Annotated in this window: 45 protein-coding genes (1 of these 45 only partly in view); 19 read left to right on the top strand and 26 right to left on the bottom strand. The window is 72.9% G+C overall.

What is annotated here, in order from left to right:
• Positions 1–69 precede the first annotated feature (69 nt).
• Positions 70–2025, top strand: coding sequence for a non-ribosomal peptide synthetase (locus SM793_RS15465; protein ID WP_320438760.1), 1956 nt, complete (start codon positions 70–72; stop codon positions 2023–2025).
• Complete coding sequence (locus SM793_RS15460) at positions 2022–4904, top strand: condensation domain-containing protein (protein ID WP_320438759.1); 2883 nt, start codon at positions 2022–2024, stop codon at positions 4902–4904. Before SM793_RS15465 ends, SM793_RS15460 begins: the two co-directional genes overlap by 4 nt.
• Positions 4905–5078: 174 nt before the next feature.
• Here the strand turns inward: SM793_RS15460 and SM793_RS15455 are convergent, their stop codons facing one another.
• The 7 genes from SM793_RS15455 to SM793_RS15425 all read right to left on the bottom strand — a co-directional run bounded on the left by SM793_RS15455 (position 5079) and on the right by SM793_RS15425 (position 10466).
• Complete coding sequence (locus tag SM793_RS15455) at positions 5079–5408, bottom strand: TcmI family type II polyketide cyclase (protein ID WP_045944736.1); 330 nt, start codon at positions 5406–5408, stop codon at positions 5079–5081.
• A 39-nt stretch (positions 5409–5447) separates the two neighbouring features.
• On the bottom strand, positions 5448–5903 hold the full coding sequence (locus SM793_RS15450) for an SRPBCC family protein (protein WP_320438758.1): 456 nt from the start codon (positions 5901–5903) through the stop codon (positions 5448–5450).
• 1 nt (position 5904) lies between these two features.
• The gene (locus tag SM793_RS15445; protein ID WP_320438757.1) at positions 5905–6165 is read right to left on the bottom strand and encodes an acyl carrier protein; all 261 of its coding nucleotides are present in this window, start codon (positions 6163–6165) and stop codon (positions 5905–5907) included.
• 86 nt (positions 6166–6251) lie between these two features.
• Positions 6252–7493 carry a beta-ketoacyl synthase N-terminal-like domain-containing protein gene (locus SM793_RS15440; protein WP_320438756.1) on the bottom strand — a complete coding sequence of 414 codons (1242 nt, stop codon included), beginning with the start codon at positions 7491–7493 and terminating at the stop codon, positions 6252–6254.
• A gap of 5 nt (positions 7494–7498) precedes the next feature.
• A complete protein-coding gene (locus SM793_RS15435) occupies positions 7499–8758 on the bottom strand; it encodes a beta-ketoacyl-[acyl-carrier-protein] synthase family protein (protein WP_320438755.1) in 1260 nt (419 codons plus the stop codon).
• A complete protein-coding gene (locus SM793_RS15430) occupies positions 8755–9189 on the bottom strand; it encodes a cupin domain-containing protein (protein ID WP_320438754.1) in 435 nt (144 codons plus the stop codon). Before SM793_RS15430 ends, SM793_RS15435 begins: the two co-directional genes overlap by 4 nt.
• Before the next feature lie 110 nt (positions 9190–9299).
• Positions 9300–10466: a SchA/CurD-like domain-containing protein gene (locus SM793_RS15425; protein WP_320438753.1), complete on the bottom strand. Its 1167-nt coding sequence runs from the start codon at positions 10464–10466 to the stop codon at positions 9300–9302.
• Positions 10467–10767: 301 nt separating this feature from the next.
• On the opposite strand from SM793_RS15425, the gene SM793_RS15420 reads away from it, so the two are divergent.
• Positions 10768–12393 carry an FAD-dependent monooxygenase gene (locus tag SM793_RS15420; RefSeq protein WP_320438752.1) on the top strand — a complete coding sequence of 542 codons (1626 nt, stop codon included), beginning with the start codon at positions 10768–10770 and terminating at the stop codon, positions 12391–12393.
• Between the two features lie 75 nt (positions 12394–12468).
• On the opposite strand, the gene SM793_RS15415 is transcribed toward SM793_RS15420, so the two are convergent.
• Positions 12469–14028 carry an APC family permease gene (locus SM793_RS15415; RefSeq protein ID WP_413229913.1) on the bottom strand — a complete coding sequence of 520 codons (1560 nt, stop codon included), beginning with the start codon at positions 14026–14028 and terminating at the stop codon, positions 12469–12471.
• Between the two features lie 428 nt (positions 14029–14456).
• Between SM793_RS15415 and SM793_RS15410 the strand changes: the two genes are divergently transcribed.
• Positions 14457–15776, top strand: coding sequence for a DUF2254 domain-containing protein (locus tag SM793_RS15410; protein WP_320438750.1), 1320 nt, complete (start codon positions 14457–14459; stop codon positions 15774–15776).
• Between the two features lie 95 nt (positions 15777–15871).
• On the opposite strand, the gene SM793_RS15405 is transcribed toward SM793_RS15410, so the two are convergent.
• Positions 15872–16183 carry a hypothetical protein gene (locus SM793_RS15405; protein WP_320438749.1) on the bottom strand — a complete coding sequence of 104 codons (312 nt, stop codon included), beginning with the start codon at positions 16181–16183 and terminating at the stop codon, positions 15872–15874.
• The gene (locus SM793_RS15400) at positions 16180–16578 is read right to left on the bottom strand and encodes an SAV_915 family protein (protein ID WP_320438748.1); all 399 of its coding nucleotides are present in this window, start codon (positions 16576–16578) and stop codon (positions 16180–16182) included. Before SM793_RS15400 ends, SM793_RS15405 begins: the two co-directional genes overlap by 4 nt.
• A 255-nt stretch (positions 16579–16833) precedes the next feature.
• Between SM793_RS15400 and SM793_RS15395 the strand changes: the two genes are divergently transcribed.
• From SM793_RS15395 to SM793_RS15385, 3 genes are all read left to right on the top strand, one after another.
• Complete coding sequence (locus SM793_RS15395) at positions 16834–17337, top strand: helix-turn-helix domain-containing protein (protein WP_320438747.1); 504 nt, start codon at positions 16834–16836, stop codon at positions 17335–17337.
• The gene (locus SM793_RS15390; protein ID WP_320438746.1) at positions 17330–17797 is read left to right on the top strand and encodes a DUF4180 domain-containing protein; all 468 of its coding nucleotides are present in this window, start codon (positions 17330–17332) and stop codon (positions 17795–17797) included. Before SM793_RS15395 ends, SM793_RS15390 begins: the two co-directional genes overlap by 8 nt.
• A 130-nt stretch (positions 17798–17927) precedes the next feature.
• Positions 17928–20150, top strand: coding sequence for an NADP-dependent isocitrate dehydrogenase (locus SM793_RS15385; protein WP_320438745.1), 2223 nt, complete (start codon positions 17928–17930; stop codon positions 20148–20150).
• 223 nt (positions 20151–20373) lie between these two features.
• Here SM793_RS15385 and SM793_RS15380 read toward each other — a convergent pair whose 3' ends face one another.
• Complete coding sequence (locus tag SM793_RS15380; RefSeq protein ID WP_320438765.1) at positions 20374–21342, bottom strand: cytochrome c oxidase assembly protein; 969 nt, start codon at positions 21340–21342, stop codon at positions 20374–20376.
• A gap of 242 nt (positions 21343–21584) precedes the next feature.
• Between SM793_RS15380 and SM793_RS15375 the strand changes: the two genes are divergently transcribed.
• Together SM793_RS15375 and SM793_RS15370 are read left to right on the top strand one after the other, a co-directional pair.
• Positions 21585–23162, top strand: a complete 1578-nt coding sequence (locus SM793_RS15375; RefSeq protein WP_320438744.1) for a PP2C family protein-serine/threonine phosphatase — start codon at positions 21585–21587, stop codon at positions 23160–23162.
• Between the two features lie 116 nt (positions 23163–23278).
• A complete protein-coding gene (locus SM793_RS15370; RefSeq protein ID WP_320438743.1) occupies positions 23279–24283 on the top strand; it encodes a YihY/virulence factor BrkB family protein in 1005 nt (334 codons plus the stop codon).
• Between the two features lie 164 nt (positions 24284–24447).
• On the opposite strand, the gene SM793_RS15365 is transcribed toward SM793_RS15370, so the two are convergent.
• Entirely contained in the window at positions 24448–24618 is a 171-nt protein-coding gene (locus SM793_RS15365) for a hydrophobic protein (protein WP_320438742.1), read from the bottom strand.
• A gap of 222 nt (positions 24619–24840) precedes the next feature.
• On the opposite strand from SM793_RS15365, the gene SM793_RS15360 reads away from it, so the two are divergent.
• Positions 24841–25200 carry a hypothetical protein gene (locus SM793_RS15360; protein ID WP_320438741.1) on the top strand — a complete coding sequence of 120 codons (360 nt, stop codon included), beginning with the start codon at positions 24841–24843 and terminating at the stop codon, positions 25198–25200.
• A 146-nt stretch (positions 25201–25346) separates the two neighbouring features.
• The gene (locus SM793_RS15355) at positions 25347–26243 is read left to right on the top strand and encodes a hypothetical protein (RefSeq protein WP_320438740.1); all 897 of its coding nucleotides are present in this window, start codon (positions 25347–25349) and stop codon (positions 26241–26243) included.
• 25 nt (positions 26244–26268) lie between these two features.
• On the opposite strand, the gene SM793_RS15350 is transcribed toward SM793_RS15355, so the two are convergent.
• Complete coding sequence (locus SM793_RS15350) at positions 26269–26751, bottom strand: Rrf2 family transcriptional regulator (RefSeq protein ID WP_320438739.1); 483 nt, start codon at positions 26749–26751, stop codon at positions 26269–26271.
• A gap of 106 nt (positions 26752–26857) precedes the next feature.
• Here SM793_RS15350 and SM793_RS15345 point away from each other — a divergent pair, with 106 nt between their 5' ends.
• The 3 genes from SM793_RS15345 (at position 26858) to SM793_RS15335 (ending at position 29487) form a co-directional block, all read left to right on the top strand.
• Complete coding sequence (locus SM793_RS15345; RefSeq protein ID WP_320438738.1) at positions 26858–27595, top strand: SDR family oxidoreductase; 738 nt, start codon at positions 26858–26860, stop codon at positions 27593–27595.
• 73 nt (positions 27596–27668) lie between these two features.
• Positions 27669–28241: a DUF6924 domain-containing protein gene (locus SM793_RS15340; protein WP_320438737.1), complete on the top strand. Its 573-nt coding sequence runs from the start codon at positions 27669–27671 to the stop codon at positions 28239–28241.
• Positions 28242–28566: 325 nt separating this feature from the next.
• On the top strand, positions 28567–29487 hold the full coding sequence (locus SM793_RS15335) for a phosphorothioated DNA-binding restriction endonuclease (RefSeq protein WP_320438736.1): 921 nt from the start codon (positions 28567–28569) through the stop codon (positions 29485–29487).
• A 452-nt stretch (positions 29488–29939) separates the two neighbouring features.
• Here SM793_RS15335 and SM793_RS15330 read toward each other — a convergent pair whose 3' ends face one another.
• From SM793_RS15330 to SM793_RS15295, 8 genes are all read right to left on the bottom strand, one after another.
• Positions 29940–30344: a gas vesicle protein K gene (locus tag SM793_RS15330; protein ID WP_320438735.1), complete on the bottom strand. Its 405-nt coding sequence runs from the start codon at positions 30342–30344 to the stop codon at positions 29940–29942.
• Positions 30341–30577 (bottom strand): gas vesicle protein, encoded by a 237-nt coding sequence (locus SM793_RS15325; protein ID WP_320438734.1) that lies wholly within the window; start codon positions 30575–30577, stop codon positions 30341–30343. Before SM793_RS15325 ends, SM793_RS15330 begins: the two co-directional genes overlap by 4 nt.
• Positions 30574–31386, bottom strand: a complete 813-nt coding sequence (locus SM793_RS15320) for a GvpL/GvpF family gas vesicle protein (RefSeq protein WP_320438733.1) — start codon at positions 31384–31386, stop codon at positions 30574–30576. The genes SM793_RS15325 and SM793_RS15320 overlap by 4 nt, the downstream gene beginning before the upstream one ends.
• Positions 31383–31862 (bottom strand): gas vesicle protein, encoded by a 480-nt coding sequence (locus SM793_RS15315; RefSeq protein WP_320438732.1) that lies wholly within the window; start codon positions 31860–31862, stop codon positions 31383–31385. Before SM793_RS15315 ends, SM793_RS15320 begins: the two co-directional genes overlap by 4 nt.
• Before the next feature lie 84 nt (positions 31863–31946).
• Positions 31947–32198: a gas vesicle protein GvpG gene (locus SM793_RS15310; RefSeq protein ID WP_320438731.1), complete on the bottom strand. Its 252-nt coding sequence runs from the start codon at positions 32196–32198 to the stop codon at positions 31947–31949.
• 11 nt (positions 32199–32209) lie between these two features.
• Positions 32210–32923, bottom strand: coding sequence for a GvpL/GvpF family gas vesicle protein (locus tag SM793_RS15305; RefSeq protein WP_320438730.1), 714 nt, complete (start codon positions 32921–32923; stop codon positions 32210–32212).
• 1 nt (position 32924) lies between these two features.
• The gene (locus SM793_RS15300; RefSeq protein WP_320438729.1) at positions 32925–33374 is read right to left on the bottom strand and encodes a gas vesicle structural protein GvpA; all 450 of its coding nucleotides are present in this window, start codon (positions 33372–33374) and stop codon (positions 32925–32927) included.
• A 72-nt stretch (positions 33375–33446) separates the two neighbouring features.
• Positions 33447–33848, bottom strand: a complete 402-nt coding sequence (locus SM793_RS15295) for a gas vesicle protein (RefSeq protein WP_320438728.1) — start codon at positions 33846–33848, stop codon at positions 33447–33449.
• Between the two features lie 528 nt (positions 33849–34376).
• Between SM793_RS15295 and SM793_RS15290 the strand changes: the two genes are divergently transcribed.
• The 3 genes from SM793_RS15290 to SM793_RS15280 all read left to right on the top strand — a co-directional run bounded on the left by SM793_RS15290 (position 34377) and on the right by SM793_RS15280 (position 36521).
• On the top strand, positions 34377–35186 hold the full coding sequence (locus SM793_RS15290; protein ID WP_320438727.1) for a histone protein: 810 nt from the start codon (positions 34377–34379) through the stop codon (positions 35184–35186).
• Between the two features lie 3 nt (positions 35187–35189).
• Entirely contained in the window at positions 35190–36281 is a 1092-nt protein-coding gene (locus SM793_RS15285) for an SRPBCC family protein (RefSeq protein ID WP_320438726.1), read from the top strand.
• Between the two features lie 66 nt (positions 36282–36347).
• A complete protein-coding gene (locus tag SM793_RS15280; protein ID WP_320438725.1) occupies positions 36348–36521 on the top strand; it encodes a CsbD family protein in 174 nt (57 codons plus the stop codon).
• A 450-nt stretch (positions 36522–36971) separates the two neighbouring features.
• On the opposite strand, the gene SM793_RS15275 is transcribed toward SM793_RS15280, so the two are convergent.
• Positions 36972–37967: a 2-hydroxyacid dehydrogenase gene (locus SM793_RS15275; RefSeq protein ID WP_320438724.1), complete on the bottom strand. Its 996-nt coding sequence runs from the start codon at positions 37965–37967 to the stop codon at positions 36972–36974.
• Between the two features lie 338 nt (positions 37968–38305).
• Here SM793_RS15275 and melC1 point away from each other — a divergent pair, with 338 nt between their 5' ends.
• Positions 38306–38716: an apotyrosinase chaperone MelC1 gene (melC1, locus tag SM793_RS15270; protein ID WP_320438723.1), complete on the top strand. Its 411-nt coding sequence runs from the start codon at positions 38306–38308 to the stop codon at positions 38714–38716.
• 77 nt (positions 38717–38793) lie between these two features.
• Positions 38794–39621 (top strand): tyrosinase MelC2, encoded by an 828-nt coding sequence (gene melC2, locus SM793_RS15265; protein WP_320438722.1) that lies wholly within the window; start codon positions 38794–38796, stop codon positions 39619–39621.
• 115 nt (positions 39622–39736) lie between these two features.
• On the opposite strand, the gene SM793_RS15260 is transcribed toward melC2, so the two are convergent.
• The 4 genes from SM793_RS15260 to SM793_RS15245 all read right to left on the bottom strand — a co-directional run.
• Positions 39737–40762: a 6-phosphofructokinase gene (locus SM793_RS15260; RefSeq protein ID WP_320438721.1), complete on the bottom strand. Its 1026-nt coding sequence runs from the start codon at positions 40760–40762 to the stop codon at positions 39737–39739.
• Positions 40763–41128: 366 nt separating this feature from the next.
• Entirely contained in the window at positions 41129–41857 is a 729-nt protein-coding gene (locus tag SM793_RS15255) for a glutamine amidotransferase (RefSeq protein WP_320438720.1), read from the bottom strand.
• A 64-nt stretch (positions 41858–41921) separates the two neighbouring features.
• Positions 41922–43184 (bottom strand): MurT ligase domain-containing protein, encoded by a 1263-nt coding sequence (locus SM793_RS15250; protein WP_320438719.1) that lies wholly within the window; start codon positions 43182–43184, stop codon positions 41922–41924.
• Positions 43185–43655: 471 nt separating this feature from the next.
• Positions 43656–43706, bottom strand: the final stretch of a protein-coding gene (locus SM793_RS15245) for a GNAT family N-acetyltransferase (protein WP_320438718.1). Its footprint extends 1362 nt past the window's final position; the window shows 51 of its 1413 coding nt (coding positions 1363–1413); the start codon falls outside the window, past its right edge; the stop codon is at positions 43656–43658.

Raw genomic sequence — 43706 nt, 5'->3', positions numbered from 1 at the left:
CCCTCCCTCCCGCCCACCGTCGCACGGCGCCCCGGCCCACCGCCGGGGCGCCCGGAAGGCTGACCTCCGATGACTCCCTCCCGCTCCACCGCCGGTCCCGCCGCCGCTCCCGCTGCCAGGTCGACCGCCGGTCCCGCCACCGTCCCGGCGCTGGTCGCCCGGCAGGCCGCCGAGCGCCCCGAGGCGCTCGCCGTCACCGACGGCACCACCGCTTTGACCTACCACGAACTCGTCTCCAACGCACGGCGGTTGGCCGCCGAGCTGACCGCCCGCGGGGTCGCCCCCGGCAGCGCCGTCGGCGTGCTCTGCGCCCGCGGCAGCCGGATCGCCGTCGCCCACCTCGCCGTCTGGTGGGCCGGCGGCCATGTGCTGCCGCTCGACCCGGCGTACCCGGCCGCGCGCCTCACCGCGATGCTCGACGACGCCGCCGTCCGGCTCACCCTCGGCGACAAGGCGCTGCTGGCCGAGCTCGACCTGACCGAGGACCGCTCGCTGGTGCTCACCGAGACCGGCCCCGCCGGGACCGGTGACGACGAGCACGGGCCCGGTCCGGTCGACCCCGACCCGGCCGCCACCGCCATCGTCTACTTCACCTCCGGCTCCACCGGGCGCCCCAAGGGCGTGCTGGTGCCGCACCACGCCGTCACCGAACTGGTCACCGCCGCCGACGGGGTGGCGCTGCGCCCCGGCGACCGGATGCTGGTCCGCACCTCGGCCGGCTTCGACCTCTCCACCCTGGAACTCTGGGGCCCGCTGGCCAACGGCGCCGCGCTCGCCGTGCCGACCGCCGAACGCCCCAGCGCGGAGGAACTCGCCCGCGACGTCGAACGGTTCGGCGTCACCCACGCCGTGCTCGCCACCGCCCTGTTCCACCAGCTCGCCGCGCGCGGCTCACGGATCTTCGGTGTGCTGCGGCACGTCGTGGTCGGCGGCGAGGCGCTCGCGGCCGAACACGCCGGCGCCGTGCTGCGGACCTACCCGTGGCTCGAGCTGGTCAACGGCTACGGCCCGACCGAGGCCACCACCTTCGCCACCCTGCACCGCGTCCGGCCCGCCGACTGCGCGGGCCCGGTGCCGATCGGCCGCCCGTTCGGCGGCACCGGCGCCGCCGTCCTCGACCAGGACCGCCGGCCGGTCCCGGACGGCACCCGCGGCGAACTCTGGCTGACCGGACGGCTGGCGCTCGGCTACCTCGGCCGACCCGAGCTGACGGCCGAACGGTTCGTCGAACTCCCCGGCCTGGGCCGGGCGTACGGCACCGGGGACCTGGTCTCCCGGCGGCCGGACGGCACCCTCGACTTCCACGGCCGCCTGGACGACCAGGTGAAGGTGCGCGGCTACCGGATCGAGCCCGGCGAGGTCGAGCACGCGCTGCGCAGCCTGCCCGAGGTCGCCGAGGCGGCCGTGGTGGTGCGCCGCGCGGGGCGCGAGGACGCCGCGCTCACCGCCTTCGTGGTGGCCGCCGAGGGCGTCCGCCCGGCACCCGAGTCGCTGCGGCGGCAGCTCGCCGAGCGCCTCCCGGCCCATCTGGTGCCGACCGCCTGGACGGTGCTGGACGCCCTCCCGCTCACCGGCAGCGGCAAGGTCGACCGCCGCGCGCTGGCCGCCGAGGAGGAGCCGGCCGAGGCCGTCGCCGAGACTGCCGGGCCCGCCGCCGAACCCGCTGCCGAATCCGCTGCCGAACCCGCTGCCCTCGGGCCGATCGAGCAGGTCGTCGCGGCTGCCTGGTCGCGTGCCCTCGAGGTCGAAGTAACCGCCCCCGAGGCGGAGTTCTTCGCCCTGGGCGGCCATTCGCTGCTCGCCATGTGGGTGGTCGACGACCTCCGCGAGGACCTGGGGGTCGAGCTGCCGCTCGGCGACTTCCTGAGCCGGCCCACGGTGGCCGGCCAGGCCGCCCTGATCGAACGCGCCCTGCTCGCGGCCGATTCCGCCGCGCCCGGCCCCGATTCCGCCGCGCCCGGCCTTGTGCCCGCCGACTCCGGCCTCGTGTCCGCCGGCGCCCACTCCCAGGAGTCCACCCGATGACCGCCCCGATCGACCAGGCCGAACTGCTCCGCCGGGCCCGGGGCCGCACCAGGACGCCCGCGCCCGGCACCCCGGCCGCCGGCCCCGTCCCGCGCGGCACCGCCCCCGGCCCGGCCCCGCTCTCCCACGCCCAGCAGCGGATGTGGCTGATGGACCGCCTCGGCCAGGGCGGCCCCCGCTACCACGTCCCGCTCGCCACCCGGCTGCGCGGCCCGCTGGACCGGGACGCCCTCGCCGCCGCCCTGACCGGCCTCACCGCCCGCCACCACATCCTGCGCACCCGCTACGGCCACCAGGACGACCGGCCGCACCAGGAGCCCGCACCGCCCGCCCCGGTGCCGCTCCCGGTCCGGGACGCCACCGCCGAGGACTCCGCCGCCCTGCTGCGCGCCGAGGCGGCCCGCCCGTTCGACCTCGCGGCCGGCCCCGCCCTGCGCGCGCTGCTCCTGCGGCACGCCCCGGACGACCACACCCTTCTGCTGACGATCCATCACATCGCCGTCGACGGCGGCTCGCTGCCCGTCCTCGCCGAGGAACTCGGCGCCCTGTACGCCGCAGCCGCCGAGGGCCGCCCGGCCGGCCTGCCCGAACCGGAACTCCAGTACGCCGACTACGCCCGCTGGGAACGCGCCCGCGACGACCGGCTCGCCGAGGCGGCCGCCGCCCGGGCCGCCCGGCTCACCGGCGCCGGCCCGCTGCCGCTGCTGCGCCCCGTCCCGCCCGGCACCCCCGAGCGCCGCGCGGTCCTGCACAGCGCTCCGCTCACCGCCGACACCATGGACGGACTGCGCCGGCTCGGCGCCCGGCACGGCGCGACCGCGTTCACCGTCGTCCTGACCGCCGCCTTCGCGGCCCTGCGCGCCGCCACCGGCGGCTCCGACCTGGTGCTCGGCTGCGCCGGCGGCCACCGCTCCCGGCCCGAACTGCGGCGGCTGGTCGGCCTCCAGGTCAACACCCTGCCGGTCCGCGCCCGGCTGCCCGAGCCCGACGGCGACCCGGCCTTCACCGAACTGCTCGCCGTCGTCCGCACCGCCCTGCTGGACGCCCAGGGGCACCACGAGGTGCCCTTCGACCTGGTCGTCGAACGCCTCGGCGCCGCCGCCCGGGGCGCCGACGGCACCCCGCTGCTCGCCGTCAGCTGCGACCTGGTCCACCCGGCGGAGCCGCTGGCGCTGCCGGGCCTCACCGCCGAGGCGGTGGAGGTCGACCTCGGGCTCGCCAAGTTCGGCCTGACCCTGCTGGTCGAGGACGGTCCGAGGCCGCGCTGCCTGCTCCAGTACGACCCGGCCGCCCTGGACGGGGCCACCGCGGGCCGGCTGCACGCCGTCTTCGCCGAACTGCTGGCAGCCGTCGCCGCCGACGCCGACCGCCCGCTGTCCCGCCTCCCCGGCGAGCGGCTCCTCGGCGATCACCTCCCCGCCCCGGAGACGCCGGCCGACCACCCCGAGCACCAGCACCCCGCCGTCGCCGCCCTGCTCGCCGACCCCCGGGTCACCGATGCCGCCCTGCACCTCGCCGAGCACGGCCCCGCCCTCGCCTACGCGACCGTCAGCGGCCCGGTCGCCCCCAGCGGAGCCGAGCTGCGCGCGGCACTGCGCCGCCGGCTCGCGGAGCCCGGCACCCTCCCGCTCGCCGTCACCCTGCTGGACCGCATCCCGCGCCGGCCCGACGGCGCCCTCGACCCCGGCCGGCTCCCCGGCGCGCCCACCGCCCATCTGGACACCGTGCGCGACGTCTTCGCCGAGCTGCTCGGCGCCCGGCCGCCGGCCGAGGGCGACTTCTTCGGCCTGGGCGGCCACTCACTGGTGGCCGTGCAACTGGCGGAGCGGATCCGCGCCCGCCTCGGCCTGCCGCTGACCGGCCTGGACGTGCTGGAGCGGCGGACCCCCCGCGCCCTGGCCGCCCTGCTGGCCGAACGCGCCGCCGAACGCGGCACCGGCAGCAGCCGTACCGCCTCCGCTACCAGGGCCACCCACGCCACCCGGGCCGGGACGGTGCTGCTCACCGGCGCCAGCGGCGGCGTCGGCGCCGCCCTGCTCCAGGAACTCCTCGCCCAGGGCCGCCCCGTGCGGGCCCTGGTCCGGCCCGAGTCGGCGCATCTGGTGGCCGGGGCCGGGGTGGAGGTCGCCGAGGGGGACCTCGCCGACCGGGACAGCCTGCGCCGGGCGGTCGAGGGTGTGGAGACCGTCGTCCACGCCGCCTGCACCTTCACCGAGCACGCCGTCGACCTCGCCGCCATGCGGACCCTGGTCGAGGGCTGGCGCGGCACCGGCGGGTTCGTCTTCGTCAGCAGCATCGACGCCTACGGCCGACCGGAGCCGGGGGAGGTCCCCGAGGGCGGTCCCTCGGCCGGACCGCTCACCCCGTACGGGCAGGCCAAGCTCGACTGCGAGCGGATCCTGCTGGACGCCGCCCCGTCGGCGCGCGGCCCGGTGGCGGTGGTCCGCTCGCCGATCGTCTGGGGCCCGCACCGGCGGCTGCGCGACCAGCTCCGCTGGGGCGCCACCGGCGCGCTCTACCAGGCCGCGCTGGCCGGCCGCCCGATCCTGCTGCCGGAACCCGCCGCCGGGTGGGCCGGGGCCGGCTGGGTGCACTCCGCCGCCCTCGCCCGGGCGGTGACGGCGAGCCTCGGCCAGGCGCCCGGCCGGATCGTCAACGCCGTCACCGGCCACGTCTCCTGGGCCGACTTCGCCGCCGAACTGGTCCGGCTGCTCGGCTCGTCGAGCACCGTCGCGCACGGCCCCGGCGCCGAGGCGGAGCTGCTGCGGCCCTGGCACTACCGGGCCGACGCGCTCGCCGAACCGCTGACCCCGGAGCCCGGCGAGGACTGGCGCGCCGTGCTCGCCGCGATGACGGCGCAGCCGGCCGGAGCGCACTGACACCGACGCCCCGACGCTGCCGCACCGCCGTACGGCCGCACTGCCGCACTGCCGCGCTGGGACACCGACGCGCCGACGCTCGGGACGGCGCGACCGGCCCGCACGAGCGGACACCCCGGGGCCCGAGGCCCGCGGGGTGTCCGCTCGTCGTGTCACCGGTTCACCGGTTCGCGCTCAGCCGCGGCGCTCCCAGCGGTAGAACTCGCGCGCCATCGCGTCCTTCGGCCCCCGCCAGGTGGCCGGGTCGTACGCCTGGACGTACGTGGTCAGGGCGTCGCTGACGGCGCGGAACTCGGGGTGGCCGACCACCTGGGCGACGGCCGGTCCGGGCGGCCGGTCCGCCTCGATGAGGTGCAGGTACACGTCGCCGAACTGGAACAGGCTGCGCCCGGTGACGCCGATCAGATGGGGGAGTTCGCCCCGGTTGTCGGAGTCGGCGAAGACCTCGGCGATGCCGGTGGCCGCGTCGGGCTTCATCCGGGCGACGATCAGGGCGCGGTGGATCCGTGCGGTCGGGTTCTCGGTCGCGGGGGAGGTCATGGCTCAGAGCTCCGCGGCCTTCTTCTCGACCTTCTCGCGGATCAGCTGGAGCTGGATCCGGGAGTTGCGGTTGATGTGGTTGACCATGCCGTCGTCGTCGACGGGCGCGGTGGGCTTCATGGCGAAGTCCTGCACCCAGCGCATCCGGGTGCCGGCCGGCACCTCCGAGTACTCCCAGTGGATGTCCATGTACTCGAACGGGCCGGGTTCGACCCGCCGGGCCCGCACGGCGAGCGAGGGGCGGTCGGTGGTGCGCTCGGAGACCCAGCTCCAGACCTTGCCGTCGTCGTCCGGGTGCATGGTCAGCCGGAAGGTGACCCGCTCGCCGTCGCGCTCCAGCACCTCGACCGAGGCGTACTCGCTGAACAGCTGCGGCCAGTTCTCCAGATCGTTGGTGATCTCCCAGACCAGGTCGAGCGGGGCCGCGATGACGATCTCGTTGTCCGTGTGTCCGGGCATCTCAGGCACCCGCCTTCGCGGTCACGGCGGAGTTCACCAGGGCCAGGAACTCGGCCGGGGTCTTGGCCGACTCCGCGCCGTTGGTGACCTTCACTCCGTGCCGGTTCTCCAGCTCGCCGACCACGCCGAGCAGGCCGAGGGAGTCCACGCCGAACTCGTCGAAACCGGCGCCGGGCCGCTCGAGTTCGACCGGGTCGATCTCGACCCCGGCCCGGGCCCGGATGAGTTCCGCGAGTTCGGGATAGTTGAGGGTGTTGCTCACGGGGGTGTCCCTTCGTAGCGAGCGAGCGAGCGAGTGGTGGGGCGTGGAACGTGGGGCGGGCCGTGGGCGGGCGGACCGGGAGGGGATCAGTCCAGGTCGCCGCGCCGCAGCACCAGCGCCGAGTTGGAGCCCATCAGCCCGCGGCTGAGCACCAGGGCGGTGCGCAGTTCGGCCGGGCGGGCGCGGCCGGTCACCAGGGCCAGGTCGTGGGCGACCTCGGTGACGTTCGGGGTGGGCGGCAGCACGCCGTCCTCCATGGCGAGCACGGCGGCGACCGTGTCCAGCGGCGGTGCGCCGCAGTAGGCCCGCCCGGTACCGGACTTGGGGGCGGTGACCGGGACCCGCTCGGCGTAGGGGCCGAGCGCGTCCGCCAGCGCGAGCGCCTCGGCGCGGTCCGCGGCCGGGATGCCGAGGGCGTCGGCGAAGACCACGTCCACGTCCTCCGGCGAGATCCTGGCCCGGTCGAGGGCGATCCGGATCGCCGCCGCCAGGCCCTCGCGGGACTCCGCCCAGCGGGAGGCGCCGGTGAAGGTGGCGCCGTGCCCGGCGACGTACGCCCGGACGGCGGCCCCGCGCCGGCGGGCGGTGGCCTCGTCCTCCAGCAGCAGCATCGCGCCGCCCTCGGCGGGGGCGAAGCCGGCCGCGTCGGGGGAGAACGGCAGGTAGGCCCGGTCGGGCCGGTCGGACAGGCTCAGTTCGGGGTAGCCGAGCTGGCAGACCATCGAGTACGGCGCGAGCGGGGCCTCGGCGGCGCCGACCACCACCGCGTCGGTGCCGTGCGCGACGGACCGGGCGGCGTGCGCGATCGCGTCCAGCCCGCCGGCCTCGTCGCTGGCCACCACCGCGCAGGGGCCCTTGTAGCCGCCGCGGATCGACACCTGGCCGGTGCTGGCCGCGTAGAACCAGGCGATGGACTGGTACGGGCCGACGAACTGCGGTCCCTTGCCCCACAGCTGCTGCAGCTCGCCCTGGCCGAACTCGCCGCCGCCGGAGCCGGCCGCGGTCACCACGCCGACCGCGTAGGGGTGTTCGGGATCGGCGAGGAATCCGGCGTCCGCCACCGCCTGGTCGGCGGCGGCCATCGCGTAGTGCGTGAACCGGTCGGTCTGCACCAGGTGGCGGCTGTCGATGACGGCCTGCGGGTCGAAGTCCCGCACCTGGCCCGCGACGCGCAGCGGGAGATCCGCACAGCCCTCGCGGGATATCCGGTCGAGGACGCTCACGCCCTGCCGGGTGGCCTTCCAAAAGGCATCGGCTCCGACGCCGTTCGGTGCCACCACACCCAGGCCGGTGATCACCGCCCGGCGTTCCTGTTGACGTGACGTCATGGATCTCACCCCGTTCTCGTGAGCACGACGGCGGACTGGAATCCGCCGAAGCCGCTGCCGACCGAGAGGATGTGGCGCAGCGGTGTCTCCCGGGCGGTGCGCGGCACGTAGTCCAGGTCGCACTCCGGGTCGGGTGTCTCGTAGTTGGCGGTCGGCGGCACCACGCCGCGGTCCAGCGCGAGGGTGCAGGCGACCACCTCGATCGCGCCGATCGCGCCGAGCGAGTGCCCGACCATCGACTTGATCGAGCTCATCGGCGTCCGGTAGGCGTGCTCGCCGAGCGAGCGCTTCACGGCCGCCGTCTCGTGCCGGTCGTTCTGCTTGGTGCCCGAGCCGTGCGCGTTGACGTAGTCGACGTCGGTGCGGTCGACCCGGGCGTGGGCGAGCGCCTGGTCGATCGCCCGGGACATCTCCAGCCCCTCCTGGGTGAGGCCGGTCATGTGGTAGGCGTTGCCGAAGGTGGCGAAGCCGCCGATCTCGCCGTAGATCCGGGCGCCGCGCCGCCGGGCGTGCTCCAGTTCCTCCAGCACCAGGACGGCGCCGCCCTCGCCGAGTACGAAGCCGTCCCGGTGGGCGTCGAACGGCCGGGAGGCGTGCGCCGGGTCGTCGTTGCGTTCGCTGGTGGCCTTGATGGCGTCGAAGCAGGCGACGGTGATCGGCGAGATCGGCGAGTCCGAGGCCCCGGTGATGCAGATGTCGGCCCGGCCGTCCTCGACCGTCTGGAAGGCGTAGCCGATGGCGTCCAGGCCGGAGGTGCAGCCGGTGGAGACGGTCTGCACCGGTCCGTGGGCGCCGGTCCGCTCGGCGACGGCCGAGGCGAGCGTGCTGGGCGCGAAGGCCCGGTGCAGCTGCGGTTCGGCCAGCCGGTGGTCGACGTCCCAGCGGGCACCGCCGGCGCTGACCAGGGCGTAGTCGTGCTCCAGCCGGGTGGTGCCGCCGACGGCGGTGCCGAGCGAGACGCCGATCCGCCACGGGTCCTCGGCGGCCAGGTCGAGTCCGGCGTCGCTGATCGCCTCGTCCGCCGCCACCATCGCGAACTGGACGTAGCGGTCGGCCCGTTGGACGTCGTCCGGGCCGAGCCCGTGGGCCGCCGGGTCGAAGTCGCACTCGGCGGCGATCCGGGAGCGGAACCCGGCGGGGTCGAAGAGCGTGATGCCGCGGGTCGCCGTCCGCCCGGCGGTGAGGAGGTCCCAGAACGCCGGGACCCCGACCCCGCCGGGCGCGACCACGCCGATTCCGGTGACGGCGACCCGTCGGCGGCTCACGAAGCCACCTTGGCGGGTTCCGGCGGCCCGGCGTTGACCGCCGCCCCGGTCTCCTCGGTGTCCACGTGGCCGAGTTCGGGGCGCGGTGCCAGCGGGCCGAGGTGGAAGACCATCTTGGCCACGGTGTCACCGACGTTGCGGAACCGGTGGCGCATGTTGATCGGGATCATCAGCCCCTGTTCGGGCTTGAGGATCCGGGTCTCGCCGTCCAGGTCCACCTCCAGGTCGCCGGTGACGACGAAGACGAACTCCTCGGAGTACGGGTGGTAGTGCTCGCCGATCCGCTCGCCGGGCTGCACGATGGCCAGCCCCATGAACCCGCTGGTGGCGCCGCAGGTGGCCGGGGTGAGCATGGCGCGCAGGTCGCCGCCGCGCCGGCGGTTCTCCGGGGCCTCGGAGACGTTCACGATCCGTGGGTACTGCGTGGACATTGGTTTCTTCCTTCTTGCCGGGTGTTCTACCGGGTGGGCTGCCGGGTGCGGCCGGGTGCTGCCGGGTGGGCTGCCGTGTTCTGCCGCCTGCTGCCTGGACCGACCTGATCTCAGGAGTCGGCCGAAGTGCGGTCGGTGACCGGGTTCATGGCGCGCGCGGCGAGGAAGGCGCGCAGTCCGGCGTCGGTCCGCAGGTCGACCTCGGGGCCGAGGTCGAGCAGCCGGCCCAGGACGGCGGCCTCGCGCTCGCCCGCGATGCCGAGCGCCGCCGCCGGGTCCGCCTCCGGCGGCACCCGCAGGTCCACCAGCCGGACCACGACGTCGTCCCGGTGGAACACGGTGCTGGTGGCGACCGGGCCGGTCGGGTCGACGGTGGCGAGCTCGTCGTACTCGGCCAGGAGGTCGGTCACCGCCTGGCCGTTGCCGGGCTTCACCGGGTACAGCACGGCGTGCCGGTGCGGCCGTCCGGCGGCCGGGGTGCCGGCCACGGCCTGGTTCGCGGCGGGCAGCGCGGCCCGGGCGAAGAAGGCGCGCGCCGCCTCGGGGTCGCCCAGCCGGCGGGCCTCCTCCAGGTGCGGGTTGATCGCCTCCTCGACGGCCCGCACCTCGGGCTGCATGGCGACGTGCCGCAGCGCGTCGCCGAGGCTGCCGATCACCTCGACCGCGCGGACGACGCGGTTGCCGTGCATGAACAGCGAGGTGCGGCGCAGCCGGGTGGTCCCGTCGACCTCGGCCCGGGGGGAGGCGTAGCCGGACAGGATCCGGGCGACCTCGGGCTCGCTGCCGGGCTTCACGGTGAAGGTGAGCGCGTGCCGGACCACGCCGTCCGGGCCGGGGTCGGCCTTGGGCGGGCCGGCCTGCCCGGCCGGGGCGGTGCGGGGCAGTCCGGCCGGCACCTCGTCCGGGGCCCGGGTGCCGGTGGCGCCGGCGGCGGAGGTCTCGCGCAGGATCGTGTAGCGCATCGAGCGGAAGGTGTCGCTGACGCAGCCGTGCATCGGCTTGACCATCTCGCGGTGGGCCGGGCTGTCCACCCACTCCAGGAAGGTCTCCTGGTCCTCCCACTCGCTGGTGATGAGCCACTGCCGGGGGTCGTTGATGGACTGGCAGAGCTGGTCGCTGACGTGGCCGGGCACGGTGGCGACCTGGTGGCGGAGCTGCTCGTAGACGTCCATGAAGCGCTGCTGGGCGCCGTCCTGGATCTCCAGCATCAGCACTACCCGCAGCCGGGTGTCGGAGGCGGAGTGCTGCCGCGCGGGCGGTTCGGACAGAGTCGTCATGATCCACTTTCTGCTTCTGGGCCGCACGCGTCGGGGGCCGCGTGCGGCGGCTCCGGTGCCGGAGGGCTGGGCGGTCTCCGGCGGGGAGGGTGCTGGGGTGGCGTCGGCCACCAGGTCTGAGGTCGATCGTGCGCGGTGCTCCCGGGTGGCGCGAGCCATGCGGGCCATCCGGGCGATGAAACGCCAGAACGACCCCGGCGCGGGGGACGGTAGGACCGGGCCGCCGTGTCCGCGGGCCCCACCGAGGGTCGCGCCGAGCCCCGCATTCGGCCCCGAACTCCCGTACAGGCTGGAGCAATTGATGAATCCGAAGGTGGACGACCGGGTACCGGTCCTGATCGTCGGCGGCTCGTTGGTCGGGCTGTCGGCCGCACTCTTCCTGGGCCGACTGGGTGTCAGGCACCTGCTGGTCGAGAAGCACGCCGACACCTCGCGTCACCCGCGCGGCCGAGGCAACAACGTCCGGACCATGGAGCTGTACCGGGTGGCCGGCATCGAGGCGGCGATCCGCGAGGCGGCGTCCGTGCTGGCCCCGAACCACGGCATCCTGCAGGCCCCCTCGCTGACCGGTGAGGAGCAGGAGTGGCTGTTCCGCGAGATCGACCCGGGCGGGCGGCTGGCCCGCTTCAGCCCCAGCTCCTGGTGCCTGTGCAGCCAGAACGACCTGGAGCCGGTGCTGCGCCGCGCCGCCCGGGACCTCGGGGCGGACATCCGCTTCGGTACCGAGCTGCTCTCCTTCGAGCAGGACGCCGAGGGGGTGACGGCGCTGCTGCGCAGCCGGGAGACCGGGGAGGAGCGGACCGTCCGGGCGCAGTACCTGGTCGCGGCGGACGGCCCGCGCAGCCCGGCCCGCACCGAGCTGGGCATCGGCCAGAGCGGCAAGGGCGAGCTGTTCCACAACGTCAGCATCACCTTCCGGGCGAAGCGGCTGGCCGAGGTGGTCGGCGACCGTCACTTCATCGCCTGCTACCTCACGAACCCCGAGGCGGACGGCGCCCTGCTGCCGGTCGACAACCGGGAGGAGTGGGTGTTCCACGCGCCGTGGCACCCGGAGCACGGCGAGCCGCTGGAGGCGTTCACCGACGAGCGCTGCGCCCGGCACATCCGGGCCGCCGTCGGGATGCCGGAGCTCGACGTCGAGGTGACCGGCAGGGCGCCGTGGCACGCGGCCGAGCGGGTGGCGGAGAGCTACTCCTCCGGGCGGGTGTTCCTGGCCGGGGACTCGGCCCACGAGATGTCCCCGACCGGGGCGTTCGGCTCGAACACCGGCATCCAGGACGCGCACAACCTGGCCTGGAAGCTCGCCGCGGTGCTCTGCGGCTGGGCCGGTCCCGGTCTGCTGGACACCTACGGGCAGGAGCGCCGCCCGGTGGCGCGGGTGACCAGTGAGCGGGCCTCGGCCCGTTCCGCCGAGCACAGCCACCCGGGCTACGCGGTGGTGCCGGGCGTCGGCCGGCAGGCCGGGGTGCTGGCGGTGGCGCTCGGCTACCGCTACCCGCAGGGCGCGGTGACCGGCACCGACCCGCGGGGCCCGGTGGTCCCGGAGACCTTCGAGTCGGCGGGCGAGCCGGGCAGCCGGGCGCCGCACCAGTGGCTGCGGCGGGCCGGGGTCAGGCTCTCCACCCTCGACCTGTACGAGCAGACCATGGTGCTGCTGACCGGTTCGGGGGGAACCGACTGGCAGGAGGGCGCCCGCCGGGCGGCGGACCGGCTGGCCGTCCCGCTGGAGGCGTTCCGGATCGGCGCGGACGGCGAGGACGACCTCGCCCCCGAGCCGGGCGAGGACTTCGCCGCCCTGCACGGTATCGGCCCCGACGGCGCCCTGCTCGTCCGCCCGGACGGCTTCGTGGCCTGGCGCTCCGAGGGCCGGCCCGAGGACCCGGCCGGGGTGGTCGAGCGGGCCCTGCGCGAGGTGCTCTCGCTGTAGGGCCGCTCCTCCGGATCAGCGGAACGGGCCCGCCGGTGCGTACCGGCGGGCCCGTCCTGTTGCGCGGTGCGGGGGTCAGTGGCCGCCCGCGTCGACCACCTCGACGTCCTCGATGTTCTGCTCGATGACCTCGGCGGGCAGGGCGACCCTGATCGCCCAGTAGTAGATCGCCAGCGAGAACACGGCGACCGCGGCCATGTCCCACCACATCGGGATCCGGCCGGTGCCGTCGCCGAAGCCGCCCTGCCAGGAGACCAGGCCGAGGCCGAGCAGGTAGACCGGCAGCCACTGGGCGGCCCGCAGGTCCAGACGGGGGGCGTTCGGGAGGCCCTTGCGGGTGGCGTAGGCGGCGTAGCTGCCGAGCAGGACGTAGCCGACGACGATGGCGATGCCCAGGCGGGAGAGGGTGTGCCAGCCGGACCAGTAGATGATCAGGCTGGAGACCACGAAGGAGGCCGGGGCGATGACCGCGCCGCCGGGCAGGCGGTACGAGCGCTCCCGGTGCGGCAGCCGGCGGCGCAGCGCGCCGAAGGCCAGCGGGGCGCCGGCGTACATCAGCACGCTGGCGGAGACGATGAAGCCGACCAGCTCCTGCCAGCTCGGGAAGGGCAGGAAGCAGACGACGCCGGTGACGAACGACATGACCAGGCCGAACCACGGGGTGCCGCGCTTGTCGACGCGCTCGAAGAGCTGCGGCGCGTAGCCGTTCTTGCTCAGGCCGTACGCGATGCGCGAGGTCGACGTGGTGTAGATGAGGCCGGTGCCGCCGGGGGAGACGATGGCGTCGAAGTACAGCACCCAGGCCAGCCAGCCCAGGCCGACCACGGTGGCGAGGCCGGCGAACGGGCCGTCGATGCCGGGGAAGTCCAGCTTGTCCCAGCCGTTGGCGAAGGAGGCGGCGGGCAGCGCGGCGATGAAGACGACCTGCAGCAGGACGTAGATGACGGTGCCGATGGCGACCGAGCCGAGCACCGCGCGCGGGATGTCGCGCTTGGGGTTCTTGCTCTCGCCGGCCAACTGGATCGCCTGCTCGAAGCCCAGCAGGGCGAAGATGATGCCGCTGGCGCTGACCGCGGTGAGCACGCCCTTGATGCCGAACGGGGCGAAGCCGTGCGAGCTGAAGTTGGAGCCGTGGAAGTTGGTCACGGCGAGCACGAAGATCGCGAACAGTGGGACGAAGATCTTCAGCCAGGTGGTGGCGCTGTTGGTGCGGGCGAGCACCCGGACACCGAGGAAGTTGACCGCGACGAACAGGCCCATCAGCAGGACGGCGACCACGAAGCCGCTGGCGGTGAGGGTGCCGTTCTCGTTGAGGAGGCTCTTCGCGAACTCCCAGTGCCCCGCGTAGCCGATCATCGCCTCGACCTCGATCGGGGCGACGGTGGCGGCCTGGAGCCAGGAGAACCAGCCGAACGACATGCCGGCCAGGCCGCCGAAGGCGTAGTGCGGGTAGCGCGCCGTGCCGCCGGCGACCGGGAACATGCCGCCGAGTTCGGCGTGCACGAAGGCGAGCAGGACGATCGCGACCGCGCCGATGCCCCAGGAGACGAGCGCCGCCGGGCCGGCGACGACGACGGCGTTCTTGGCGCCGTAGAGCCAACCCGAGCCGATGATCGATCCGACCGAGGCCCACATGAGGCCGATCAGGCCGACCTCGCGCCGGAGCGACCGGTGGGTGGTGGTGCCGGTGGTGCCGGTGCTCGATCCGGGTGGGGAGAGCTGGTTGAGGGAGGCCATTCGCAATCTCTCTGTGCTGTGGGGGCTCCGGCGGTGCGAAGCGCGGAGAGTTGCCACACAGTAGGCGTATTCATAGACCTCTGCACAGATTTCATTACTGAATGTTTACCTACTTCGCTGGATATTCCCGCAGGTAGGAGGCCATGTGTTCATGTGCCCGTTACGTGACTCGCGGGTAGTCCCGCTATCTGAGCGCGAATTGAGCCTCGGTCCGTACTCGTGCAATATGGAGGGCATCCTGGTTTATGGAAATAGGCTGGAGCGCATAGAAATACCGCTGCGTGGCGTGCCGGGGGGCGTCGCGCGCCCGGCTCTAGCCTGGGGCGATGACCGACCGCCAGACCGGGCCGCGGCCGCCGGTCCGCTACCGACCGCTCTCCCCGCTGCGTGAGCACCTGGGCGAGTCGTTCTGGTTCGGCCCGCTGCTCGCCTGTCTGGCCGCCGTGCTGCTGGCCGGGCTGACCGCCGAGCTCGACGAGGCGGTGGTGAGCCGGAGCGTCGCCGACACCGGCTCGGTGGACGAGCTGCTGCGCTTCAACAGTGCCGCCAAGTCCGTCGTCGCCACCGTGAGTTCGGCGATGCTGACGTTCATCGGCGTGGTCTTCTCGATCTCCCTGGTGGCCCTGCAGATGGCCGCCGGCCAGTTCTCCCCGCGAGTGCTGCGGCTCTACGTCCGCAGCCGGCTGACCAAGGCCGCCTTCTCGGTCTGCCTGGCCACCTTCCTCTTCGCGCTGCTGGTCCAGTTCAGCTACGACGACTCCACCGACCCGGCCGAGCTCACCTCGGTGCCGGTCTTCTCCAGCGTGGTGGCCGTGCTCCTGGTCGTGCTCAGCCTCGCCCTGTTCGTGCTCTACGTGCAGTCGACCATGCGGCTGCTGCGCGTCCCGCACGTGATCAATCGGGTGGCCGACGAGTCGGTGGCCGTACTGCTCCAGTACCGGCTGATGCCGGCCGAACCCGCACCGCCGCCCGCGCCCGCCGACGCGTACACCCTGCTCCACGAGGGGCGCTCCGGCGTGCTGCGGGACGTGAACATCGGGCGGCTGCTGCGGATCGCCCGCAAGCACGACGCGGTGCTGTACCTGGTGCCGAGGATCGGCGACTTCATCGCCCCCGGGACCCCGATCGTCCGGGTGGCCGGCGAGCGCCCGCCGCCCCCGCGGCGGATCGCCCAGGCGCTGAACGTCGGCGTCGACCGCACCATGCACCAGGACCTGAGCTTCGGCTTCCGCCAGCTCGTGGACATCGCGATCCGCGCGCTCTCGCCCGCCGTCAACGATCCGACCACCGCCGTGCAGGCCGTCGACCGGATCCACCAGCTGCTCGCGATGCTCCTGCACGAGAACTTCGGCGACCTCTGCCACCGCGACCGGCGCGGTGCGGTCCGGCTGGTCGAACCGGTGCCGGGCTGGTCGAGCATCGTCGACCTGGCCTTCACCGAGATCCGCCTCTGCGGCGCCGGCCACCCCCAGGTGACCCGCCGCCTGACCGCCGCGCTGGACGATCTGCTGCGCATCGCCCCGGACCGGTGCCGGCCCGAACTCCTGGAGCAGCAGGTCCTGTTGGTCCGCGCGGTGACCCAGGAGCAGGGCGACCCGGAGGTCCGGGCCTTCGCGCTGCGCCCGGACCGCCAGGGCATCGGCTGACCGGCCCCCCAGGGGGGTGCGCGGCCAGGGGGTGCGCGGCCAGGGGTGCCGCGGCCCGGGGGCCCGGGCGCACCGACCCGGGCCCCCGGGGGTCCTCAGGGCACCGGTCGCAGGGTCGGCCGGGTCGGCACGAGGGCGCGGAGCACCAGATCGACGTGGACGTGGGCCGCGCCGGCCCGGAGCAGGGCGGCCGAGACCGCGCGCAGCTCCTCCGGCCCCGTGCAGGCCAGCCGGAGTTCCAGGTCGGCGCCGCCGGCCAACGCCAATCCGCTCTGCACAGCCGGGAGTTCGGCGACCAGCCGGTCGAAGTCGAGCGGGACGGGCCCGAAGCTCACCCGGGCCAGGGCCTGGAGCGGCCGGGCCGGCTCGGGCCGGGGCGCCCCGGGAACCAGCTGGAGTGCGCTCACCGGCGCTGGAGCTGTGCACCGGACCGGGTGGTGGGGCGCCCGGCCGCCGGGCGGGCGGCGCCGTCGGCGGACGGGTCGCCAGGATGCGTGGCCCGGTCGGCGGCCTGGTCGGCGGCCTGGTCGGTGGCCTGGTCGGCGGTCGGCGCGACGACCGGCGCCGCGACCAGTCGCGGGTCCAGGACGAACTCGTCGACGCCGAGCGGTGCGGTGAGCGCCCGCAGCGCCGGTTCGCCGAGTTCGACGGCGGCCTGCTCCGGGCCGAGCAGCTCGGCGAGCGCGGCCGCGGAGCTGAAGCCGACGGCGCAGCGCCGCCCGTCGCGCAGGCGGAAGAGGCGGAGGGAGGCGGTCCGTCCGATGACGGTGACCGGGACGTGCCAGACGACGACGCGGGTCATGCGGGTGCTCCCGAGTGCTGGAGAGGGGCCTGCCGGAACTGCGCCTCCGACGCTAGGACCGTGGCGCCCGGACGGAGAACCTTCCTGACGCAGCGTTGACCGAATGCGGCGCCGCGTTGACGAAGTCCTGACGGTCGGGTGCACCGCTCACCGGACGCCCTTCCCTATCCTTCCCTATCGTGCCCGGCCTCATGGTAGTTTGCGTAACGAAGCGACCAGGCGACGAGGCGAGCGACAAGGCGAAGGAGGCGGCCGGTGCCGGAGCACCCCCCGGAGTACTTCTCGGTCGAGCAGGTTGCCGAACTGCTGGGACTGCACGTCCGGACGGTCCGCGGCTACATCCGCGACGGCCGGCTGCGGGCCGCCAGGATCGGCAAGCAGTACCGGATCGCCCGCCGCGACTTCGATTCCTTCGTCGGCGGCCCCGGTTCCGACGGCCCTGGCGGCCCTGACGGCCCTGGCGGACCGGACGGTGCCCCCGGGCCCGAGACCCCGCCGCCGGCCCCGGGGCCGCTGCACGCCGAGGCGTCCGCCGTGGTGCAGATCGACGCCATCGGCCTCCGCGAGGCCGCGCGGCTGTCGAACACCCTGCTCGCGGCGGTCTCCGGCCCGCGGGGCGGCGGCGTGCCGCTGCGGATCGAGACGCTGCACAACGAGGAGCGCTCGACCCTCAAGGTGATCGTCCTCGGCGCCCCGGCCGACACCGCCGAGCTGCTCCTCCTCATCCACACCCTGACGACGGAGAACCGCCATGTCTGAGCCGCTCCCGACGCCCGCACCCGTGTCCGCCCCCGCACCCGTGTCCGCCCCCGCACCCGCACCCGCGCCTGCCCCCGCCCCCGCGCCGCGCGTGCTGCGGCTCCCCGCCGACGGCCCGGTGGTCCGCGACCCGCGCGACGGCCTGGACCTCCTCGGCGAGGCCTTCGCCCAGGACGCCGAATGGCTGGTGGTCCCCGCCACCCGGTTCGGGGTGGAGTTCTTCACCCTGGGCACCCGACTCGCGGGGGAGGTCACCCAGAAGTTCGCCCAGTACCGGGTCGGCCTCGCCGTGATCGGCGACCTCTCCGCGTACACCGGGGCCGGCGGCGCGCTGCGCGACTTCGTCCGGGAGAGCAACCGGGGCCGCAAGCTGTGGTTCCTCGCGGACGAGGCGGAGTTCGACGCCCGGATCGACGCGCTGCGCGAGGCCGGGAACGGCGCCTCGCGGCCCGCGCCGTGACCCGTCCGGCTTGCCCTCCGACCGCATCGGGTCGACCGTGGAGCTGATCCGTGCCGGGGGGAGGTGGAGCGCAGGGCCGGTCACGAGATATCTTGACGTCAAGACGTTGGAGACGCGAAGCGGAGTACCGATGACTGACTCGACCATCATCTATACGCACACCGACGAGGCGCCCGCCCTGGCGACGTACTCGTTCCTGCCGGTCGTCCAGGCGTACGCCTCGACCGCGGGCGTGAAGGTGGAGACGCGCGACATCTCCCTCGCCGGGCGGATCATCGCGAGCTTCCCGGAGCGTCTGACCGAGGACCAGCGGATCGGCGACGCCCTCGCCGAGCTGGGCGCCCTTGCCAAGACTCCGGGTGCCAACATCATCAAGCTGCCGAACATCTCGGCCTCGATCCCGCAGCTCAAGGCCGCCGTGGCCGAGCTGCAGGCACAGGGCTACGCCCTGCCGGACTACCCGGACGACCCGCGGACCGACGAGGACAAGGACGTCCGCGCCCGCTACGACAAGATCAAGGGCAGCGCCGTCAACCCGGTCCTGCGCGAGGGCAACTCCGACCGCCGCGCCCCCGCGTCGGTCAAGAACTACGCCAAGACCCACCCGCACCGCATGGGCGCCTGGTCGGCCGACTCCAAGACCAATGTCGCCACCATGGGCGCGAACGACTTCCGCTCCACCGAGAAGTCGGCCGTGATCGCCGAGGCCGGTGCGCTGCGCATCGAGCTGCTCGCCGAGGACGGCACCACCACCGTGCTCCGCGAGTCGGTCCCGGTGCTGGCCGGCGAGGTCGTGGACGCCTCGGTCATGCGCGCCGCCGCGCTGAACGAGTTCCTGGCCGCGCAGGTCGCCCGCGCCAAGGCCGAGGGCGTGCTGTTCTCGGTCCACCTCAAGGCCACCATGATGAAGGTCTCGGACCCGATCGTCTTCGGCCACGTGGTCCGGGTGTTCTTCCCGCAGACCTTCGCCAAGTACGGCGAGGCGCTGGTCGCCGCCGGTCTGAACCCGAACAACGGCCTCGGCGGCATCCTGGCCGGCCTCGACGCGCTGGAGAACGGCGCCGAGATCAAGGCCTCCTTCGAGGCCGAGCTGGCCGCCGGTCCGGTCCTCGCCATGGTCGACTCGGACAAGGGCATCACCAACCTGCACGTGCCGAGCGACGTCATCGTCGACGCCTCGATGCCGGCCATGATCCGCACCTCCGGCCACATGTGGGGCCCGGACGGCCAGGAGGCCGACACCCTGGCCGTGCTGCCGGACAGCAGCTACGCCGGTGTCTACCAGGCCGTCATCGACGACTGCCGCGCCAACGGCGCCCTGGACCCGGCCACCATCGGCTCGGTCCCGAACGTCGGCCTGATGGCCCAGGCCGCCGAGGAGTACGGCAGCCACGACAAGACCTTCGAGCTCGCCGCCGCCGGCACCGTCCGCCTGGTCGACACCGCCACCGGCGAGGTCGTCCTGGAGCAGGCCGTCCAGCCGGGCGACATCTTCCGCGCCTGCCAGACCAAGGACCTGCCGATCCGCGACTGGGTGAAGCTGGCCGTCACCCGCGCCCGGGTCAGCGGCGACCCGGCCGTGTTCTGGCTGGACGCGACCCGCGCCCACGACGCCGTGCTGATCGAGAAGGTCAAGGCGTACCTGCTGGAGCACGACACCACCGGTCTGCGGATCGAGATCCTGCCCCCGGTCGAGGCCACCACCTTCTCGCTGGAGCGCATCCGCCGCGGCGAGAACACCATCTCGGTGACCGGCAACGTGCTGCGCGACTACCTGACCGACCTGTTCCCGATCCTGGAGCTGGGCACCAGCGCCAAGATGCTGTCGGTCGTCCCGCTGATGAACGGCGGCGGCCTGTTCGAGACCGGCGCCGGCGGCTCCGCCCCGAAGCACGTCCAGCAGCTGGTCAAGGAGAACTACCTGCGCTGGGACAGCCTGGGCGAGTTCTTCGCGCTGGCCGCCAGCTTCGAGCACCTGGCCCGCACCACCGGCAACGCCCGCGCCCAGGTGCTGGCGGACACCCTGGACCGCGCCACCGGCACCTTCCTCAACGAGGACAAGTCGCCGAGCCGCCGCCTCGGTGGCATCGACAACCGCGGCAGCCACTTCTACCTGGCCATGTACTGGGCCCAGGAGCTGGCCGGCCAGACCTCGGACGCCGCCCTGGCCGAGGCCTTCGCGGACCTCGCCAAGACGCTGACCGAGCAGGAGCAGGCCATCGTCGAGGAGCTCGTCTCCGTGCAGGGTGCCCCGGTCGAGCTCGGCGGCTACTTCCAGCCGGACCCGGCCAAGGCCACGGCCGTGATGCGTCCCTCGAAGACGCTCAACGAGGCGATCGCCAACCTCGGCTGATCCCGCCCGCACCGCGCACCACCCGGGAGGCCCCGGGGTCCGTACCGACGGACCCCGGGGCCTCCCGGCGTTCCACCGCCCAGGGGGGCGACGGGGACCGGTCAACGGTCATTTCCACGGAGCCCCGGAAACGACGGGGCCCGGACACGACGAAGCCCCCGTCCGCGATGGGACGGGGGCTCGTCGATGGCTTCGGCCGCGGTCCGGCCGGGGTCCGGCCGACTCAGCCGGCGTCGGCCGCCGGCCGCCGGTTGCGCTGGTCCAGCGAGGCCAGATAGGCGTTGTAGGCCGCCAGCTCGGCGTCACCGCTGCGGTCCTCGGCGCGGTCCCGGCGGCGCGAGAGCCGCTCCTCCGAGCGCATCCACTGGTAGACCAGCGCGATCAGCACGATCGCGGTCGGGATCTCGCCGAACGCCCAGGTGATGCCGCCGGCGAGCTTCTGGTCGGCCAGCAGGTCGGTGCCGGGCGGCGCTCCGCCGGTGGTGAAGGTCTTGACCAGCTGGTGGTTGGCCATCATCACCGCGACGCCGAAGAAGGCGTGGAACGGCATGCCCATGAACAGCTCGATGATCCGCATCACATGGCCCGGCCGGTGCGGGCCCGGGTCCACGCCCATGATCGGCCAGAAGAACACCAGCCCGGCCGCCAGGAAGTGCACCATCATGGCGATGTGCCCGAGCCGGGACTGCATGAGGAAGTCGAACAGCGGCGTGAAGTAGACCCCGTAGAGGCTCGCGATGAACAGCGGGATGGTGAAGCCCGGGTGCGAGATCACCTTCACGTAGGTCGAGTGCAGCAGCGCCACCAGCAGCTCGCGCGGCCCGCGCGGACGCCCCTTGCCGGTCGGCCGCAGCGCGCGCAGCGCCAGGGTGATCGGCCCGCCGAGCAGCAGCAGGATCGGCGACAGCATGGAGAGCACCATGTGCTGGATCATGTGCGCGCTGAACATCACCATGCCGTAGTCGTTCAGCCCGGTGCAGGTGACCAGGATCACCGAGCCGATGCCCAGCACCCAGGCCGTCGTGCGCCCGGCCGACCAGCTGTCCCCGCGCCGCCGAAGCCGCACCACGCCGAGGAGGTACAGCGCGAGCCCGGCCAGGGCGGCGGCCAGGAACACCCAGTCGGGCGACCAGGTGAGCACGTTGGAGAGCGTGAAGGGTCCTGGTTGGGTCATCCCGCCGTGGTGGTGCATGCCTGACATTCCGTCGCCCATCGGCGGGTCCTGCTTTCCGTCCTCGCGGTCCCTGGGTGGGTCCGGTTCGCCCGTTTTGCTTCGTCCTACAGCCTAGGCGGGCCTTACCCCGGCCGGCCCCCCGGCCCCCCGTCGACGCGGAACAGGCGCAGCCCCGTCATTCCTCCCCCGGCAGCCGAGCGACCGCGGTGACAAGTCGGGGTCTGTGCCACAGTCGCCCACGGGCGTGAAATGCTCGGTGCATGAGGTACGTTCAGCGCCCTGGTGCGCCCCGGCGGAGGCCCGCCCCGGCGGCGGAGGCCGACTTCGCGACAGCGGTGGTCCAGCAGGTTCTGGCCGGTCTTCCCGGATCCGCGGCGATGCTGCGGGCCGAGTACGGGCCGCAGGGGGAGGTGACGGACTTCCGCATCGTGGCCGCCTCGCCCGAGACCGTCGACATCGGCGGGCGCCGGGGGCCGGAGCTTGCGGGGCTGAGCGTGCTCGAGACGTATCCGAGCGTGCTCGGCACCCCCATGTGGCAGGGCTATCTCCAGGTACTGGAGACCGGGGCCGCCTGGGAGGGAGAGCTCGAGTACCAGGAGGCCGCCGCCGGTATCCCGCACCTGTCCCGGTACGGCGTGCGGGCGGCGCCTTGCCAGGACGGGCTCATCGTCTCCTGGAAGCGTCTGGACTCCGGCGAACGCGAGCAGCGTCGACTGGCACTCATGCAGCGCCTGGGCCGGATGGGATGGATGGACCGCGACCTCGTCCGCGGCGGGATCACCTGGTCCGAGGAGGTGTACTCGATCTTCGGCCGGGACCGGGCACTGGGCCCGATGACGCTGGAGGAGCTGGCCGCTCACGCCGAGAGCGGGGACCGTGCGGCCCTGGACGATGCCGTGCGGCTTCTGCTGAAAGCCGGCGAGCCGATCGACCACACCTTCCGCATCAGGCTGCCCCAGGGAGAGCCGCGGCATGTGCGGGTAGTCGCCGAGGCCGAACCGGACGCCCACGGTCGCCCGGTCCAGATCCACGGCTTCTTCCAGGACCTCACCGCCGCCAGGCACACCGAACAGCAGCTGCGGCGACACGAGCAGACCGCGCTCGCGCAGCAGAGCCAGCTGGCCGCCGAACGCGAAGTCGCGACCCGCCTCCGGGAGACCTTGCTGCCGGTGCCCGAGCAGGTGCTGCACCTGGCCGGCCTCACCGTGGATGTCGCGTACCAGCCGGTCGAGGAAGGTCTCAGTCTCGGCGGCGACTGGTACAGCGCCATCGAACTGCCCGACGGCAGCGCCCTGCTCGTCGTGGGCGACGTGGCCGGGCACGGACTGGACGCGGTGGCCAGCATGGCGCTGCTGCGCTTCACCGCCAAGGGCATGGCCATCACCGGCACACCTCTGCCCGCCGTCCTCGCCAGACTCAATACGCTGCTGCTGCACACGCCGGAGCGGAACTGCAACACGGCCACCATGATCATGGCCGTCTACCAGCCCGCCACCTCCCGGCTGACGTGGGTCCAGGCGGGACACCTGCCGCCACTTCTCGTCCGCGACGGGGAAGCCCGGTTCCTCCCCACCCCCGCGGGCGTCCTGCTGGGCGCGACCACCGCACCCAGCTACGAGGAGGCCGGGCTCGACCTGCTGCCCGGCGACCACTTGTTCCTCTACACGGACGGCCTGGTCGAGAAGCCCGCCGAGGTCATCGACGAAGGGCTTTCCCGGCTGGCCCGCACCGCCCTGGCCTACGCCGGCGACTCCGGCCGCCTGGACGGGCTCGTGCAGGCGCTGGTCGATCCGCGGACACGCCGCGACGACATCTGCGTCCTGCATGTCAGCTGCTGACCCCTGTGCGCTCGGATGTCGCCGCGGGCGAGGGGGCCCCGTGCCGGGTATCCGCACGGCGGCCGGGCAGACGCCTCCCGACGCATCCCATCGTGCGGACGGCAGGAGGGCCCGACATGAATCCGGTCGAACGCCTGATTCGAGCCGTGGACCGCGCCCAGCAGCGCCGCACCGCCGTGGCGGTGGGGGTCGGCGTGGTCAAGAAGTACGGCGACGACCGGGGCGGCCTGCTCGCCGCCCTGATCACCTACTACGGGTTCGTCGCGCTGATCCCGCTGCTGCTCCTGCTGTCCACCGCGCTCGGCTTCGTCCTGCACGGTCACCCCGGCGCGCAGCGGGCCGTGGTCGACTCCGCGCTCGCCGACTTCCCGATCATCGGCGACCAGCTGAGGCAGAACGTCCACACCGTCCAGGGCAGCGGCCTCGCGCTGGCCGTCGGCATCGCAGGGCTGCTGTACGGCGCGCTGGGGATCGCACAGGTCCTGCAGCACACCATGGCCGAGGTGTGGAACGTGCCGGGGGTGAAGCGCCCCGGCTACTGGCCGCGCCTGGCCCGTAGTCTGGCCCTGTTCGCTGTCCTGGGGGCGGGACTGATCGTGGCCACCGCAGCGGCGAGCCTGATCGCCACCACGCTGGGGGGCGTCGGCGCGCGCATCGGCGCCCTCGTTCTGTCCGCGCTCGTCAACATGGCGCTGTGCCTGGCGTGCTTCCGCACCCTCACCCCCCAGCCGATCGCTCCGCGCGCCCTGCTGCCCGGCTGCGTGGCCGCCGGGCCACTGTTCACGCTGCTGCAGGCCTTCGGCGCGGTCCTGGTCGCCCACGAGCTGCGCCACGCCACCGAGGTCTACGGGTTCTTCGCGACCGTGATCGGCTTGCTGTCCTGGCTCTACCTGGTGGCGCAGGTGACCGTCTTCGCGGCCGAGACGAACGTGGTCCTTGCCAGACGACTCTGGCCGCGCACCCTCGTCCAGCCCCCGCTGACCGAAAGCGATCAAGAGGTCCTGGAATCCATTGCCCGCCAGGAGGAACGCCGGCCCGAGCAGCACATCGACGTCGCATTCGACGACCCCTCCGACGGCTCGGGGGACAAGGACCACGCCGGCCCCCCGGACGACGAGTAGCCCTGGCACCGGCGGCCAGGGCCACTCTCGTCGCTCGTCAGGGGCTCCGGCGCGAGAGCGCCGGAGCCGGGGCCTGCGGCCTGCGGACGCCCGCTACCTTCGGCCGACAGGCATGGTCTTCGGCTCAGCGCCGGAGCGGATGCCCGTCACCAGCGGTACCGGCGTCACCAGCGGTACCAGCGTCCCCGGCTCCCGCCGGCCGTCGTCCCGCGGGCGACGAACCCGAGAAGCCAGACGACGAAGACGGCCAGGGCGATCCACCACAGGACCTTGACGGCGAAACCGACACCGAACAGGAGCAGGGCGAGCAGCAGTACGAGTACGAGGGCAAGCATCGGGACGGACTCCTCACATCAGGGACGATTCGATCGCAGCTCGGGTGCCCCGACTGCGCCGGGCCATGCTTCGAGGGCCGTCGCGTCCGGCGTCCCACCAGAACCGGCCGTCGTATCCCGTCCTTCGGGCGCGAGCCCGGACCGTCGTCCTGTTACGGGCCGTGCCGTTGGGGCAGACGGCTGGTGCCAGGAAGCGGTCGGCGATCCGGGAGGCGATCCGAAGTGCTGTTGCTGTGGCTGAGCGTGCTCGGCGGCTACGGGGTTGGCGCCGTACTGACGGCCCGCGCCGTATTCGAACGCGGAAGGACCGGCTTTCTCGGCACGGCGTCGGGCAGGTCGCTGGCCGAGTTCGAGCGCAAGGAACGTCCGCACATCGAAGCGATCGCGCTGTTCTCGGGCGTGCTGTGGGTGACCGCGGTCCCGTTGCTGCTCCTGAGGCAGTTCGTGGCGCGGGTGGTCCTCGCGCGTCCCGGCCACGGCGGCCGGGACGCGCAGCAGGTCCGTGCCCGCATCGACGAGCTGGAACGCGCTCTCGGCGTCGGCGCGTACGCCGCCGACGACAGCCGCCGTCGTCGGGGGTGATCTCGGTCCTCAGTGAGTCGACTTGTCGGCCATGGGCTGCTGCCGATCGGTTGGGAGCGACGGGGACGGGAAGGCTTCTGCCGGCTGTTGTCCGCTGCCTGCCCGCCGTTGTCCGTTGTCCGCTGTCCGTTCTCAGGAGGGGCGCCATGGGGCGCACGGGTTCACGCTCGACCGCTCAGAAGGGTCATCCGTTCGGTCGCGGGCCCGTCGGCGGACTGGCCGACGTGCTGTGGGACTGGTCGAAGTCCGGCACCCGGCACGCGGTGCGCAATCGGCTGCTGCGGCGGCTGCCCGGGGTCGGCTCCGCCTCGGCGTACCGGTTCGGTCTGGTCCAGCGCCCGCACTACGCGTACGGCGTTCGCCGGGCCACCGAGCTGGCCGCACGACTGGGGCACCGGGGCGTCACGGTGGTGGAGTTCGGGGTGGCCGGCGGCAACGGACTGCTGGCCCTGGCCGAGCACGCCCGGTACTACGCCGGTGCCACCGGTGTGGCGGTGCGGGTCGTCGGCTTCGACGGCGGGGTGGGCATGCCCGCGGCCAAGGACCCCCGAGACCTGCCCTACCTGTTCGGCCCCGGCTTCTACGCCATGGACCACGACCGGCTGCGGGCCCGGCTGGGCGAGGCCGAGCTGGTGATCGGGGACATCGCCCGGACGCTGCCCGAATACCTCGACACCCACGCGGACCTGCTGCGCGATCACCCGGTCGGCTTCGTCTCCCTCGACCTGGACTACTACTCCTCGACCGCCACCGCCCTGGACCTCTTCCGCCGCCCCGCGCACGAACACCTGCTGCCGCGGGTCACCTGCTACCTCGACGACCTGCCGGGCACCATCGAACAGATCGGCGAAGCCGCCGCCGTCACCGACTTCAACGCGGCCCACCCCGACCGGCCGATCGGCCGCGTCCTGGGCCTGCGGGCGTTCACACCCCTCGACCCGCCGTGGGCCGACCAGATCTACGTCCACCACCGTCTGGAGCACCCGGACTACGCACGCCTGGAAGTCGGCGCCACCGGGGACCAGCTCCCCCTGGACCGCTGACGGCGCTGACGGCCTCCCCTCCCCATCAGTCGGGATCGCGGGCCAGCCAGGCCCCGACGGTCGGCAGGGCCTCGGGGCCGCTGTCCGTCTCCACGGAGGCGGCGAGGTCGGCGATCGTGACGGCGGCCAGTGACGCGCGCCAGGCCGCGTCGGCGGCGCCCATCACCCGGGCGATGGGGCACGGCCCGGTGCACTGCTCCGGCGGGGTGCCCAGCGGGCCGCGTTGGCGGATCTCGGTGCAGACGAAGGCGGGGTTCGCCCCGTCGACCGCCTGCACCACGTCGAGCACGGATATCTCGGCGGGCTTCCTGGTGAGGACGTAGCCGCCGGTCTTGCCCTGCACCGAGTGCACCAGCCCGGCGCGGGACAGCGCCTGCAACTGCTTGGCCAGGTAGCTGGGCGACACGTCGTGCAGGGTGGCCAGCCGGGCGGCCGGCACCGGATCCGCGGCCGTGGTCAGCACCACGCAGCAGTGCAGCGCCCACTCCACGCCACCCGACAGCTTCATTCCGCCTCCACTTGACTCGGACAAAGGATATCCGAGTAGAATCTCGGACAGAAGATGTCCGAGTTTGAGCCCGCGCCCCCGCCCGGCTCACGAAGGAAGGCACCCCATGAAGATCACCGTCATCGGCACCGGCCTGATCGGATCCCAGCTCGCCGCCGAGCTGGCCACCCGGGGCCACGAGGTGACCACCGCCTCGCTCTCCTCCGGCGTCGACCTGCTGACCGGAGCCGGCCTCGACCAGGCGCTCGCCGGCGCGGACACGGCCGTCAACGTCACCAACTCGCCCACCTTCGACGACCAGTCGATCGCGTTCTTCCGCACCACGGTGGGCAACCTGCTGGCCGCCGGTGAGCGGGCCGGCGTGCGCCACCAGGTCGCGCTCTCCATCGTCGGCGTCGACCAGGTCCCCGCGCTGGACTACTACCGCGCCAAGTCGCTCCAGGAGGAACTCCTGCGCGGCGGCCCGACGCCCTGCTCGATCGTGCGCGCCACCCAGTTCTTCGAGTTCATGGAACCGACCATCTCCTGGACCTCGGACGAGAGTGCCGTGCGCCTGCCCGCGACGCCGATCCAGCCGATCGCCAGCGCCGACGTCGTCACCGCGCTCGCCGAGGTGGCCACCGGTGCGCCGCTCGACGGAATCCTGGACGTCGCCGGCCCCGACCGGTTCACACTCGACGAGATCGGCCGCCTCACGCTGGCCGCCCGCGGGGACCGGCGCCCCGTCCTCGTCGACGACCGGGCCGGCCTGTTCGCCGCCGTCCCCGGCGACGCCCTCACCCCGGGCCCCGGCGCCCGCCTGGCCGCCACCCACTACCAGGACTGGCTCGCGACGGCCCACTGACCGCCGACCACCCCCCGGCCGACGGATCCGCCCCGCAGGCGGGTGCGCACACGACAGACCCGGTTGTCTGCCGTTGTTCGACAGCGGTCTCGGCGAGAACGGCGTCGGTGGGCTGCCGGTCGTCCAGGGTGTGCGGGGCGCGGCCGGCGCGGTGGACGGATTGGACCAGCGGGCTGCAGCCGAGCCGGCGGAGGCGATCGGGAGCAGTCCGGTTCCCTCGCGGTACGGTCGTCATGTGAATCAACTTCCCTCCAGTTCGGCCACGTTGGTGGTGCGTACCGACTTCTCCGGCCCCGCTTCGTGGGAGCGCCTGCGCAAGGTCCTGGCCACCCCGAACGAGTCCGGCTTCCTTCCCGACGTCGCGCTTGTGGACGATCCCCGCTTCGCGGGTGCGACCTGTGCCGAGGCGAGGAACCTGCTGCCGGGCGACTACCGGCACCCGCTGCTCGTCCTGGCGGACACGGTGGCGCTCGGCTCGGCCGAGCTGCCGGTCGTCGTCGTGGACCTGTGGGGTGAGCCGGGGCGCTTCATCCGGGTTGTCGCCGCGGAGCTCTGGGGGATCGAGAACAACCTGTCGATCGCGAACATGGCCTTCGACGATTTCGCCCGCGCCGTCGACCAGGACGGGGTGTTCAGAACCTTCTGAGCCGGACCGGCCGGCCTCGCCGAGCGCTGTCTCGCTCAGCTTGAGTAGGGCTGCTTGCCACGCTGATCAAGCAGCACCGCGAACTCCACGATCGCGTTTGGCACGCGGCTTGGTGTGAGCCGGCCGCGAGTTTTGGCGCAGCCAGGCCGGCGGGCTGGACTCGCGGGCCCGTAGCCCACTCCGGCCGATCGCCGCGAAGCGCCAGGAAGGTGGTGGCTCGCCGCACGCTTGATCCGAACCGCCCGTTGCACAGGTGGGAGGTTCCCGTCGCGACGGAACCCCTCAGCTGAGGCAGTGTCGGTGCTGCGGAATACGCTGGGCGGCCATGGACTGGCTGGAGCGGGTGGCGAAGCTGAGACGGTGGACGAACAACGATGTTCGGGCGCCGCACAAACCGTTGCTGCTGCTGTACGCGCTGGGCAGCTTCCAGCGCGATGCCGACGGCGAACTGCGGTACAGCGCCGTCGAGCAGGAGCTGAAGCGGCTGCTCGAGGAGTACGGGCCGTCCCATTCGACCACCCCCGCGTACCCGTTCCATCATCTGGTCAGTGACGGCGTCTGGGAGGTCAGGACCGACCAGGGGCCCGGGAGCCCGGGAAGTGGCGTGCGGGTCCTGCGCTCCAGTGGCGCGACCGGGAGGCTCGCGCCCGAGCTGCGGGCAGCTCTGCGGAAGGAGCCGGCGCTCCTGGGCCGTCTGGCACGGGTGCTCCTGGACTTCCACTTCCCGCCGTCACTGCACGCCGACCTGTGCGAAGCCGTCGGCCTCGATCTGGACCCGGCCGAGGCCGCGGAGGTGACCGGCGGCCCGGGCGGGACGGGGCGGGCGGCGCGACGGCAGCGGGACCGGCGGATGCGCGAACTCGTCCTGACCGCGTATGAGTTCCAGTGCGCCTTCTGCGGCTACGACGGGATGCTGGGAGCGAGCACGGTCGGCCTGGAGGCGGCGCACGTGCGCTGGTGGTCGTACGACGGGCCGGACGAGGTCGACAACGGCCTGTGCCTGTGCTCGCTGCACCACAAGCTCTTCGACAAGGGCGTCCTGGGCCTGGGGGAGGGCCGCCGCATACTCGTCTCGCGGCGCTTCGTCGGCCGCAGCGAGGCCAGCAGGCAGCACGTGCTCGCCCTGGCCGGACGGCCGGTCATCGGGCCGCAAACGGGGGTTCCTCCGGTCGCCGGCCGGCACCGGCAGTGGCACGCCGAACAGGTCTTCCGAGGTGAGGCCCGGGAGTTCCTGACCCCGGCGTAGGCGGGCTGACAGCGGCCGCCCGACTCCGTCTCCAGTGGCCCGTTCCCGACCGTTCAGACTGGACGGCACCGGGTGCTCCGCCCGGAATCGGTGAGTGGTCATCGGCCGTGGGTGGCTCTGCTCCATCGCGATCCGGCCCACCTGCTGCCCGGTGACCAGCTCCCGCAGCTTGGCGCGCGTCTCCGGGGCCGTCGGGGCCGGCGAGGGCGAGCGGGTGGACGGCTACCGGCTCGGGTCGGGGTCCGTCGTTCACCGGGCCCTGCCCGAGGACTGCGTCTGCGCGGCGGCGGGTGGGCCGACGTGCACGGCGCCGAGGAACCGGGCCGGGATCCGGTCGGGACTGCGGACGACCGGGTCCGGGTCGGTGACGGCGAGCGCCGCGGCCCGTAGGAGGTGCAGGGGTGTCAGCGAGGACAGGCCGACACGCCAGCGGCGGCCCGGCGCACCGGTGACTAGTCGGCGGGCGGTAGCAGGCTGCCCAAGGGCCCCAGATCCAGGTTGAGATCCTGCATGGTCAGGCCGTAGCGCGAGCAGAGTTCGCCCATGCGGTCGTGAAGGGCCATCAGCGTCGCGCCGAGCGCCTCCTCCTGTTCCTCGGTGAGGTCACCGGCGTCGACGCGGTGGATGGCCTGGCGCTCCATGAGTTGACGCAGCAGTTCGACGATGGTGAGGACGAGCTTCATCAAGTCCCGCTCGACCGTCTCCGGGTTGGTGGAGAGCTTGTGCGGCCGCCCCGGTGCTGTGCCGGGCGCTCGGTGCTGACTCTGCGAGGTCGCGGGCAGCAGGCGGAAGGCCCGGGCGGCCGCTTCGGCGACCTCGTCGAACCGGTCGGGGGGCCGGCGTGCGTCACCGGTCATGGCGGTTCCCTGCCCGGTGGAATGCCGAGCATGTGAGAGGAGGGATTCTGTTCGCTGACGGAGAGGATGAGCGCCCGCAGGGAGATCCGGACGAGATCGATGTCCGCGATGGACAGGACGAGGTCGCCGGTGAGGACCACACCGCCGCTGAGCAGCCGGTCCAGCAGGTCGATGAGAGCGGCCTGGCGTTGCGGCGCGGGCGCGCCGGACGGTGTGCCGGGGGGTCCGTTCATGGTGCGCTCTCCCCGGCCGGGCCCCGGTCGGCGAAGGAGTAGGGAGCCCATGGCCCGGTGACGACGACGCGCACACCGGTCAGGCTGTCGGTCGAGTTCAGTACGTCGGCCCGGAACGCCTCGGCGTGGTCCAGCGGCACGAGGTAGGCGTCGTTCATGACGTTCACGCCCGGTTCGACCGCCAGCTCGCCCTGCTGGACCCGGTGCCGGGCACGGCCGGCGGCGTGCTCGCGGGCCGCTGCCCCGATCCGCTCGGCCGCTTCCTCGGCGGCGCGGAAGGCGTCGTGCTGCGACTCCTGCTCGGCCCGGCGCCGGTGCAGGTACGCGCGTCCGGGGCTGAGGTCCGGCGCTCGGTCCGGCGCTCGGGACGGCGCCGCCTGCGCGCCGGCCGGGGCCTCGATGTACAGCTTGACTCCCCACTCCACGTGCTCGGCCAGGCGGGTCAACTGCTCCAGGAAGGCGCGTTGCCCGTCGTCGAGCACGCTCCGTACCCGGTCGTCGTCGAGGTACACCGTTGCCAGGCGCAGCGGGAGAACGGTGGTGCACCCGGCGATGGCCTCGATCACGCCGTGGTGGGAGCGGGCGAGTGCTTCGAGCCACTGGAGGTCCTCCAGGTGGGCGGCGAGCGCGGCCTGGTCGAAGTCCTCTCCCGGCACGGGGCTCACGGTGGCCACGGCCTCCCCGCCGCGGCTCGGGCGCACGAGGTGCACCGGCGCGCCGACGACTCCGGTGAGGCTGTCCACGGCTCTCCGCAGGTCGGGCGCGTCCTGTGCCACGGCGTAGGTGTAGGCCAGTGACCGGGCGGTCATGCTTCACCCCGCCGCGTGGCGGACCGGGTCGCGGGCTCCGCTCGCTTCGGGCGGGCCGGACGGCGGGGGGCCGCGGCCTTCTCCGCCGTGCCTTCGGTGGGCGGCAGCCCGGCGGGGTCGGCGCGCAGGGCACTGAGCTGTTCGCGCAGGCGCCGGTTCTCCTCGATCTGCTCCCGCAGCAGCCGGTTCTCCTCCTCCAGCGACCGGGCGCCGCCCGCTCGGGAGGAGAGCGAGGGATCGTGTTCCCACCAGTCGATACCCATCTCCTTCGCCTTGTCCACCGAGGCGATCAGCAGGCGGAGCTTGATCGTGAGCAGTTCGATGTCCAGGAGGTTGATCTGGATGTCGCCGGCGATGACGATGCCCTTGTCGAGGACGCGTTCCAGGATGTCGGCGAGGCTGGCGGAGGACTGGCCGTAGGGCGGCGCGGATCTGGAGGGCAGGGGGCCGAGGCGGTTGGCGATGGGGTCTGTCACGGCTCGACCTCGTTTCGCTGGCGGGTGCGGCGGGTGCGGCGGGTGCGGCGGGTGCGGCGGGTGCGGCGGGTGCGGCGGGGGTGCTTACGGGGCGCCGCGTCGCCGGTGGGCGCTGATCTCGTCGAGCCGGTCGAGAAGTTCGTCCTCGCGGCGGTCGAAGGTCTCGCCGTCGATGTCTCCGGCCAGGAGCGCCTTTTCGAGTTCGGCGAGTTCGCGCTCGACCGGCGCGGGATCGTAGTACTCGTCCTCCGCTGCCTCGACCACACGCTCCAGCACCCACACGGTGGCGCGCACCGGTGCGAGCGGCAGGGTGATGATCTGGGTGAGCAGTCCCACGGGGTGCCTCCCTAGACGAAGCTGTAGGGCGGCAGCGGACCGTGGAGGCGGAAGTCGAACTCCTGGCCCAGTTCGTGGGTGAGGCCCTTCTCCGCGGCGAGGAAGACCTGCCGGTGTTCGTCGTCCACGAGGAAGGAGATGTTCAGGAAGTCGTCGCCGGTCGGCTCGGAGATCCGTTCCTGCCGGGTGTGGGGGCGCAGTGCCTCGACGACGCCGGAGGCCAGGGCCTGGTGGCGGGCCAGGACTTCGTGGGCGACGAGTTCGCCCAGGGCAAGCGGCAGGTCCGGCCTGGTGCTGCCGGCCCTGATCTCGTCGTTGAGCTGTCTGGCCTCGGGTGTCTCCTGAAGGATCCGGCGCAGCAGCACCTCCTCCTCGACCGCCCCCTTGAGGTGGTATTCGGCGCACCCCTCCAGTGCCGTCAGGCGCTGGGTGTATTCCTCCCGGCGCTCCGTGAGCACGGCGCGGACGGCGTCGTCGTCGGGCGCGGTGAAGCCGAAGCGCAGAGGCAGGACGGGGCCGGTGCCCATGAGGCGCTCCTGGACGGCCTGGTGGGCCACGAGGTCGCGCCGCTTGGGCCGGAGTCCTTCGGGGGCGTCGCTGACCACTGCGCACAGCGGTCCCGCGCACACGGTACGCAGCTCCGCGGGGGCTTCGCCCACCCCGGTCAGGCCGCCGAGGTCGGGGGAGTGCGGCGCCGCGGTGATCGAGTAGACGTAGACGGCCACGTCATTCCTCCCGTCGCCTGGTGGGCCGTCGAGTGGGTCGGGCCCGTTTCGGCTCGGCCTCCTCTTCCTCCTTGTCGTTCTTGTCGTCCTTGTCGCGTCCGAGGTGGAGGGAGTCGGTGACGGCCTCGACGGCGCCGGTGAGCGCGCCCTTGCTCTTGCCGTGCGCCCCGCCCTCGGTCACCTCGCCGACGATGTCGGTGAGCTGCGCCGGCGCCTTGCGCCCGGATTCCAGGTCCAGGCGGTTGCACGCTTCGGCGAACCGGAGATAGGTGTCCACGCTGGCGACGACGATCCGGATATCGATCTTGAGGATCTCGATCCCGACCAGTGACACCCGGACGAAGACGTCGATGACCAGTCCACGGTCCAGGATCAGTTCGAGGACGTCGTAGAGGTTCCCGGTGTTCCCGCTGCGGGACACGCCGGCTGTGCTCTGCGGCACCACAGTCACGGTGCCTCCCTTCGCCGGTCCGCCGTTGCGGAGGAGAGCGGTCGGCTCCGCTTCGAAGCGGCGGGGTGTGTATCAGGGACGGGGGTCGATCTGTCCACGGGTGTATCGGCGGATCCGCTCGTACGCCACCAGCTCGCCCTCCTCGTCGAGTGACACCCGGTAGCTGGCCATCACGCTGGTCGTCTCGGGGATGCGTTCCAGTTCCACCACCTCGACGTCGGCTCGCCACCCGTCCTCGGTGGGCTTGAGTGCCGAGACCGACTCGGGCACCCGGCCCAGGAGTTGGGCGAGCTGCTCGGCGGCGTAGCTCATGGCCTGCGGAGCCGAGACACGGCGGGAGCGCCGCCTCGCCGCGCCGGCCGCGCCGGCCTCGCCCGCCGCCCGGCGGCCGGTGGAGCCGGTGCGGGCCGAGGGCGGATCCGCGTGGGCGGGTCGACGCTCCCGGACGCCGTCCTCTCGCTTCTCTGGGGCCATCTTCCTTCTCCGGAATCGGAGGTGACGTACCAGGCTGAGTGGATTTAGGGCTTATTTCATGATAGACGGCAATTCTCTGCTGAGTGGCATGGTCGGCGCCCCCGGCAGAGCTGCGAGGCGATGCATTCGGTCCGGCCCCACAGGGCTGTTGGCGGCCCGGCCCCGGCAACCCGCCGTCCTGTGGCGGCCGGGGAAGTCCGGATGGGCGCGGTGGCCACCTGGCGCGCAGTTTCATGTCTGGCCAGACTGGACATACGGAGTGCTGGTACGAACATCGGGCCGGGACTCCTGGTCGCAGTGGGCCGGCAGATGGGCGGGCATCGCGCAGGTGCCGTACGAGCGGACCCCGCCCGCGTCCCGGTTCCGTCGATCGCGGTCGTGGCCTGCGGCAGACGTCGCCCCCACGCTGTGCGCTCGATTCCGCCCGCCTCGGGCGGCAGGAGATCCTGACGAGGGCGCCGCGGTCATCGACAGGCCGCCCGCGTCGCCGGGCCACGCGGTCAGGGCGGGCGCCGGAAGGGATGACCCATGAAGGACACCACCAAAGCGGCTCTGGCGGCGGCGGTCGCCGGGGGGTACGTACTGGGCCGCGCGAAGAAGGGGCGGCTCGCATTCGCCGCCGCGACGTACCTCGCGGGCAGGCGGTTCGGGCTGGATCCGCGTCGGCTCGCCACCGAGGGGCTGCGGCGGCTCAGCGATGTGCCGCAGGTCGCCGAGCTGAACGAGCAGGTCCGGGGCGAGCTCCTCGACGCCGGCAAGCGTGCGGTGGCCGCCGCGGCAGACCGGCGGATCGGCGAGTTCGCGGACACCCTGCGGGAGCGCACCCTGAGCGTCGGCAAGCCGAAGAAGGCCGAACCGGAAGAGGAGGAGGACGAGGAGCCGTACGACGAGGAGGAACCGGAGGAGGCGTACGAGGAGGGGGAGCCGGAGGGAGAAGAGGACGACGGAGAAGGGGGTGAAGAGGCCGAAGAGGCCGAAGCCGAGGAGACACCGCACCGCGAGCGCGCACCGCGGCGCCGCCGGACTGCCGCCGCCACCGACGAACAACCGAGCCCCCGCGCGGCACCCAAGGTCGCGTCGAGGTCCTCCGCCACGCGTAAGCCTGCCAAGAAGTCCGCGGCTCCGGCGAAGAAGACCGCCCCGGCTGCGAAGAAGTCCCCCTCGAGGACGGCCCCGCCTGCCAAGCGGTCGTCGACCCGCTCGACCCCGTCGAAGGCCACCGCCACCAAGAACCCGGGCAGGACGGCGGCCGCGCCCGCGAAGAAGTCCGCAGCGAAGAAGACCGCGGCCGAGAAGACGGCCGCCTCGTCCTCCAAGCGGCCCACCCGGCGGAGGTAGGTCATGGCCAGGACGGAAGAGAAGCCCCCCGAGGTGTCAGGTGTCGATCGGCTCAAGGAGGAAGCCGCCCACTACCTGGGTGCCCAGGCGGAGCACCTGATCGGGAAGGCCGGCGACAAGGTGGCCGACATCACCGGTCAGCTGGGCGAAGTGGCGGAGAACGGCGGCGTGTTGCCCAAGGTGGGCACCCGGGTCCTGCAGGGCGACTCACCGGCCGCGGCGTTCCTCGGTGAGAAGGCGAGGAGTATCAAGGACGACGTCGTCGGCAAGGTCAAGGGAGCCTTCGGTGGGGGGAAGGCCGGCCGAAAGGCCGGCAAGAAGGTCATGAACATCGTCGAGACACTCGACGTCGGCGTGCCCGTACGAACCGCGTACGACCACTGGACCCAGTACGAGGACTTCAGCGGCTTCGCCAAGGGTGTACAGGACGTCTCGCAGGGCGACGAGGTGACCACCGACTGGAAGGTCAAGGTCGGACCGTCGAAGCGCAGCTTCAAGGCGACGGTCCAGGAGCAGATCCCGGACGAGCGAATCGTGTGGTCCTCGTCGGGTGCCAAGGGCAGCACCCGCGGGGCCGTGAGCTTCCACGAGATCACTCCGACCCTGACGCGCATAGTGCTGGTCGTCGAGTACTACCCCTCGGGCCTGTTCGAGAAGACCGGGAACATCTGGCGTGCCCAGGGCCGCCGACTGCGGCTGGACTTCAAGAACTTCCAGCGGCACGTCTCCCTCGCCAACGACGAGGCCGAGGGGTGGCGCGGTGAGATCCGCGACGGCGAGGTGGTCCGCACCCACGACGAAGCCGTGGAGGAGGAACAGGCGGCCGGGAACGAGTACGAGGAGCCCGAGGGCGAGGGCTACGAGGACGAGGAACCGGAGGAGGGCGAGGAGTACGACGGCGCGGAGGACGAGGACGAGGACGAGGACGAGGACGAGGCGTACGACGAGGAGGAGCCCGAGGAGGAGTACGAAGACGACGCCGGAGCCGACGACGAGGAGAGCGAGGACGAGTACGCGGACGAGCCCGAGGACGAATACGCGGACGAGGACGAGGACGAGTACGACGAGGAGGAACGCGGCCGGCCGACGCGATGAATCCGAATGAACGGCGTCGAATCGGGCAGTCGCAGGGTGACTCACCGACCCGGACAGGAGAACGTGATGAGTGCGGGCAAGAAGATCAAGCACACCGCAGAGACAGCCGAGGGCAAGGTCAAGGAGGCGACCGGGAAGGCCGTGGGAAACGAGAGTCTCGTCGCCAAGGGCAAGGCCAAGCAGGCCAAGGGCGACATGGCCCAGGCCGGCCAGAAGGCCAAGGACGCTCTGAAGCACTAGAGGGACACCTCAAGGAGCTGGGGCGGTCTGTTCCGTTGCGTCGAACCGGTGGTCGGCACCCGGTGCGGGGGTACGCCGGGTGCGCCCGGTCTGCGGCCGCTGACCGGCCATGAGAGGTCCCGCATGAGTCTGGCCGTCCGCCGGTGGCCGTCCGCCGTGCGCGCCGCGGCCAGCGCCGCGGCGGGCGAAAGGAGTCGGCACAGTCCGGTGGCGAGGAGCGGGCCGGTCACGAGCACGGTCTCCGGACGGCCGGCTGGGCGGTGGCGGGTCCGGCGCGTGGTCCCTGACAAGGGGCGATGGCGGGCGACTGCCCGGAAATCCGCGGCTGGCAAGCGTGGTCGGCGGCCCGTGCGGCGTTGGGCCATGGGTTGGTCCCGGCGGGAATCGTCGGCCGTCGTCCTCCCCAGGGCGGGGATCCGGTCGTGCTGGTGTGTCGCGTGGCCTGTCGGGTCAGTTCTTCGGGACGAGGGTGTTCTCGTTGGTGCGGCCGGCGGCGTAGTCGTCGATGTTGCGGGCGGTGGTGTCGATGATCTGGCCGACGGCGGTGTGGGTGAAGTAGGCCTGGTGGCTGGTGACGAGGACCTGGGGGAAGGTGACCAGGCGGGCGAGGATGTCGTCGGTGATGCCCTGGATGGACTGGTCGGTGAAGAAGACGCCGGTCTCCTCCTCGTAGACGTCGAGGCCGACGCCGGAGAGGTGTCCGGCGCGGAGGGTTTCGACGAGGGCGGCGCTGTCGACGAGGCCGCCGCGGCTGGAGTTGACGAGGATGGCGTCGTTCTTCATCCGGGCGAGGGCGGTGGCGTCGATGAGGTGGTGGGTGGAGGGCAGCAGGGGGACGTGGAGGCTGATGAGGTCGGCGCGGGTGAGGAGTTCGGGGAGTTCGGTGTAGGTCATCCCGAGGTCGAGGCAGGCGGGGTTGGGGGTGATGTCCCAGCCGAGGAGGTGGGTGCCGAATCCGGCCGCGATCCGGGTGAAGCATTCGCCGATCTTGCCGGTGCCGATGACGCCGACGGTCATGCCGTGGATGTCGCGGCCGAGGAGGCCGTCGAGGCGGAAGTCGAACTCGCGGGAGCGGTTGGCGGCGCGGGTGAGGCGGCGGTTGACGGCCAGGGCGAGGGCCCAGGCGTGTTCGGCGACCGCGTGGGGGCTGTAGTGGGAGACCCGGGCGACGGTCAGGCCGAGGTCGGCCGCGGCGTCGAGGTCGATGTTGTTGAAGCCGGTGGAGCGCTGGGCGATCAGCTTCGTCCCGCCGGCGGCGAGGACGGCGAGGGTCGCGGCGTCGAGTTCGGCGTTGACGCTGCTGCTGACGACCGGGTAGCCGGCGGCGAGCGGGGCGGTGTCACGGTTGAGGAAGACGGACAGGCAGCGCAGCGCGTGCCGGCCCGCGAAGGCGGTCTCCAGTAGCGGCCGCTCGTCGGCCTGTACGCCGTACGCGAGGATCTCCATCGCCTGGTCCCTCCCGGTGGTCCGCTCCGTTGCGCTCCTCCGGTCACGCTAGGCCGTGTCCTCCCGATCCCGCCAGGCGGACGCCGCCGCGGGGTGCTCGCGCGTGCTTCGCCGGGGTGCTCGCTGGGGTGATCGCTGCGTGTTCGGCAGGTGACAGAAAATGACCGAATTTATACGCAACCCTACGTACCCCCGCCGATCGGCTGTTCCGTAGGTCAACAAGCATTGCGACCATCGAAACCAGTGATTCGATCAAGGAATCACCTTCGTTTAACGATGGACCAATCGCTTGTGAACAGTGCCCGAACTCCGGTTCGGGTACCTGAGGGGGTATCACCATGTCCGAGGACACCCATGCCACGGAGCTGACGCGCCGACGGATGCTCCAGGGGGCCGCGGCCGCCCTGACCGTCGCCACCGGCACCGTCGTGATCGGTCTCGCGGGCCCCGGCGGCGGGGCCGCCACCGCCGCCGACCCGGGCGCGTCCGACAGCTTCGACGAGGTCTTCCAGGGCCGGCGGATCCAGGGCCGCCCGGCCGACGGGGGGAGCCACCACCACGGCGGCGCCGCCGGCACCGGCTACGAGGTGCGGATCGACGGCGACGAACTGCACATGATGCGCAACGCCGACGGCACCTGGATCAGCGTCGTCAACCACTACCAGACCTTCGCGACGCCGCGCGCGCTCGCCCGGGCCGCCGTCAACGACCTCCAGGGCGCGACGCTGGTCCCCGTCGCCACCGCCTGATTCCGGCCACCCGGCCTCCCGGCCTCCCGGCCACCCGGTCACCCGGGGCCGATACACCACCACAAGAGGGGGGACTCATGGCAGTCCGCAAGAACCAGGCGAACCTGACGGCCCAGGAGAAGCGCGGGTTCGTCAACGCCGTGCTGGCGCTCAAGGCGAACGGCGGCTACGACCCGTTCGTCACCACGCACAACCAGTTCATCCTCAGCGACGTCGACAACGGCGAGCGCACCGGGCACCGCTCGCCCTCCTTCCTGCCCTGGCACCGCCAGTACCTGCTGGAGTTCGAGCGGGCGCTGCAGGCCGTCGACCCGAGCGTCAACCTCCCGTACTGGGACTGGACCGCCGACCGCTCCGCCACCTCCGGCATCTGGGGCGCCGACTTCATGGGCGGCAACGGCCGCAGCACCGACGGCCAGGTGACCACCGGCCCGTTCGCCTTCTCCGGCGGGAACTGGCGGCTCAACGTCAACACCGACAGCCGCACCTACCTGCGCCGCCAGCTCGGCACCGGGGTGGCCCAGCTGCCCAGCCGGGCCGACGCCGAGTCGGTGCTCGCCATCACCACCTACGACGCCGCGCCGTGGAACAGCTCCTCGGCCGGCTTCCGCAACAACCTGGAGGGGTGGCGCGGGGTCAACCTGCACAACCGGGTGCACGTCTGGGTGGGCGGTCAGATGGCCACCGGCATGTCGCCCAACGACCCGGTGTTCTGGCTGCACCACTGCTTCGTCGACAAGCTGTGGTCCGAGTGGCAGAAGCGCAACCCCGGCAAGACCTATCTGCCGACGGCCGGCACGCCCGACGTGGTCGACCTCAACGACCGGATGAAGCCGTGGAACACGGTCTCCCCGGCCGACCTGCTCGACCACAGCGGCATCTACACCTACGACACCGGGTTCTGATCGGCTGATCACCACCGGTCCGGTTCCGCTCCCGGCGGGGCAGTCGCCGGGAAGGCCCCGGCCCCCGAGAGTCACGCTCTCGGGGGCCGGGGCACCGGACGTACGGGGCAGGCGGTCAGATGACCGTCTCGGCCTCCAGGTAGCGGTCGGCCGGCACGGTCTTCAGCTCGGCCACCGCCTCGCCCAGCGGCACCAGGCTGATGTCGGTGCCCTGGAGGGCGGTGATGTGCCCGAAGGCGCCCTTGTGGACGGCCTCCACGGCGTGCCAGCCGAAGCGGGTGGCGAGGACCCGGTCGTAGGCGGTCGGGGTGCCGCCGCGCTGGGTGTGGCCGAGGATCACCGGACGGGCCTCCTTGCCGAGCCGGTGCTCCAGCTCGCCGGAGAGCTGCGTGGCGATGCCGGTGAACCGCTCGTGGCCGTAGATGTCCTTGCTGCCCTCCTCCCAGTGCATGGTGCCGGGCTCGGGCTTGGCGCCCTCGGCGCAGACCACGATGGCGAACTTCTTCTGGCGGTCGAAACGCTCCCGGACCACCGCGGTGAGCTTCTCGATGTGGAACGGCCGCTCCGGCACGACGATCGCGTGCGCGCCCGCCGCCATGCCGGCGTTCAGGGCGATCCAGCCGGTGTGGCGGCCCATGACCTCGACCACCATGACGCGCTGGTGCGACTCGGCCGTGGTCTTCAACCGGTCCAGTGCCTCGGTGGCGACCGAGACGGCGGTGTCGAAGCCGAACGTGACGTCGGTGCACGCGATGTCGTTGTCGATGGTCTTCGGCACGCCGACGATCGGCAGGCCCGCGTCGCTCATCAGCTTGGCGGCCTTGAGGGTGCCCTCGCCGCCGATCGGGATCACCGCGTCCAGGCCGAGGTCCGCGCAGTACTGCTTGGCGCGCTCGACGCCGTCGCGCAGATGGCTCGGCTGGACCCGGGAGGACCCGAGGATGGTGCCACCCTGAGCGAGGATGCCGCTCACCGAGTCGAGGGTCAGGGGCCGGTGGTGTCCTTCGAGGAAACCGCGCCAGCCGTCCTCGAACCCGATGATCTCGTCGCCGTGGTCGACCACCCCCCGGTGGACCACGGACCGGATCACCGCGTTCAGGCCGGGGCAGTCACCGCCGCTGGTCAGCACTCCAATACGCATTGCTTTGCAACTCCCGAGCAGAACCGAGGAACGGCCGGACTACAGGCTGGGACGACGGACCGCCACCATGACAAGCCGTACCCGCGCCGGGTGGACGCGGAGGTGACTGTCGGGTGAAGGACCGGCCGATTCGGACAGAACATCCGAAACCGGCCGTGGAGTCGAGCATACGGTCCCTGCGTCCGGCCGGGCAGGAGCCGACGCGGGAGCGGCGTCGTCGACGCCCCCGCGTGGAAGTGCAGCCTGCTGCCGAGGAGGGTGTGCAGCCGGCAGCCCCGGGACGGGGCAGCCCCATTGTCGTACCTCCCGGCCCGCCCGTGGAGCCCATGACCGCATCGCGGGCACCGGCGGACGGACCGGGGAGTACTACGCGGGGCGCGTCGTGGCCGCGATGCGCTCGGAGCGCAGCGCGTCGTACCAGGTGGTGTCGGCCGGCGGCAGGGCGTTCACGTCCAGCGCCAGCTTGAGCAGCATGTCCGCGACGGCGGGGTTGCGCGCCATCACCGGGCCGTGCAGGTAGGTGCCGAAGACGGTGTCCCGCCAGGCGCCCTCGGTGCCGTCGCCGGTGCCGTTGCCCCGGCCGGCGGTGACCCGGGCCAGCGGCTTGACGCCCTGGCCGAGGTGGGTCACGCCCTGGTGGTTCTCGAACCCGGTCAGCTGCGGCAGGCCGAGCTGCGGGTCCACGTCGGCCAGCACGTCGCCGACGCAGCGCTCGCCCTCGCCGCGGGTGGTCCACACGTCCAGCAGGCCGAGGCCCGGCTCGCGCTGGCCGAGGTCGTTGACGAACTCCTGGCCGAGGATCTGGTAGCCGGCGCAGACCGCGAAGATGATCGCGCCGTTCTCGGCCGCCCGCACCAGCCCGGTGTCGTTGCGCAGCCGCTCGGCGGCCAGCCGCTGCGGGCGGTCCTCACCGCCGCCGATCAGGTAGATGTCGCCGCTGGTGGGCACCGACTGGTCGGAGCGGACGTCGATCCGGGTCACGTTGAGATGGCGCTGGCGGGCCCGGCGCTCCACGACCAGGGCATTGCCCCGGTCGCCGTAGGTGCTGAGCAGGTCGGGGTAGACCCAGACCACGCGCAGGCTGCTCTCACTCATCCTCGAAGGCCTTCCATGACGTACGTGCGGTGGGCTGCTGGGTGCTGCGGGTGCCGTTCCGGCATCAGCCGGCCACGACCTTCCGCAACTGCTGGAAGGCGGTGTAGTTGGCGATCGCCTCGATCCGGCCGGGCGGCGCCATCCGGACGGCCTGCTCCAGCGAGTCCACGACGTGGAACTGCAGCCCGGCGACCTCCAGGCGCACCGCGAGGTCCAGCTTGCGCTGGCCCAGCACGAAGACCGGGTGCCCGGCCAGTCGCTCGTAGTCGACGTCCCACAGCCAGGAGGTGTCGGTGCCGTCCGCGTCGAGCGCGTTGACCGAGAGCACCACCGGGGTGGGCGGGCCGTCGATCAGCGAGAAGGTCTCCAGCCAGCCGGCCGGGTTCTTGGCCAGCAGCAGCCTTATGTCACGGCCCTGGTACTGCACCACGTCGTAGCGGCCGGCGACCGCGGTGACGCCGCGCATCCGCTCCAGGGCGCCCTGCGGGGAGACGCCGAAGACGGCGGCGACGGCGGCCGAGCTGGTGGCGTTGGCGAGGTTGGCCCGGCCGGGCAGCTGGAGCTGGATCGGCCAGGCGCCGCGCTGCGGGTCGACCACATGGGTGCCCTGGAGCGCCCAGTGCGGGTTGGGGCGCCGGAAGCCGCACTCCTGGCAGAACCAGTCGTCGCCGGGGCGCTGCATCACACCGCCGCAGGCGGGGCAGGACCAGGCGTCCTCCTTCCACGCCTGTCCGGCGGCCACCCAGACCACCTTCTTGCAGGAGGAGGCGGCCCAGGTCACCAGCGGGTCGTCGGCGTTGGCGATCACCACGGCCTCGGTGTCCTGGAGGCCCTCGCGCCACTTCTCGGCCATCATCCGGGTCTCGGCGGCGCGGTCGAGCTGGTCGCGGGAGAGGTTGAGCAGGGCGATCGCCTTGGGGCGGGTGTCGCGGGCGACGCCGGCCAGGTACTTCTCGTCGACCTCGATCACGCCGAAGCGGGCCTCCGAACCGCCGGCCAGGGCGGAGGTGATGCCGGCCGGCATGTTGGCGCCCAGGGCGTTGGAGACGACCGGGCCGGCGGCGCGCAGCGCCTCGGCGATCAGGCGGGTGGTGGTGGTCTTGCCGTTGGTGGCGCTGACCAGCACCACGTCCAGGTGGTCGGCGAGGGTGGCGAGCAGATCGGGGTCGAGCCTGAGCGCGACCTTGCCGCCGATCACCGAGCCGCTGCCTCGGCCGGCCTTGCGGGACACGGCGGCGGCCACCTTGCCGGCGGTCACCGCGATCTTCGCGCGTGCCGGCAGCGAGGCGTCGCGTGCGCCTGTGGGCTCCGATTCGGTGCCTGCCATGCTCAGTGGTTCCTCCTTGCTGCGGCACCGCCCGGGGGCCGGACTACGGGCCGTCGGGCGGCGGGGACGGGGTCAGCCTACCGACTCCGCCGCCCGGCTCGACGCCCCGGACCCGGTGCCGCCTGCTGTGACGCCCGTGGAGCGGCGGTCCGGGAGGCCCTGACGCGGGGTCAGGACGGGCGGTGTACGGACGGGCCTTCCGCCGTCGGGGACGCCTGAGCGGGGTGCGGCGGTTCCGCGCACGCCCCGGGCCGGGCGGCGCGGGGGCCGCCCGGCCCGGGGCCGGTGGGGTTCTTGGTGAGGATGTGGTGAAGAAATGACCGGACGATTACCGGACCTGTCCGATCTGCTCACCGGTACCGCTCGACCGCGGGGCCCGGCGGCGCCGTGGGCAGTCGGCGGGCGGTCCGTGGGCAGTCGGGCAGCGGCCCGGTGAGCAGCCCGGTGGGCAGTCCGGCAGCGGCCCCGTTCTCAGCGGCCCGGGCGGGTCTGCCAGGGCACCGGCAGCTCCTCGGCGGCCTC

Origin of the sequence: Kitasatospora purpeofusca (assembly GCF_034043715.1) — a bacterium.
Lineage (GTDB): Bacteria > Actinomycetota > Actinomycetes > Streptomycetales > Streptomycetaceae > Kitasatospora > Kitasatospora purpeofusca_A.
The sequence above is the reverse complement of the archived record's forward strand: the minus strand, read 5'-3'. Positions and strand labels throughout refer to the sequence as shown.

Coding starts and splice junctions, on each gene's coding strand:
- SM793_RS15460 (WP_320438759.1), top strand. CDS start 2,022: ATGACCGCCCCGATCGACCAGGCCGAACTGCTCCGCCGGGCCCGGGGC.
- SM793_RS15355 (WP_320438740.1), top strand. CDS start 25,347: ATGGGGCGCACGGGTTCACGCTCGACCGCTCAGAAGGGTCATCCGTTC.
- SM793_RS15420 (WP_320438752.1), top strand. CDS start 10,768: ATGAATCCGAAGGTGGACGACCGGGTACCGGTCCTGATCGTCGGCGGC.
- SM793_RS15330 (WP_320438735.1), bottom strand. CDS start 30,344: ATGACCGGTGACGCACGCCGGCCCCCCGACCGGTTCGACGAGGTCGCC.
- SM793_RS15385 (WP_320438745.1), top strand. CDS start 17,928: ATGACTGACTCGACCATCATCTATACGCACACCGACGAGGCGCCCGCC.
- SM793_RS15365 (WP_320438742.1), bottom strand. CDS start 24,618: ATGCTTGCCCTCGTACTCGTACTGCTGCTCGCCCTGCTCCTGTTCGGT.
- SM793_RS15440 (WP_320438756.1), bottom strand. CDS start 7,493: ATGACGTCACGTCAACAGGAACGCCGGGCGGTGATCACCGGCCTGGGT.
- SM793_RS15295 (WP_320438728.1), bottom strand. CDS start 33,848: ATGGCCCCAGAGAAGCGAGAGGACGGCGTCCGGGAGCGTCGACCCGCC.
- SM793_RS15255 (WP_320438720.1), bottom strand. CDS start 41,857: ATGAGTGAGAGCAGCCTGCGCGTGGTCTGGGTCTACCCCGACCTGCTC.
- SM793_RS15410 (WP_320438750.1), top strand. CDS start 14,457: ATGACCGACCGCCAGACCGGGCCGCGGCCGCCGGTCCGCTACCGACCG.
- SM793_RS15425 (WP_320438753.1), bottom strand. CDS start 10,466: ATGACGACTCTGTCCGAACCGCCCGCGCGGCAGCACTCCGCCTCCGAC.
- melC1 (WP_320438723.1), top strand. CDS start 38,306: ATGTCCGAGGACACCCATGCCACGGAGCTGACGCGCCGACGGATGCTC.
- SM793_RS15430 (WP_320438754.1), bottom strand. CDS start 9,189: ATGTCCACGCAGTACCCACGGATCGTGAACGTCTCCGAGGCCCCGGAG.
- SM793_RS15250 (WP_320438719.1), bottom strand. CDS start 43,184: ATGGCAGGCACCGAATCGGAGCCCACAGGCGCACGCGACGCCTCGCTG.
- SM793_RS15450 (WP_320438758.1), bottom strand. CDS start 5,903: ATGCCCGGACACACGGACAACGAGATCGTCATCGCGGCCCCGCTCGAC.
- SM793_RS15375 (WP_320438744.1), top strand. CDS start 21,585: ATGAGGTACGTTCAGCGCCCTGGTGCGCCCCGGCGGAGGCCCGCCCCG.
- SM793_RS15320 (WP_320438733.1), bottom strand. CDS start 31,386: ATGACCGCCCGGTCACTGGCCTACACCTACGCCGTGGCACAGGACGCG.
- SM793_RS15465 (WP_320438760.1), top strand. CDS start 70: ATGACTCCCTCCCGCTCCACCGCCGGTCCCGCCGCCGCTCCCGCTGCC.
- SM793_RS15335 (WP_320438736.1), top strand. CDS start 28,567: ATGGACTGGCTGGAGCGGGTGGCGAAGCTGAGACGGTGGACGAACAAC.
- SM793_RS15400 (WP_320438748.1), bottom strand. CDS start 16,578: ATGACCCGCGTCGTCGTCTGGCACGTCCCGGTCACCGTCATCGGACGG.
- SM793_RS15275 (WP_320438724.1), bottom strand. CDS start 37,967: ATGGAGATCCTCGCGTACGGCGTACAGGCCGACGAGCGGCCGCTACTG.
- SM793_RS15325 (WP_320438734.1), bottom strand. CDS start 30,577: ATGAACGGACCCCCCGGCACACCGTCCGGCGCGCCCGCGCCGCAACGC.
- SM793_RS15370 (WP_320438743.1), top strand. CDS start 23,279: ATGAATCCGGTCGAACGCCTGATTCGAGCCGTGGACCGCGCCCAGCAG.
- melC2 (WP_320438722.1), top strand. CDS start 38,794: ATGGCAGTCCGCAAGAACCAGGCGAACCTGACGGCCCAGGAGAAGCGC.
- SM793_RS15380 (WP_320438765.1), bottom strand. CDS start 21,342: ATGCACCACCACGGCGGGATGACCCAACCAGGACCCTTCACGCTCTCC.
- SM793_RS15280 (WP_320438725.1), top strand. CDS start 36,348: ATGAGTGCGGGCAAGAAGATCAAGCACACCGCAGAGACAGCCGAGGGC.
- SM793_RS15290 (WP_320438727.1), top strand. CDS start 34,377: ATGAAGGACACCACCAAAGCGGCTCTGGCGGCGGCGGTCGCCGGGGGG.
- SM793_RS15260 (WP_320438721.1), bottom strand. CDS start 40,762: ATGCGTATTGGAGTGCTGACCAGCGGCGGTGACTGCCCCGGCCTGAAC.
- SM793_RS15285 (WP_320438726.1), top strand. CDS start 35,190: ATGGCCAGGACGGAAGAGAAGCCCCCCGAGGTGTCAGGTGTCGATCGG.
- SM793_RS15345 (WP_320438738.1), top strand. CDS start 26,858: ATGAAGATCACCGTCATCGGCACCGGCCTGATCGGATCCCAGCTCGCC.
- SM793_RS15350 (WP_320438739.1), bottom strand. CDS start 26,751: ATGAAGCTGTCGGGTGGCGTGGAGTGGGCGCTGCACTGCTGCGTGGTG.
- SM793_RS15415 (WP_413229913.1), bottom strand. CDS start 14,028: ATGTGGGCCTCGGTCGGATCGATCATCGGCTCGGGTTGGCTCTACGGC.
- SM793_RS15390 (WP_320438746.1), top strand. CDS start 17,330: ATGTCTGAGCCGCTCCCGACGCCCGCACCCGTGTCCGCCCCCGCACCC.